This window comes from Pseudacidovorax sp. NFM-22 (assembly GCF_021401245.1).
Taxonomy (GTDB): Bacteria; Pseudomonadota; Gammaproteobacteria; order Burkholderiales; family Burkholderiaceae_C; genus Xenophilus.
The window spans coordinates 112308-168893 of the sequence record NZ_JACBFY010000003.1 but is presented as its reverse complement, the minus strand read 5'-3'; the positions used below and the strand labels follow the sequence as shown (position 1 = coordinate 168893).

The 56586-nt window shown below is 67.6% G+C and carries 48 protein-coding genes, 3 tRNA genes and 1 pseudogene (1 of these 52 cut by a window edge); 25 read left to right on the top strand and 27 right to left on the bottom strand.

Going from position 1 to position 56586, the window contains the following annotated elements; genetic code table 11:
* Positions 1-498: 498 nt before the first annotated feature.
* Complete coding sequence (locus L0984_RS11670; RefSeq protein WP_046543550.1) at positions 499-1812, bottom strand: IS256-like element IS931 family transposase; 1314 nt, start codon at positions 1810-1812, stop codon at positions 499-501.
* Between the two features lie 291 nt (positions 1813-2103).
* On the opposite strand from L0984_RS11670, the gene ltrA reads away from it, so the two are divergent.
* Entirely contained in the window at positions 2104-3621 is a 1518-nt protein-coding gene (ltrA, locus tag L0984_RS11665) for a group II intron reverse transcriptase/maturase (protein ID WP_094840516.1), read from the top strand.
* 83 nt (positions 3622-3704) lie between these two features.
* Positions 3705-4205 (top strand): annotated as a pseudogene (locus L0984_RS11660) (IS3 family transposase); the annotation flags it as partial.
* A 58-nt stretch (positions 4206-4263) separates the two neighbouring features.
* Here the strand turns inward: L0984_RS11660 and L0984_RS11655 are convergent.
* Together L0984_RS11655 and L0984_RS11650 are read right to left on the bottom strand one after the other, a co-directional pair.
* Positions 4264-5598, bottom strand: a complete 1335-nt coding sequence (locus L0984_RS11655; protein ID WP_129246457.1) for an ATP-binding protein — start codon at positions 5596-5598, stop codon at positions 4264-4266.
* Positions 5595-6263 carry a response regulator gene (locus L0984_RS11650; protein ID WP_129246459.1) on the bottom strand — a complete coding sequence of 223 codons (669 nt, stop codon included), beginning with the start codon at positions 6261-6263 and terminating at the stop codon, positions 5595-5597. Before L0984_RS11650 ends, L0984_RS11655 begins: the two co-directional genes overlap by 4 nt.
* A gap of 180 nt (positions 6264-6443) precedes the next feature.
* Here L0984_RS11650 and L0984_RS11645 point away from each other — a divergent pair, with 180 nt between their 5' ends.
* From L0984_RS11645 to L0984_RS11610, 8 genes are all read left to right on the top strand, one after another.
* On the top strand, positions 6444-6878 hold the full coding sequence (locus L0984_RS11645) for an ATP-binding cassette domain-containing protein (RefSeq protein ID WP_255697342.1): 435 nt from the start codon (positions 6444-6446) through the stop codon (positions 6876-6878).
* A 199-nt stretch (positions 6879-7077) separates the two neighbouring features.
* Positions 7078-8916 carry a protein-disulfide reductase DsbD gene (gene dsbD / locus L0984_RS11640; RefSeq protein ID WP_129246461.1) on the top strand — a complete coding sequence of 613 codons (1839 nt, stop codon included), beginning with the start codon at positions 7078-7080 and terminating at the stop codon, positions 8914-8916.
* A complete protein-coding gene (locus L0984_RS11635) occupies positions 8916-9752 on the top strand; it encodes a TlpA disulfide reductase family protein (protein WP_004350666.1) in 837 nt (278 codons plus the stop codon). Before dsbD ends, L0984_RS11635 begins: the two co-directional genes overlap by 1 nt.
* 2 nt (positions 9753-9754) lie before the next feature.
* Positions 9755-10528 carry a thiol:disulfide interchange protein DsbG gene (dsbG, locus tag L0984_RS11630; protein ID WP_003149839.1) on the top strand — a complete coding sequence of 258 codons (774 nt, stop codon included), beginning with the start codon at positions 9755-9757 and terminating at the stop codon, positions 10526-10528.
* A 90-nt stretch (positions 10529-10618) separates the two neighbouring features.
* Positions 10619-11425: a sulfite exporter TauE/SafE family protein gene (locus L0984_RS11625; RefSeq protein WP_004350669.1), complete on the top strand. Its 807-nt coding sequence runs from the start codon at positions 10619-10621 to the stop codon at positions 11423-11425.
* Between the two features lie 42 nt (positions 11426-11467).
* On the top strand, positions 11468-12844 hold the full coding sequence (locus L0984_RS11620) for a dihydrolipoyl dehydrogenase (protein WP_004350672.1): 1377 nt from the start codon (positions 11468-11470) through the stop codon (positions 12842-12844).
* Between the two features lie 31 nt (positions 12845-12875).
* The gene (locus tag L0984_RS11615) at positions 12876-13199 is read left to right on the top strand and encodes a hypothetical protein (protein WP_003149844.1); all 324 of its coding nucleotides are present in this window, start codon (positions 12876-12878) and stop codon (positions 13197-13199) included.
* 37 nt (positions 13200-13236) lie between these two features.
* On the top strand, positions 13237-14127 hold the full coding sequence (locus L0984_RS11610; RefSeq protein ID WP_004350675.1) for a LysR family transcriptional regulator: 891 nt from the start codon (positions 13237-13239) through the stop codon (positions 14125-14127).
* Between the two features lie 21 nt (positions 14128-14148).
* On the opposite strand, the gene L0984_RS11605 is transcribed toward L0984_RS11610, so the two are convergent.
* Entirely contained in the window at positions 14149-14442 is a 294-nt protein-coding gene (locus tag L0984_RS11605) for a helix-turn-helix domain-containing protein (protein WP_003149846.1), read from the bottom strand.
* A 119-nt stretch (positions 14443-14561) separates the two neighbouring features.
* Between L0984_RS11605 and L0984_RS11600 the strand changes: the two genes are divergently transcribed.
* Entirely contained in the window at positions 14562-15218 is a 657-nt protein-coding gene (locus tag L0984_RS11600; RefSeq protein WP_003149848.1) for a substrate-binding domain-containing protein, read from the top strand.
* A gap of 199 nt (positions 15219-15417) precedes the next feature.
* On the opposite strand, the gene L0984_RS11595 is transcribed toward L0984_RS11600, so the two are convergent.
* The 11 genes from L0984_RS11595 to L0984_RS11545 all read right to left on the bottom strand — a co-directional run bounded on the left by L0984_RS11595 (position 15418) and on the right by L0984_RS11545 (position 30564).
* Positions 15418-17349 carry a tyrosine-type recombinase/integrase gene (locus L0984_RS11595; protein ID WP_004350679.1) on the bottom strand — a complete coding sequence of 644 codons (1932 nt, stop codon included), beginning with the start codon at positions 17347-17349 and terminating at the stop codon, positions 15418-15420.
* Between the two features lie 228 nt (positions 17350-17577).
* Positions 17578-17653, bottom strand: a tRNA-Gly gene (locus L0984_RS11590).
* A gap of 47 nt (positions 17654-17700) precedes the next feature.
* Positions 17701-17776 (bottom strand) — tRNA-Gly (locus tag L0984_RS11585).
* Positions 17777-17839: 63 nt separating this feature from the next.
* Entirely contained in the window at positions 17840-20275 is a 2436-nt protein-coding gene (gene lon, locus L0984_RS11580) for an endopeptidase La (protein WP_234193871.1), read from the bottom strand.
* Positions 20276-20286: 11 nt separating this feature from the next.
* Positions 20287-21555, bottom strand: coding sequence for an ATP-dependent Clp protease ATP-binding subunit ClpX (clpX, locus tag L0984_RS11575; protein WP_234193870.1), 1269 nt, complete (start codon positions 21553-21555; stop codon positions 20287-20289).
* Between the two features lie 119 nt (positions 21556-21674).
* Positions 21675-22283 carry an ATP-dependent Clp endopeptidase proteolytic subunit ClpP gene (clpP, locus tag L0984_RS11570; RefSeq protein WP_234193869.1) on the bottom strand — a complete coding sequence of 203 codons (609 nt, stop codon included), beginning with the start codon at positions 22281-22283 and terminating at the stop codon, positions 21675-21677.
* A 150-nt stretch (positions 22284-22433) separates the two neighbouring features.
* Positions 22434-23747 (bottom strand): trigger factor, encoded by a 1314-nt coding sequence (tig, locus tag L0984_RS11565; protein ID WP_043112358.1) that lies wholly within the window; start codon positions 23745-23747, stop codon positions 22434-22436.
* A 29-nt stretch (positions 23748-23776) separates the two neighbouring features.
* Positions 23777-23863, bottom strand: a tRNA-Leu gene (locus tag L0984_RS11560).
* A gap of 209 nt (positions 23864-24072) precedes the next feature.
* Positions 24073-27252, bottom strand: a complete 3180-nt coding sequence (locus L0984_RS11555) for an efflux RND transporter permease subunit (protein ID WP_234193868.1) — start codon at positions 27250-27252, stop codon at positions 24073-24075.
* Positions 27252-28451, bottom strand: coding sequence for an efflux RND transporter periplasmic adaptor subunit (locus tag L0984_RS11550; protein WP_234193867.1), 1200 nt, complete (start codon positions 28449-28451; stop codon positions 27252-27254). The genes L0984_RS11555 and L0984_RS11550 overlap by 1 nt, the downstream gene beginning before the upstream one ends.
* A gap of 184 nt (positions 28452-28635) precedes the next feature.
* Positions 28636-30564 (bottom strand): potassium transporter Kup, encoded by a 1929-nt coding sequence (locus tag L0984_RS11545; RefSeq protein WP_441338948.1) that lies wholly within the window; start codon positions 30562-30564, stop codon positions 28636-28638.
* Positions 30565-30676: 112 nt separating this feature from the next.
* Between L0984_RS11545 and hpnC the strand changes: the two genes are divergently transcribed.
* From hpnC to hpnE, 3 genes are all read left to right on the top strand, one after another.
* Positions 30677-31570, top strand: a complete 894-nt coding sequence (gene hpnC / locus L0984_RS11540; RefSeq protein ID WP_234193866.1) for a squalene synthase HpnC — start codon at positions 30677-30679, stop codon at positions 31568-31570.
* A 135-nt stretch (positions 31571-31705) separates the two neighbouring features.
* The gene (gene hpnD, locus L0984_RS11535) at positions 31706-32548 is read left to right on the top strand and encodes a presqualene diphosphate synthase HpnD (protein WP_234193865.1); all 843 of its coding nucleotides are present in this window, start codon (positions 31706-31708) and stop codon (positions 32546-32548) included.
* Between the two features lie 70 nt (positions 32549-32618).
* Positions 32619-33869: a hydroxysqualene dehydroxylase HpnE gene (hpnE, locus tag L0984_RS11530; RefSeq protein WP_234193864.1), complete on the top strand. Its 1251-nt coding sequence runs from the start codon at positions 32619-32621 to the stop codon at positions 33867-33869.
* Here the strand turns inward: hpnE and L0984_RS11525 are convergent.
* Together L0984_RS11525 and L0984_RS11520 are read right to left on the bottom strand one after the other, a co-directional pair.
* Positions 33863-34330, bottom strand: coding sequence for an SH3 domain-containing protein (locus tag L0984_RS11525; RefSeq protein WP_234193863.1), 468 nt, complete (start codon positions 34328-34330; stop codon positions 33863-33865). The genes hpnE and L0984_RS11525 overlap by 7 nt on opposite strands.
* A gap of 140 nt (positions 34331-34470) precedes the next feature.
* On the bottom strand, positions 34471-35202 hold the full coding sequence (locus L0984_RS11520; RefSeq protein ID WP_234193862.1) for an HAD-IA family hydrolase: 732 nt from the start codon (positions 35200-35202) through the stop codon (positions 34471-34473).
* A 15-nt stretch (positions 35203-35217) separates the two neighbouring features.
* Between L0984_RS11520 and hemH the strand changes: the two genes are divergently transcribed.
* The gene (gene hemH, locus L0984_RS11515) at positions 35218-36231 is read left to right on the top strand and encodes a ferrochelatase (protein WP_234193861.1); all 1014 of its coding nucleotides are present in this window, start codon (positions 35218-35220) and stop codon (positions 36229-36231) included.
* Positions 36232-36442: 211 nt separating this feature from the next.
* Here the strand turns inward: hemH and L0984_RS11510 are convergent, their stop codons facing one another.
* The 4 genes from L0984_RS11510 to L0984_RS11495 form a co-directional block, all read right to left on the bottom strand.
* Complete coding sequence (locus tag L0984_RS11510; RefSeq protein WP_234193860.1) at positions 36443-38563, bottom strand: esterase-like activity of phytase family protein; 2121 nt, start codon at positions 38561-38563, stop codon at positions 36443-36445.
* Positions 38564-38698: 135 nt separating this feature from the next.
* Positions 38699-40264, bottom strand: a complete 1566-nt coding sequence (gene gshA, locus L0984_RS11505; protein WP_234193859.1) for a glutamate--cysteine ligase — start codon at positions 40262-40264, stop codon at positions 38699-38701.
* Between the two features lie 119 nt (positions 40265-40383).
* The gene (locus tag L0984_RS11500) at positions 40384-41058 is read right to left on the bottom strand and encodes an alpha/beta hydrolase (protein ID WP_234193858.1); all 675 of its coding nucleotides are present in this window, start codon (positions 41056-41058) and stop codon (positions 40384-40386) included.
* Entirely contained in the window at positions 41055-41480 is a 426-nt protein-coding gene (locus L0984_RS11495) for a hypothetical protein (protein WP_234193857.1), read from the bottom strand. Before L0984_RS11495 ends, L0984_RS11500 begins: the two co-directional genes overlap by 4 nt.
* Before the next feature lie 150 nt (positions 41481-41630).
* Here L0984_RS11495 and L0984_RS11490 point away from each other — a divergent pair, with 150 nt between their 5' ends.
* The gene (locus L0984_RS11490) at positions 41631-41789 is read left to right on the top strand and encodes a hypothetical protein (RefSeq protein ID WP_017759941.1); all 159 of its coding nucleotides are present in this window, start codon (positions 41631-41633) and stop codon (positions 41787-41789) included.
* Between the two features lie 86 nt (positions 41790-41875).
* Entirely contained in the window at positions 41876-42076 is a 201-nt protein-coding gene (locus tag L0984_RS11485; RefSeq protein ID WP_017759940.1) for a hypothetical protein, read from the top strand.
* Between the two features lie 34 nt (positions 42077-42110).
* Here the strand turns inward: L0984_RS11485 and L0984_RS11480 are convergent, their stop codons facing one another.
* A complete protein-coding gene (locus L0984_RS11480; RefSeq protein WP_234193856.1) occupies positions 42111-43016 on the bottom strand; it encodes a DUF808 domain-containing protein in 906 nt (301 codons plus the stop codon).
* Between the two features lie 89 nt (positions 43017-43105).
* On the bottom strand, positions 43106-43633 hold the full coding sequence (locus tag L0984_RS11475; protein ID WP_234193855.1) for a GNAT family N-acetyltransferase: 528 nt from the start codon (positions 43631-43633) through the stop codon (positions 43106-43108).
* A gap of 90 nt (positions 43634-43723) precedes the next feature.
* Between L0984_RS11475 and L0984_RS11470 the strand changes: the two genes are divergently transcribed.
* The 3 genes from L0984_RS11470 (at position 43724) to L0984_RS11460 (ending at position 47599) form a co-directional block, all read left to right on the top strand.
* Positions 43724-44014, top strand: a complete 291-nt coding sequence (locus L0984_RS11470) for a 2Fe-2S iron-sulfur cluster-binding protein (RefSeq protein WP_234193854.1) — start codon at positions 43724-43726, stop codon at positions 44012-44014.
* Between the two features lie 94 nt (positions 44015-44108).
* Complete coding sequence (locus L0984_RS11465) at positions 44109-44915, top strand: helix-turn-helix domain-containing protein (RefSeq protein WP_234193853.1); 807 nt, start codon at positions 44109-44111, stop codon at positions 44913-44915.
* Positions 44916-45076: 161 nt separating this feature from the next.
* Positions 45077-47599, top strand: a complete 2523-nt coding sequence (locus L0984_RS11460) for a penicillin acylase family protein (protein ID WP_234193852.1) — start codon at positions 45077-45079, stop codon at positions 47597-47599.
* Between the two features lie 36 nt (positions 47600-47635).
* Here L0984_RS11460 and L0984_RS11455 read toward each other — a convergent pair whose 3' ends face one another.
* The 3 genes from L0984_RS11455 to L0984_RS11445 are packed head-to-tail and all read right to left on the bottom strand — an operon-like array spanning position 47636 to position 49859.
* The gene (locus tag L0984_RS11455) at positions 47636-47914 is read right to left on the bottom strand and encodes a DUF3325 domain-containing protein (RefSeq protein WP_234193851.1); all 279 of its coding nucleotides are present in this window, start codon (positions 47912-47914) and stop codon (positions 47636-47638) included.
* Positions 47914-49542, bottom strand: a complete 1629-nt coding sequence (locus tag L0984_RS11450) for a PepSY-associated TM helix domain-containing protein (protein WP_234193850.1) — start codon at positions 49540-49542, stop codon at positions 47914-47916. Before L0984_RS11450 ends, L0984_RS11455 begins: the two co-directional genes overlap by 1 nt.
* Positions 49539-49859 (bottom strand): DUF3649 domain-containing protein, encoded by a 321-nt coding sequence (locus L0984_RS11445; RefSeq protein WP_234193849.1) that lies wholly within the window; start codon positions 49857-49859, stop codon positions 49539-49541. Before L0984_RS11445 ends, L0984_RS11450 begins: the two co-directional genes overlap by 4 nt.
* 425 nt (positions 49860-50284) lie before the next feature.
* Here L0984_RS11445 and L0984_RS11440 point away from each other — a divergent pair, with 425 nt between their 5' ends.
* From L0984_RS11440 to L0984_RS11430, 3 genes are read left to right on the top strand one after another with little or no spacing between them, the layout of a single operon-like run.
* A complete protein-coding gene (locus L0984_RS11440; protein ID WP_234193848.1) occupies positions 50285-51328 on the top strand; it encodes an inositol monophosphatase family protein in 1044 nt (347 codons plus the stop codon).
* The gene (locus tag L0984_RS11435) at positions 51325-53589 is read left to right on the top strand and encodes an FUSC family protein (RefSeq protein ID WP_234193847.1); all 2265 of its coding nucleotides are present in this window, start codon (positions 51325-51327) and stop codon (positions 53587-53589) included. The genes L0984_RS11440 and L0984_RS11435 overlap by 4 nt, the downstream gene beginning before the upstream one ends.
* A 57-nt stretch (positions 53590-53646) precedes the next feature.
* Positions 53647-54759, top strand: coding sequence for a mechanosensitive ion channel family protein (locus L0984_RS11430; protein ID WP_234193846.1), 1113 nt, complete (start codon positions 53647-53649; stop codon positions 54757-54759).
* A gap of 44 nt (positions 54760-54803) precedes the next feature.
* On the opposite strand, the gene L0984_RS11425 is transcribed toward L0984_RS11430, so the two are convergent.
* On the bottom strand, positions 54804-55313 hold the full coding sequence (locus L0984_RS11425; RefSeq protein WP_234193845.1) for a MarR family winged helix-turn-helix transcriptional regulator: 510 nt from the start codon (positions 55311-55313) through the stop codon (positions 54804-54806).
* A 92-nt stretch (positions 55314-55405) separates the two neighbouring features.
* On the opposite strand from L0984_RS11425, the gene L0984_RS11420 reads away from it, so the two are divergent.
* Positions 55406-56377 carry a Bug family tripartite tricarboxylate transporter substrate binding protein gene (locus L0984_RS11420; RefSeq protein ID WP_234193844.1) on the top strand — a complete coding sequence of 324 codons (972 nt, stop codon included), beginning with the start codon at positions 55406-55408 and terminating at the stop codon, positions 56375-56377.
* Positions 56374-56586, top strand: the 5' portion of a protein-coding gene (locus L0984_RS11415; protein ID WP_234193843.1) for a sulfatase family protein. Its footprint extends 1128 nt past the window's final position; 213 of the gene's 1341 nt are visible here — the first part of the coding sequence; its start codon is at positions 56374-56376; the stop codon falls past the right edge of the window. The genes L0984_RS11420 and L0984_RS11415 overlap by 4 nt, the downstream gene beginning before the upstream one ends.

The following is a 56586-nucleotide window of genomic DNA, read 5'->3' as shown; positions in this document are numbered from 1 at the left end:
GCAGTACCCGGAGGAGTTGACGTTGTAGTACCGGGGCATGCCCTTCCTCTGCTGCGAGAGGAAGTGAGCCGAAGCGGCGGTGACTTGCCGACACTGGCAAGGTGACGTAGTCCGTGGGAAACGGGGCTTGCGGCGAAGCGGTTACGCCAAGATGAGCCTCCAGGCTGAGCATGGGACGGTTGAGGAACACGAACCTGTTAAACCGCATCTGAGGGTTGAAATGTCACCCCTGCCCACACCGCTTTACGGGCAGGACGCGAACTGTTGCCGGTCACACGTATGGCCCGGCGGCACGATTGCTGACCGGACAGGTAAGCTGATCAGCAAGGGTCCACGGGGAGCGCGCAGCTAGACCGTGGTGTTCGCGACGACTTGCGGCAAGCAAGGATAAAGACTGCGACAGGCAGCCTCGCCCATGCGTTGAGTCCAGCATGTGAACTGGGGAAGGGGCAATGTCCCACAGACAGTTGAAGGTTGGGACGGCGGGTGCGGCATAGATTATGCGACCTTGCGATCATGGTCAATGTTGGATTTCGAGGGCGAACGCTTCAGGGCGGCGGCGAGCACCCAGAGCTCGCTCACGCCGAGGATTTTCCGGAAGTGCTTTTCGGCTTCCAGGAACCCCGCTGCTGCCCAGCGCACCGCCATGTCGGCATCGCGATAGCGCTTCACACGCCCCGCGACGCGACGTACCGCGCCGTTGGGGTTCTCGATGAGGTTGGTCGTCGACAGCCCGCGCATGAGCGCCGGCGTCAGGCCCAGCTCGTTGACCGTGAACGTTTCCTCCAGCCCTTCGAGCAGCGCCGCCGAGGCATCCGGGTGCTCGGCCTTGAGCCACGCTGCGTGCGTCTCGAGCTTGGCCATGCCGTCCTTGGCCGGCAGCTTGTAGGCCGCTTTCATGATCGCTGCGGTTTGCGAGATGCATTCTTTGGGCAGGCGATCGAGGACATTGCGCAGCTTGTGCGTTCGACAGCGCTGCACGTGGGCACGCTCGCCGAAGAGTTCGTCGATCGCCGAACGCAGCGCCTTGGAACCGTCGATCACGAACAGATATTCCAGCTCCGTGGACAAGCCGCGATCGATCAACCCGCGCAACAGATCCTTGACGACCTGGGCGTTCTCGCTCGAACCGCTCACGAGCCCCATCAGATGTTTCTTGCCGGCGCTGTCCACGCCGATGGCCGCGATAACGTGCCGCGTGCCGACGATGATGCCGTCCAGGTAGATCGCCAGGAAGTCGTGATCGTCGAAGCGCCGGCCCATCAGCTCGGTGAGCGCCCTCTGGCTGGCCTGGATGAACTCGCGCGAGACGCTGCTCTTGGAGATGCCCACCGTGCCGGCCATCTCGGGCAGCACCTTGGCATATTTGCGCGTGGACACGCCCGTGACCATGATGTCGTGCACGCGCTCGGCGAGCCGCGGATTCTGGTTCAACTGCTCGTAGGCGGGGATCGGCACTTCGCCGCCGCCTCGCCGCCGCAGGCGTGGCCGCTCGACGTTCAATTTGCGCTCGTCCATCACGATCTGGCCGCGTTGCGAGCCGTGCCAACGGACTTCGCCGCCTTTGCGGCCAGGGTGCTTCTCGCCGGCGACTTCCGTCGCCGAGATCACCAGCAACTGCTCGACCAGGCCGCGGCCAGCGTCGTACATCAGCTCGTCAATGCTCGCGCGGGTGTTCTGGATCAGATCGAGTATTGGCAGCAGGAGCTGACTGTTCTCGGCGAAACAGGCCCGCAGCCGGTCTTCGTTCTGCTTGGCGACGATGTTCAACGGCGCGCTGGCCTTCGGGGCCTTCTTCTTGCCAGGCTTCATGTGGCGGTTCTCCTTGGTTCCCTGTTCGGGAGGTTGGTCCTGGAAACCCGATTCTCTCGGATTCCACTGGCGAACCGCCGCCTTCAACCTTCAACTACGCCTGGGACATTGCCGGGGAAGGCTTGCACAGATGTTAAGGGAGTGTGCCCCCGATGATGTGCGAGCTGGCGGAGCCTCCGTAGTAGTCCGAGACCGGGAAAGCCGGTCACATGGCGAAGGGAGGCAGTTGAAGTGGTTTGCTTGGTTGATTAACTGACCACAGTGAGGTGAAGACCTTTGATAATCAGTGAAATGCAAAGCAAACTGGCGGCATGGTCGACGGAGAACAAAGAGCGCAAGTTCGATCGTCTCCTGAGACTGATTGCTGACAGGGATTGGCTGAGCGAAGCGGCTCGCATTACGCTGGCATCCAGCGGAGCCCGCACACCGGGAGTGGACGGTGTTGACAAGCGCATGATGGAAGCGAATCTCCAGCATGAACTGGCGACGATACGCGACGAACTGTTGGCGGGCTCGTATAGTCCGCTGCCTGCGCGGCGCGTGTACATACCGAAGGCGAACGGCAAGCTCAGACCGCTCGGCATCCCTTGTCTACGGGATCGAATTGTGCAAAGGGCCATGCTGATGGCGATGGAGCCGATATGGGAGAGTGATTTCCATCCGGCTTCATATGGCTTCAGACCGGCCCGAAGCGTACATCACGCGATTCGCACGGTGAAGCTTCAGTTGCAGGATGGTGACGAACACAGTGTTGCCGGACGCTGGGTTATCGAGGGCGACCTCGCCAGCTACTTCGACACCGTTCATCATCGTCTGCTTCTGAAGGGAATCCGCAAGCGCATTGCCGATCAGCGCTTCCTTGCCCTGCTCTGGAAGTTCATCAAGGCGGGCTGCGTTGATCGCGATCTGTTTCGCGCTGCAAGCGAGGGGGTTCCCCAGGGCGGTGTCATCTCACCGCTCCTATCCAACATCATGCTGCACGAATTCGACGCGTGGATGGAGAAGAACTACCTGAGCAAGAAGGTGCGGAAGGATCGGTGGGCGTGGAACTTCGCCATTCTCAAGCAGCGTCCCATTACTGTACGAGAAAACCGGCAGTGGAAGCCAGCGGTTTCTTACTGTCGGTACGCGGATGACTTTGTGATCGTGGTCAAGGGAACGCGAGCGCATGCCGAGGCAGTACGCGAGGCGTGCAGGCAATTCCTTGAAGGCGAACTGAAGCTCACACTGAATATGGAGAAGACCCATATCACGCACGTGAACGACGGCTTCGTCTTCCTCGGTCACCGGATCATTCGTAAGCGCGGACCACGCGGCCGCATGCGGCCGGTGACGACGATTCCGTGGGAGAAGTATCGGGGCTTCGCCGAGCGGTTAGTCAAACAACTGTCGGGCAATTACGGCATGAACCGGATGGACCTGATGGAGAGCCTGAATCGGCAGATTGCCGGCTGGGCCGCCTTCTATCAATACACTGACTACACGGCCACCATGTTCAGAAAACTTGACCGGACCGTGTTCTGGAAGTTCGGATATTGGCTCGCGCGCAGGTATCGGCGCGGGTTCAGGTCGCTGATGCGCGATCATGTGCGGGCGCCAGAACCGGGACAGGCCAAGACATGGCTGCTTCATGGCCAGAATAGTCGGGGTTGGTACGGGGCGGTGGCGCTTCGGCGTCTTGTTACCAGCCGGAAGGGGCAATTCAGGTGGCGTAACCCGTCGGAGAATCCGTACATCCTGCGCGATGAGGCACGCAGTACCATCGAGTCACGCTATCCCGATGTCGCCTTTGCTATGAGCAACGCTTGAACGGAGAGCCGGATGCGCTGAGAGGTGCAAGTCCGGTTCGGGGAGGAGAGGCCGGGAGATAGCTCGACTACGCCCGGTCTCTTACTCCACTCTCGACATGGCAGGGCTGGCTGTACGTGGCCTTCGTCATCGACGTCTACGCCCGGCGCATCGTCGGCTGGCGCGTGAGCAAGTCCATGACGACGGACTTCGTACTCGATGCGCTGGAGCAGGCCCTGTATGCTCGTCAGCCCGGCAATGACGGTTCTCTGACCCATCACTCCGATAGGGGATCGCAATACGTGAGCATCCGCTATAGCGAACGGCTGGCCGAGGCCGGCATCGAGCCCTCGGTCGGTAGCCGGGGCGACAGCTACGACAATGCCTTGGCCGAGACGATCAACGGCCTGTACAAAGCCGAACTGATCCACCGTCGTGCGCCCTGGAAAAGCAGGGAATCCGTCGAGCTGGCCACCTTGGAATGGGTCGCCTGGTTCAACCATAAACGCCTGCACTCATCGATCGGCTATATCCCGCCCGCCGAGGCTGAGGCAAACTACTACAGCCAACTCGACAGAACCGCCGAAGAGGCCGGTTTACTTTAACCAAATGGCCTCCGCGAAACCCGGGGCGATTCAGCTATTGAGAAAAGAGCTATTTCCCTCAGCACTTTGAAGCAGGCAGGGAAATCTCCGCGACCAAGCCGCCACCTTCCCTGGGCTTTAATTCGAGGGTGCCGCCAAACCGCTCCGCGATCGCCCGCACAATCGAGATGCCCAAGCCGGAGCCATCCTTGCTTTTCCGGCCTTGGTCGCCACGCCAGAAGCGCTGCCCAATTTGGGATGCCTGTTCGGTAGTGAGTCCAGGGCCACGGTCCGATACAGTAACTAGGCACCGCTGCGCGCGATGGTCCAAGAACACATCGACATCGATCTTCGCGTCTTTGGGCGAGTACCGCATTGCGTTATCAACCAGATTGCGAATCGCCGTTTCCAACATCGACTTCGGCACGGGAGTTCCAATGTCCTCACCGTTGATGTTCAGCGACAAACGTTCGCCTTCGTCAACCCGCCACTGGTCCAGCACGCTACGGACGGACGTTGCAACCGAAGTGCAGCCATCTGCCTCGTCGGCGGGTGCCTCAGCACGCGCGAGGATCATCATCTGGTCCAGCGTGCGCCGCAGGCGTTTTACCCCTTCCTCCGCACTGGAAAGCGAGGACGCCACTTCGTCGCCCTCGCTGATCTGGGCTACCTGCAAGTGCGTGTCGATTACGGTCAACGGAGTGCGCAGTTCGTGCGCCGCGGCATCGGTAAATGCCCGTTGGCTGGAGAGCGCTCGTGCCAGGCGCCTGAGAAGCCCATTCATCGCATCCAGGACCGGACGGAGTTCAGAAGGCGAATGGTTGACGGCAATCGGGGAGGTATCGTCCGCGTGTTTGTCGCGCAACTGTTGTGAAAGAGCTTTCAGCGGGGACAGCCCCCGGCCGATGCCGATCCAAAGTGCCGCCAAACCGCCAAGAAAGGCAATCAGAAATGGCACGCCAGCCACGCTTAACAATTCGTTGATCAGCATGTCCCGTTGGTCCACGCGATCTGCCGTAGTGATCTGGTAGCCATTGGCGCGCAGAACGTAGACTCTCCACTGGTGTCCTAGAACGTCTCGTGTGCTGAAGCCCGCCGGGAGTGACTCGAATTCCGAATGAGGCCCAGTGGTCGTGCGTGCCAAAATCTCCCCCTGCAAGGATCGGATTTCGCACGCGATCCCTTCCTTGCCGCTGACGCGCACGGCCTCGGTGAAGTCGGCGGCCGCCGAGTTCGGAGCCAGCGCCGCGCGCTCAAGCAGCCCCGACACCATGCGTGCGGACATGGCAAGGCGGCCGTCGAGGGTTCGATCGAGATTAGAATGGACGCCGCGCATCATCCAGCCTGCGGCAGCGCCCCACAGAACCAGCAACGAAATACCGGCGATCAGAACGGCGCGTAGGCGCAGGCTCATGACGCGATCCTCCAGCCTAGCCGATAGCCGAGCCCGCGAACTGTCTCGATCGCGTCGGCGCCGAGCTTGCGGCGAATGTTGTGGATATGCACGTTGAGTGCATTGCTGCCGATCTCATCCCCGAGCCCGTACAAGCGCTCGTTTAGCATGTCGGGTGCCACCCACCGGCCATCGGCGTTGGCGAGATGGGCCAGCAGATCCACTTCGCGACGCGACAAGGTCACGGGCTCGCCTTGGAACCAGGCCATTCCGCTCTCCGGCTCCAATCGCAGGGGGCCAGCCGAGATCACCTGGGCCGCACGGCCTTGCGTGCGTCTGACCAGCGCGTGTAACCGAGCTGCCAGTTCCCGCAGATCGAACGGCTTGACCATGTAGTCGTCGGCACCTTCATGCAGCCCTTTGAGCCTGTGCTCGATGGCGTCCCGTGCGGTGAGGATCAGGACTGGTAGCTGAGGTTCGACAGCTCGCATGCTGGCCAGCAATTCCATGCCGTCCCGGTCAGGCAGACCGAGATCAAGCACTAGGGCATTAAAGGTATCTTCCGAGTGCGTGGCCTCGGCCTCTGCTGCCGTTCCGACGTGATGCACCGCGATGCCGTGCTTTTGCAAACCGGCCGCGATCCCCCGTCCGATGAGTTCGTCGTCTTCTACCAACAGTATTCGCATGGGGTCTACCAACCTGATTTTGCTCGTGTGACACGCTTATGTTAGGCCAGAAACGACAGTAAGGTGGGAGGTAAGTTCCTGCTAATTTTCAGTTAATCGGGAGAAGGCATGATGTCGAAGATTGCCCCTTGAGGGCGCACTTCGTGGCGAAACCCACGTGCATGAATTATTAACCGGCCCATGCTTGAAGCTCTTGATCTGGGTGGCGTCCGCGGGGGGCGCCGCTTGTTTGCATATTTGACTTTCCGGATTGCGCCGGGCGATTGCCTATCGGTGCAGGGCGAGAACGGCAGCGGGAAGACCACGCTGTTGAGGATGCTGGCCGGCCTCGCAACACCAGATGTCGGCAGAATTTTGTGGAATGGAGGCCTCCTGCATAGCCGGCGAAGCGAATACCAACGGGACGTGATTTATAGCGGCCATGGTATTGGGCTTAAAGAAGATATCAATGCCTTGGAGAACCTGCTCGCCGCCGCCGCAATAGCAGGTGAGTCAGTATCTACGGAACACGCGCTAGAAGCGTTAAACGAGGTTGGCTTAGCCGAGCACAAGAAGCTGGGACTATCAAACCGCCATCATGCACTGGCAGAAACTGCTGGAGATGATGCCGTCTGATTCCGAGGCGGCAAACGTGGTAGCGGCTGGTATTGAACGGGCTCGAACGGAGCAGGCACAGCTTGGCCATAGTCAATCAGCAGAGCCACATACACAACCGTAATAGCATCTCTGTGCTCTGAGTCTATACGGCTAGCCTTTAGTTTCGCTTAATCGGGTCGGCGCATGATCTAGGCAGCTTTGCTTGGAGGACTCAGATTTGGCTATTTATCGGCGCGTAGTAGCGATCTTTCTACTGTGTTGTTGTGCGGTAGGCAGTGCGTGGGCGGATGGTCTGTTTTCCTCCAGGGATAGTAGCGAACGTCAATTTCTGGACGTTACAGAGGTCTTTAAGCTGGACCCTGCGCAGCAGCAGGGCGATTCGTTCTCGGCCACCGGGCATGTCGCCGATGGTTATTACGTTTATCGCCATGCCATCAAATTGGTCGATGCGCAGGGCCATGAAGTCAGCCTGACGCTTCCGGCAGGAACAGCCAAACACGACGAATTCTTTGGCGATACGGAAATCTATACGGGCGATGCCCTCAATCTGCGCTTTCCCGCCACCGCCCCCGGCCCGCTGACACTGCATTGGCAAGGGTGCGCGGAGGCAGGTATCTGCTATCCGCCGCAGACCATGAATGTGGCATTGCCGGCAGTGGTGGCCGGCACATCCCCGACCGGCAATGACTCCGTACAGCGGAGTTCGGCTTTGACCTCCACCAACACAGTCAGCTTGGGCGGAGCTACCGAGGTGGCAGAGGATCAAGCGGCAGCGCAGCGCCTAGCAGCATTGGGCCCCGTGTGGGGAACACTGCTGTTTTTTGGCTTCGGCTTGCTGCTCGCTTTCACACCATGCTCGCTCCCGATGATCCCCATCGTCTCCACCATGGTCGTCGGCAGCCAGGCCAAGCCGCGGCGGGCTTTCTTCCTCTCTCTGTCCTATGTCCTGGCGATGGCGGGCACCTACGCCGCGGTGGGCGTGGCCGCTGGCTTGGCCGGGGCCAACCTGCAAGCCACACTGCAATCGCCTTGGCTGCTCGGAGCGTTTGCAGCCTTGTTCCTGGTCCTGGCGAGTTCACTGTTCGGCCTGTTCGAGCTGCAGATGCCCTCGGCGCTGATCAATCGGGTCGAATCCGCCGGTAGAGATCGCTCGGGCGGGAGCATCTCCGGCGCGGCGGCGCTGGGCTTCCTCTCGGCGCTTCTGGTCGGGCCTTGCATGACCGCTCCATTGGCAGGCGCATTGCTGTACATCGGGCAGACCGGCAGCGCGGTCTACGGTGGCATGGCCTTGTTCGCGCTGGGTTTGGGCATGGGACTGCCCCTGCTGGCCATCGCCGTGTTCGGTGCCCGGGTCCTGCCACGGCCTGGCGCGTGGATGGACCGCGTGCGCGTGGCATTCGGCTACGTCATGGTGGGCATGGCCGTGATGATGCTGACGCGCTTCCTGCCCGGCACGGTCAGCCTGGTTCTGTGGGGCGCATGGGTCTTGTCGGTGGCGATTGGCCTGATCGCGTGGGGCCAGGCCGTGGCAGCGAAGCATCGGCTGGCATGGTCGCTGCGGTCCGGCGCCGTCTTCGCCGGCTTGTGGTCCATCCTGATGCTGGTCGGCGCGGCCTCTGGCGGCGAATCGGCATTGCAGCCGCTGGCCCACCTGCGCGGTGGTTCGACTTCGCCAGCACCGGCGGCGGGCGGCGTCGCTTACCTGCAGGCGAAATCGGTCGAGGACGTGGATGCGCATTTGGCACAGGCCGCTTCGCGCGGCCAATGGACCCTGATCGACTTCTACGCCGACTGGTGCGTCAGTTGCCATGTGATCGAACGCAACGTATTCGGCGACCCCGCCGTCGCGTCCCGCCTGGCCCGGATGCAGGTCGTGCGACCAGATGTGACGCGCAATGATGCGACCGATCAGGCCTTGCTCAAGCATTGGGGTGTCATGGGGCCGCCCACGCTCATTCTGGTTGGCCCGGACGGTACGGAACGCCGGGACCTGCGCGTCGTCGGTGAGATCGATGCCCGCGCCTTCCTGGTGCGCTTGGACAAGGCAGGTTCCTGATGATCAGCGTAGGTCCGTTCTCCGTCCAAGTCGTTGCCGTCTTCCTGGCCGTCCTGCTGGCCTGGGCGGTGGCGCGCATGGTTGCCAAGCGGTTGCCCGACTCTCCGTACAAGGCGGCCGGCGGAATGTTGCTGGACGCCGCTTTTGTGGGGTTTGTGGCGGCTCGCCTCGGCTACATCGCGCAATGGTGGGAAGAGTACGCGCAGTCGCCGATGTCCATGATTTCCATTGGCGACCAAGGCTTTTCGTGGTGGGTCGGTGTCCTGGCAGCGCTGGCGCTCATCTGGTGGCGCACCCGTGCGGTTCGGGCATTGCGCCGGCCTGTATTGGCGGGAGTTGCGGTCGGACTCGCAGCCTGGTTTGCTACCGGGGGCGTACTGGCTCTGCTGCAGCGCTCGGCACCGCCGTTGCCAGCGTTGACGCTCGCAACGCTCGATGAACAGCCAGTCGTCCTGAATTCCTATGCTGGGCGGCCCGTCGTGCTCAACCTCTGGGCGTCGTGGTGTCCACCATGCCGTCGCGAGATGCCGGTGTTCGAGCAGGCACAAGCGCAGTATCCCGATATCGCTTTTGTCATGGTCAACCAGGGAGAGAGCGCCCAGCAAGCCCGCGCCTTTCTTGAGAGCGAACGCCTGCATCTCAAGGATGTGCTGCTCGACCCCGCTTCCCAGACCATGCAGGCCGTCGCATCGCGAGGCCTGCCCACCACCTTGTTCTTCGATGAGCAAGGACGCCTGGTGGATACCCATCTGGGCGAACTCACGATGGCCAGCCTCAAACACACGGTGTCGCGCCGATTCGCGCCAGCCCAACAGATCAAGACAGACAAGGAGTAACCATGTTTGCACAACGCTCGCACATTTCGTTCCTGCTGGCCGCCAGCTTCATGGTGGTCACCGGCTGCAGCAAGGCAGAGACGGCTGACAAGCCGGCCGTCCTCAAGGCGCTGGAAGGTCAGGGCCTGACCGTCACGCAGGAATTCAAGGTCGGCGGCGGTCTGCGCGCCTTCGCTGCCGTCGCGGGTGACCGGCCCATTGCCGTGTACATCACGAGCGATGGCAATGCCATCGTGGGAACTCGCCTGAACGCCAAGGGCGAGCCAATGGACGAAGCGGACCTGGAAAAGCTGGCCGCCAAGCCGGTCAGCGACAAGGAATGGTCGCAGCTGCAGTCGTCCACCTGGGTGCTGGACGGCAAGGCAGATGCGCCGCGCGTCATCTACACCTTCAGCGATGCCAACTGCCCCTATTGCAACGCCTTCTGGGAAGCTGCACGCCCCTGGGTGGATTCCGGCAAGGTCCAGTTGCGGCACATTCTGGTAGGCATCATCAAGGATGACAGCCCGGCCAAAGCCGCGGCCATTCTTGGCGCGCCTGACCGGAGTGCGGCGTTGTTGACGAACGAGCGGCAGTTTGGCCAGGGCGGGATTACGCCAGCCAAGAGCGTGCCTGCCGATGTGCGCAAGATCCTCGATGACAACCTGGCACTCATGGCGAGCACCGGCTTCCGGGGGACGCCCGGCATCGTTGTACGCGGCCCCAATGGGATCCTCAAGAAGTACAACGGCATGCCGCGAGGGGCGCAATTGGGTGAAGTGCTGGGGCCGCGCTGAACCAGCCGCCCAGGCGCCGAACCTGATGGCCGCTTCTCTCAGCCCGCATCTCAGGCTGCTCAACGGAAATTGCACAAAGGATCATTCACTATGCTCTCGCTGACGGGTGGAGTGCTGGGCCTCATCATCGGAGCCGTGCTGGGATTGACTGGCGCCGGCGGCGGCATCTTCGCGGTGCCGGCGCTGGTGTTCGGCCTGGGCATGGACATCCGTCAGGCCGCGCCCGTGGCGCTGCTCGCCGTGGGAGCAGCGGCGACCCTGGGCGCTTTGCAGGGCTTGCGCCAGGGGGTAGTTCGGTACAAGGCAGCGATGATGTTGGCGGCTGCCGGCGCCGTGACGGCTCCGCTGGGCGTGCAGTTTGCCCACTGGCTTTCGCCTCGATGGCTGAACCTGATCTTCGTCGCCATCATGCTCGTGGTGGCCTACCGGATGTTCATGTCATCTCGCGGCAGCCAGACGCAGGACGATCTGGCTGACGAGCCAGCCCGGGTCTGCAAGATCTCCAAGGACACCGGCCGCTTCGTCTGGAACGTGCGAACAGCGACCACGCTGGGGAGCATCGGCATCGTCTCCGGTTTGGCCACGGGCATGTTGGGGGTGGGCGGCGGATTCATCATCGTCCCGGCTCTGGCGCATTTCAGCGAGCTGCGCATGCACAGCATCGTCGCGACCTCGCTCATGGTGATCGCGCTGCTGTCCGCTGTAACCGTGTTCATCGCGTGGAGTCATGGCATGACGCTCACCGCGCCCGCCTGGACATTCGTTCTCACGGCGCTCGTGGGCATGTCGCTCGGCCGTGTTCTGGCACGCAGGATTCCCTCAAAGATGCTCCAGCGGGTGTTTTCGATCACCTGCGTGGCCGTGGCGGCCCTCATGCTCATGCGCAATGTTGGCTAGAGGTCCGATGTTCGATTAATTGATTGTGGACGGGAAAATTCAATGCAGACAAGGAAAGTAGATGTCGCCATCATTGGCGCGGGAACCGCTGGCAGCACCGCATTCCATGCGCTGAAAGCGACAGGCAAACAGGTGGTTCTGATCGATCGGGGGCCATTGGGGACGACCTGCGCGCGCGTCGGATGCATGCCCTCGAAGGCGGCCCTGCATGCCGGCATGCACTGGAAGGTCGCCAAGGCACTGGCAGCGAGCGCCACGCCATCGACCCAAGGGCCGCAGGCCTTATGGTCCCACGCCCGCCAGACCAGGGATGCGCTGGCCGGCGCCGCCGCGGAGCGCACGCGCAAGGCGGCTGGCGAGAGCCTGATCATGGCCGAAGCGCGCTTCGTCGCGCCGGGCATCTTGCAGGCAGGTGAACAACGGATCGAGGCCAGCGCCTTCATCGTGGCGACGGGCTCTCGCCCGGTGGTCCCCAAAGCGCTCGACGGCGTTGCCTCCCGCATCCTGACCACCGATACCCTGTTCGACCTGGGCGTCCTGCCCGCACGGATGGGAATCCTGGGACTGGGCGCCATCGGGCTGGAACTCGGCCTGGCCCTGTCTCGCTTGGATGTGCAGGTGGTCGCGGCAGACCAGAAAGACGCCATCGGCGGCATCCAGGACCCCGATGTCCTGGAGCGGGCGATCGCCAGGTTCGAGACCGAGTTGCCGATGTGGTTGGGCGCCGCCGTCGAAGTCAGCCTTGAAGGCGACCAGGTGCGCATGCGCGCCGGCGAGCGCGACGCGCTCGTGGATCGGCTTCTCGTCGTGACGGGACGACAACCCAATACCGAGGCGCTCGATCTCGCCGCGGCCGGCATCTCCTTGGATCAGGCTGGCCGACCGAGCATCGACCCCGCGACCATGCAGGCCTGCGGGCCGTCCCAGGTGCCGATTTTCTTCGCAGGCGATGTGCAGCCGGATCGCCCTCTGATGCACGAGGCCGCGGACGAGGGTCAGATGGCAGCGCAAGCCGCACTGGCGAGCTTGCGCGGCGAAAGTTGGCCGGGCGCATCCCGGCGCGTGCCGATCACGATCCTGTTCACCGACCCGGATGCGTGCGCAGTCGGCATGACCTACGAGGCGGCGGTGCAGGAAGGCGCGGTCGTCGGCACCGCGGAAGGCAGCGGCAACGGGCGCTCCAAGATTCTTGGTGCTCCGGAAAACCTGCTGCACATCTATGCCGACCCCGGCTCAGGCGCCTTGCTCGGTGCCAGCATGCTCCTGACGCAAGGCGAGCACCTGGCGCACCTGATCGCTTGGGCGATCCAGGCGAAGCAGACCGTCAACGATCTGCTGGCCATGCCGTACTACCACCCCTCCATCGAGGAGATGCTGCAAAGCGCCTTGAAATCCGCATCCCAGCAGATGCGCCCGTGAACAACCCTTCTGACTGCACCACCGACCGACCATGACCCAAGACACCCAGCGCCCCACATTGAAAGTGATCCTCCACGCACCGACGGCAGAAGCCTTTGAGCGTGCGCGAAGCAATGCAACCAATCTCAAGCGCGCGGCGCCCGATGCCGATGTGCGCATCGTTGCGAACGCGCAAGCCGTCGCCGCCGCCCTGGACACGGCACCTTCCGACCTCGACGCGCTCACCTGGGTATGCCCGAACACACTTTCGCGGATCGGCAGGGACAACAGAGAGCCGCTCGAAGTACTGGACGGGCCTGCTGTTATCGAGATGGCGCGCATGCAGCAAGCGGGATGGATCTACATACGGGCGTAGCACGCGACTGCCGGTTCGGCATGGGGGGGCTGAGACCATGGAATTACGACATCTGCGCTATTTCATGGCCCTGGCTGAAGAGTTGCATTTCACGCGCGCCGCCGAGCGCCTGCACATCGAACAGCCCCCCTTGTCCCGTGCCATCAAAGAACTGGAGGACGAGCTAGGGGTCGTGCTGTTCGACCGGAACCGCCGTGGAACCGTGCTGACGTCGGCGGGTGTTGTCTTTCTTCAAGATATCCGCAGATTGTTCACCGTGCTCGAACAGGCACGCGAAAACGCCCAGGCCGTGGCAGCAGGTTTGCGAGGCAGTCTGCGCATCGCGATTTCCGACGGGGCAATCGATGCTCGCCTGTCGGCATTTCTGGCCCGGTGCCGCGCGGAGGAGCCGGAGATCGAGATACGGCTGTCCGAGGTTCCGCTGGCCGAGCAGTTGCGCGGCCTGCGGTCCGGGGATTTCATGATCGGATTCGCGCATACGGCCGACGTCGGCGACGACATACGGGCTGAGCCCATCTGGCGAGATCCATTGGTCATTGCCGTGCCGGCACGGCACGCACTGCTCGCCCACAAAAAGGTCCCGCTCCAAGAAGTCGGGATCCATCCACTGGTCTTGTGCGATCCCCATGCGTGCGAGGGCTACTGCCGGGAACTGACACGACTGCTGCAGGTGCTTGAGCACAAGTTGAACGTCGTCGAGGAGGTGTCCTCGCTGGACATGATGCTCACCTTGGTCGGTGCTGGTTACGGTATCGGCTTTCTCGCGGCGAGCAAGATTCCGGTTTGCCAACGCCCGGACGTGGTGATCCGTCCCCTGGCCATCGATTCAGCCGTCATCACGACTTACTTGCTGCGGGCCGACAGCAGTGATTTGTCGGCTTCGCTGGAGCGGTTCATCGTTCGCCTACGTGACTCTGCGAGCGGCTGAAGGCCCCGCTGGCAGACACCCTCAAAGATCGGTTTCGGCACGAAGATTGCGCTCGGTGGCCGCCATCAATTCAGCCGCGCTTATCCCAAGTGCTACTGAAATTTTCAGTATGAGGGGCAGCGTGGGCACGTGCTCTCCACGCTCGATCTTGCCCATGTGCGAGCGCGAAATGCCTGCCCGAGATGCGAACTCGTCTTGCGCGACTCCTTGTGCGACGCGCGCAGCGCGCACGGCCTGTCCGAAAGCTGTCGCCGCTGCGGATTCATACGTTGTTGTGCCAGAAGGACGGCCTGGCTGAATGGTTGATTTCTGCATTAGCAGAAGCGTCAAACAATCTGCCAAAATTAACCACGTTAAAGATAACGGCGTTAAACTTCACTCTTGACCACGATGCAAGTTCACCTACTCGGCCAGAACACTTTTTGGGGGCTCGCATGCATGATGCCACCAGCCAGTTTCCCCATCTCAGGCTTGCGATAGCACCTGGGGTGCCATCCTCATGCTTCTCCTCGCTTCTCGCCCTGCAACGCGCGGAAGAGCCGGAAATCACTATCGCGTTCTTTGAGACATCAAGTGACGACCTGGTGACGGGCATTGATGAAGGTCGTTACGACGCAGGAATGTCGCTTCGGGCCGTAAGCGCTCCGTCTCTGAAAAGCCAACCCTTGTGGATCGAGAACATCGCTGTTGCCATGCCATTGTGGTCCCCCTTGCTCGCCCAGACAAAGCTTACGATCGCCGAACTTTTGGACTACCCCGTGTTTCGCTGGCCGGCAGAAAGCTGCTCACTACTGGATCAGCGGCTGTCATCCCTCCCGTCTTTAAGCCGGCAGAGCGTCCAGCATGTGACCTCGTTCGACATGTTGGCGCTATGGGTCGGCGCTGGCTATGGTGTCGGGATCACCGCGCAATCGCGCATCGAGCGCGCTGATGCATGGGGGATCACCGCCCGGCCGCTGGCCGAGGGGCCCTACGAGGTCGTGACTCATCTGCAGCGCCTCAAAGGACGAACTAACGCGGTTTCTGAGCGGTTCGAGCGCAGAGCGATGCAGGTAGCCAAGGATAGTGCAGTCCAATCGAATACCCGATAGCGCGCCCGCGCTGAGCGTTCCCTGATGTGCAGACGCCAGGCGTCCGGCGATCTGCTGGACATGCATGATCGTCTGCTCGATTTCTCGACGGCGCATACCGGCGCCGTGTCCTTCGCTCCCGCACAGCGTGCTGAGCGAACTCATGCAGGCGGTGCAGATGTAGCGCGGGGGCCGTAAGGCCCCCGCGAGGGCTGTAACCCTATGCGCCGTCCAAGGCGACAGCGCTCTCCATCAGCCGGCGAACACTCTGGCGCACCTCTTCGGAGATAGGCCGCGGCGGTACGACCTCGGGAGCATTCGCATGTGGCTCGCTGCCTGCGATGATCTGTACCACCATGCCCAGATTGCTTGGCGTCACGATGTCGATGGCCGCGCGGTCACCCAGGTCGGGATGTGGCTGGGTCAGCATGCGGTAAAGCTCCCATGAATCCGCCTGGGGGTACTGGCGCATGAGCACCTGGGCCAGCTTGTGTTTGAGCGGCACCAGTTGCCAATCGGGAACTCGCTGCCCCCGGTTGCCCAGGCTGATGGAGAGCAGCTTGCCCGCCTTCAACTCGCGGTTGATCTGGTCCTTGGACTTTCCAGCCAACTTGCCGAACAGGGGCACCGGCAGACTGCTCGGCGATTCGTAGATGGCCAGCATTTCCTCGCGCTCGCGCTGGATGGCCGACACCTCGGGTTCTGGCGCATGAGTCGGGGATGGCGGCACCTGCGACAACCGTTGGAAGGTGATGCCCCCTTCGTTCGGCGTCACGACGATGGGGGTGGCCACCACCGGCGGAACGGGAGGCGCAGAGGAAGCTGCAACGATGGCGTCGGGCTTGTCCTCCTCCGCCATGGCCGGTACGCCCTCGATGTGGATAGTGAGGTGCGCGCTGGCCGCTTCGACTTGGCCCTGTTCGAGCAAGTCGAGGCGGTCGGCCCAGTCCTGCATCATCCGGCGGCGCGGTTCCACGTACTTGGCGTGGTTGTAGGCCGAACTCACCTTGTTTGGGTCGGAATGCGAAAGCTGCGCGTCCACCCAAATCTTGGGATAGCCGATCTCGTTGAGTGCCGTCGAGATGGTTCCACGAATACCGTGGCCGGTCAGTTTGTCCTCGTAGCCCATCCGCTTCAAGGCGGCGTTGAGCGTGTTCTCGCTGATGCGCTTCTTGAGTTCGCTGCGGTGCGTCAGCAGGTGGCGCTGGGCGGGCCGCATCACCCCCAGGAGGTAGCGCACGATCTCGATGGCCTGAAGGGACAGCGGCACGATGTAGGGCGGTACGTCCTGCGGCCGCTTCCCCGCTTTGCGCATCTCGTCCTGAAGCTGCTTGACGATCTGCGGGGGGATGATCCAAAGCCCACGGTCGAGGTCGAACTGATCCGGGGTCGCCAGCCGCAGTTCGCCGGTGCGCACGCCGGTCAAGAACAGCAGGCGGATACCGAGCTGGGTTTGCCAGCCGCGCGGGTTGTAGAGCCTGAGCTTCTGGAGGAACTCGGGAAGCTCGGGCAGGTGCAGGTAGGGGTTATGGGTCACCGCGGGCTTGGGCTCGGCCACTACGTCCAGGTCCGTGGCCGGATTGGCCTCCATGCCCTCGACGATGACGAGCGCATAGCGGAATAGCTGCCCCAGCCAGGTCCGGACCTTTTCGGCAGTGGTGAAGGCCTCGCGCTTCTCGATCCGCGCCAGGACGCCCAGGAGTTGCGGCCTGCGAATGTCATAGATCGACATCTGCTTGAGGCTGGGCAGCACGTCTTTCTCGAAGATCCGCTTGATCTGCGACAGTGTGCTGTTCCGGCCTTCCTTGAGTTCCTTGGCGCGGTGCTCGACCCAAGCATCGAAGACTGCCTTGAATGTGTAGTCCGAGGCCAGCTTGACCGCATGCCGTTTCTGCTTGCGGTCGGTGTGGGGGTTGATGCCTTGGGCCAGGAGCGCCCTGGCTTCGTCGCGCAAGGTGCGGGCTTCGCGCAGGCCGATCTCGGGATAGTTGCCCAGGGATATGCGTTTTTGCTTGCCGAGCCAGTAGTAGCGCAGGTGCCACGATTTGCCGCCGGTGGGGGCGACCACCAGGCCGAGGCCATCGGTATCGGGGATGCTGTAGGTTTTCTTGGCGGCCTTGGCTTGCCGCACGGTCAGATCAGAGAGTGCCATCATCAAACTCCTAAGTCGTGAGACTTAGGCTCAATGCTGCTGGTCATCCCGATCCAACCCCAGCAACAACCCGGAACCGGCACCACCCGCATTCTCTGGCCTCAATTTTGGCCTCAAAAACGCTGGCTGTCGGTGGATTTCCGTGGCTTTGGCTGGAATGAAAAAAGGGGCCGAAGCCCCTAATTTCAATGACTTACAGACGTCAGTGGAAGTCTGTAGATCAAAACTTGGAGCGGGAAAACGGTCTCGAACCGTCGACCTCAACCTTGGCAAGGTTGCGCTCTACCAACTGAGCTATTCCCGCGTCTTGATCGGACGCTGGAAGAAGCCTTGCGGCTTCCTCCTTAAAACTGGAGCGGGAAAACGGTCTCGAACCGTCGACCTCAACCTTGGCAAGGTTGCGCTCTACCAACTGAGCTATTCCCGCAGAACCGAGCCTTAGATTATAGGGCTCTTTTTCGGGCCAACGCAAGCGTTGGCCCGAAATTCTTCAGTGCTTGATCGAACCCTCGGTGCGGGGCTCCCCCGCGCGCTGCTTGGACAGCTCGGCCATGGCGGCAGCGGACGCGGCGACCTCCTCGTCCGACAGCGGCGTGGGCTGCTTTTCGAGCGCCACCTCGAGCACCTTGTCGATCCACTTGACCGGCACGATCTCGAGGCCGTTCTTCACGTTCTCGGGAATGTCCTGCAGGTCCTTGGCGTTCTCCTCGGGGATCAGCACGGTCTTGATGCCGCCACGCAGGGCCGCCAGCAGCTTTTCCTTCAGGCCGCCAATGGCCGTCACTTCCCCGCGCAAAGTGATCTCGCCGGTCATCGCCACGTCGCTGCGCACCGGGATGCCCGTGAGCGCCGAGACCAGCGCCGTCGTCATCGCGATACCGGCGCTCGGGCCGTCCTTGGGCGTCGCGCCGTCGGGCACGTGGATGTGGATGTCCTTCTTCTCGAACAGCTCGTCCTTGATCCCCAGGCGGCGGGCGCGGCTGCGCACCACCGTGCGGGCAGCCTCGACCGACTCCTTCATCACGTCGCCCAACGAACCGGTCCGGGTGATGACGCCCTTGCCGGGCACGGTGGCAACTTCGATGGTCAGCAGGTCGCCGCCCACCTCGGTCCACGCCAAGCCGACCACCTGGCCCACCTGGTTCTGCTGCTCGGCGCGGCCGAAGTTGTACTTGCGCACACCCAGGAAGTCATGGAGGTTCTCGCTGTCGACCGTGACCTTGGGCGTGAGCTTCTTCAGCAGCAGGCCCTTGACCACCTTGCGGCAGATCTTGGAGAGCTCACGCTCCAGCGAACGCACACCGGCCTCGCGGGTGTAGTAGCGCACGATGTCGCGCACCGCGTCTTCCGTCACCAGCAGTTCGTCGTCCTTCACGCCGTTGTTGCCCATCTGTTTGGGCAGCAGGTACTTCAGTGCGATGCTGGTCTTCTCGTCCTCGGTGTAGCCCGACAGGCGGATGACTTCCATCCGGTCCAGCAGCGCCGGCGGGATGTTCATGGAGTTCGACGTCGCGACGAACATCACGTCCGACAGGTCGAAATCGACCTCGACGTAGTGGTCGCCGAAGGTGTGGTTCTGCTCCGGATCGAGCACCTCGAGCAGGGCCGACGACGGGTCGCCACGGAAATCCGTGCCCAGCTTGTCGATCTCGTCCAGCAGGAACAGCGGATTGCGCGTGCCCACCTTGTTCAGGCTCTGCAGCACCTTGCCCGGCAGCGCGCCGATGTAGGTGCGGCGATGGCCGCGGATCTCGGCCTCGTCGCGCATGCCGCCCAGCGCCATGCGGACGTACTTGCGGCCCGTCGCTTTCGCGATGGACTGCCCCAGCGAGGTCTTGCCCACACCGGGCGGGCCCACGAGGCACAGGATCGGCGCCTTGACCTTGTCAACGCGCTGCTGAACCGCGAGGTACTCGAGGATTCGGTCCTTGACCTTCTCGAGGCCATAGTGGTCCTCATTGAGCACCGTCTCGGCGTTCGCCAGATCGTGCTTGATCTTGGTCTTCTTGCTCCAGGGCAGGCCGACCAGCACATCGATGTAGTTGCGCACCACCGTCGCCTCGGCCGACATGGGCGACATGAGCTTGAGCTTCTTGAGCTCGGCGTCCGCCTTCTTGCGGGCGTCCTTGGGCATCTTGGCGGCGATGATCTTCTTTTCGATCTCCTCGATGTCCGCGCCGTCCTCGCCCTCGCCCAGTTCCTTCTGGATGGCCTTGACCTGCTCGTTCAGGTAGAAGTCGCGCTGGTTCTTTTCCATCTGCCGCTTCACGCGGCTGCGGATCTTCTTGTCGACGTTCAGGATGTCGACCTCGCGCTCCAGCTGCGAGAACAGGCTTTCAAGACGCTGTTGCACGTTGGACAGGTCGAGCACGGCCTGCTTGTTGTCCAGCTTGAGCGGCAGGTGGGCCGCAATGGTGTCGGCCAGGCGGCCGGCATCGTCGATGCTGGCGATGGACGTGAGGATCTCGGGCGGGATTTTCTTGTTCAGCTTGACGTACTGGTCGAACTGCTGCATCACCGCGCGGCGCAGCGCCTCGACCTCGGTGCCCGCGGCACCGGCGGCCTCGAGCGGCACCACATTGGCCGAGAAATGCGTCTGGCTGTCTTCGATGCGGGCCACGCGGGCGCGCTGCTGGCCTTCGACCAGCACCTTCACGGTGCCATCGGGCAGCTTCAGCATCTGCAGGATGGTCGAGACGCAACCCACTTCGAACATGTCGTCGACCGAGGGCTCGTCCTTGGCGGCGGCCTTCTGCGCGACCAGCATGATGCGGCGCTCGGCCTCCATGGCAAGCTCGAGCGCCTTGATGCTCTTGGGCCGACCCACGAACAGCGGAATGACCATGTGAGGGAACACCACCACATCGCGCAGCGGAAGCAGCGGCAGATCGATGGGATCGGACGGCAGGGGAATGTGACCGGACATGGTGTTCCTCTTCAGGCCTTCTTGGCCGCCTCGCGATAGACGAGAAGCGGCGCCTTGTTTTCTTCGATGGTCGACTCGTCGACCACCACCTTTTCCACGTTGGACGCCGTGGGAAGATCGAACATGGTGTCGATCAGGGCACCTTCAAGGATGGAGCGCAGGCCGCGCGCACCGGTCTTGCGTGCCAGCGCCTTGCGGGCCACGGCGCGCAGCGCGGCCGGACGCACCTCCAGCTCCACGCCTTCCATCTGCAGCAGCTTGGCGAACTGCTTGACGACGGCGTTGCGCGGCTCGGTCAGGATCTGCACCAGCGCGTCCTCGCTCAGCTCGGCCAGCGAAGCCACCACCGGCAGACGGCCGACCAGCTCCGGAATGAGGCCGAACTTGATCAGGTCCTCGGGCTCCACCTCGCCGAACACCTCGGTCAGGCTGCGCTGCTGCTTGCTGCGCACCAAGGCGCCGAAGCCGATGCCCGACGCCTCGGTACGCGCTTCGATCACCTTCTCCAGGCCGGCGAAGGCGCCGCCGCAGATGAACAGGATGTTGGTCGTGTCGATCTGCAGGAAGTCCTGGTTGGGATGCTTGCGCCCGCCCTGCGGCGGCACGCTGGCCATGGTGCCTTCGATCAGCTTGAGCAGCGCCTGCTGGACGCCCTCGCCCGACACGTCGCGGGTGATGCTCGGGTTGTCGGACTTACGCGAGATCTTGTCGATCTCATCGATGTAGACGATGCCACGCTGGGCACGTTCGACGTCGTAATTGCAGCTCTGCAGCAGCTTCTGGATGATGTTCTCGACGTCCTCGCCCACGTAGCCCGCCTCGGTCAGCGTGGTGGCGTCCGCCATGACGAAAGGCACGTCGAGCTGGCGGGCCAGCGTCTGGGCCAGCAGCGTCTTGCCCGAGCCGGTCGGACCGATGAGCAGGATGTTGCTCTTGGACAGCTCGACGTCCTCGCCCTTGGCCCGTTCCTTGTGCTTGAGGCGCTTGTAGTGGTTGTAGACCGCCACCGCGAGCATGCGCTTGGCAGCCTCCTGGCCGATCACGTAGTTGTCGAGGTTGCCCTTGATCTCGGTCGGCGTCGGCAGATCGCCGCGGCCCTGCTCGCGCGCATCGCCGCCCGCGGGCAGTTCATCGCGGATGATTTCATTGCACAGGTCGATGCACTCGTCGCAGATGAAAACGGAAGGGCCGGCGATCAGCTTCTTGACCTCGTGCTGGCTCTTGCCGCAGAAGGAGCAATAAAGCGTTTTCTCGCTGGAAGAGCCTTTTTTCTCGGCCATGAACGGATGCCCAAAACAGTAATGAACCAATGATAGCGAAAGGAAAAACGGCGTTTTCCGCAGGGAAAAACGCCGTTTTTCCTAGGACGGACACCGGCATTGACGCCGGTGCGCCCGCATCAGCCGCGCCGCGAGATGACCTGGTCGACGATGCCGTAGTCCTTGGCTTCGTCGGCGGTCATGTAGTAGTCACGCTCGGTGTCGTTCTTGATCTTCTCCAGCGGCTGACCCGTGCGCTCGGCCAGGATGCGGTTCATCTGGTCCTTGGTACGCAGGATGTCCCGTGCCTGGATCTCGATGTCCGTGGCCTGGCCGCGGGCACCGCCCAGCACCTGGTGGATCATGACCTTGGAGTTGGGCAGCGAATAACGCTTGCCCGGCGCACCCGCCGCCAGCAGGAAGGCACCCATGCTGGCCGCGAAGCCCAGGCACATGGTCGACACGTCAGGCTTGATGAACTGCATGGTGTCGAAGATCGACATGCCGGCCGTCACGCTGCCACCCGGCGAGTTGATGTACAGCGAGATGTCCTTGTCGGGGTTCTCGCTTTCCAGGAACAGCAGCTGCGCGACCACCAGATTGGCGGTCTGGTCGTTGACCTCGCCCACCAGGAACACGACGCGCTCCTTGAGCAGGCGCGAGTAGATGTCGAAGGACCGCTCGCCACGGCCCGACTGCTCGATGACCATCGGGATCAGGCCGAGGGCTTGGGTTTCCTGTGCACTCATTGGGTTTCTCCGCAAAAGATGGCGCAACTGTACTGCGCCGCATGCCGGGTTTCAGGCGACGGACATTGCCGCCCGCGAAGCCGGTGCTGGAAAGCAAATGGGGCCTGTGCCGCACGGCACAAGCCCCACGAAGGAACGATCAGAAGGCAATCAACCTTGCTGCTGCATCAGCTCGTCGAAGCCGACGGCCTTGTCGCTGACCTTGGCCTTGCCCAGGACGAACTCGGTCACGTTGTTCTCGATGACCACGGCCTCGACCTCGGCCAGGCGGCGGTTGTCGCCGTAGTACCAGCGCACCACGTCGGCCGGCTTCTCGTAGCTGGAGGCCAGCTCTTCGATGTGGGCCTTGATCTGCTCGGGCTTGGCTTCGAGGCTGTTGGCACGCACCAGCTCAGCCACCACCAGGCCCAGGCGCACGCGGCGCTCGGCCTGCGGACGGAACACGTCGGCGGGGATCGGGGCCTTGTCGGCATCCTTGATGCCGCGCTGCTTGAGCTCGGCGCGGGCACCTTCGACCATGCGGTCGATCTCGGACTGGACCACCGACTTGGGCAGGTCCAGCTCGGACTTGGCCAGCAGCGCGTCCATCACGGCCGTCTTGTTGCGCGCCAGCAGGCGGAACTTGACTTCGCGCTCGAGGTTCTTGCGGATGTCGTCACGCAGCGCCTCGACCGTGCCTTCGCCGATGCCCAGGGACTTGGTGAAAGCCTCGTCGATCTCGGGCAGGTTGGCGGCCTCGATCTTCTTGACGGTGACCATGAAGTCGGCCTGCTTGCCCGCCACGTCCTTGCCGTGGTAGTCGGCAGGGAAGGCCAGCGGGAAGGTGCGGCTGTCGCCGACCTTCATGCCGCGCACGGCGTCCTCGAACTCCTTGAGCATCTGGCCTTCGCCGACGATGAACTGGAAGTCCTCGGCCTTGCCGCCCTGGAAGGGCTCGCCGTCGATCTTGCCTTCGAAGTCGACCGTCACGCGGTCGCCGTCGGCCGCGGCGCTGTCCTGCGAGCGCAGGCCGAAGGTGCGGCGCTGCTTGCGCAGGATGTCGACGGTGCGGTCGATGGCCTCGTCGGTCACTTCGGTCGAGACGCGCTCGACCTCGGCTTCGGCCAGGTCGCCGATCTTGACTTCGGGGTAGACCTCGAAGACGGCGTCGAAGGCCACCTGGCCTTCAGGGGCGCCTTCCTTCTCGGTGATGGTGGGCTGGCCGGCGACGCGCAGCTTGGCCTCGTTGGCGGCCTGCGAGAAGGCCTGGCCGACCTTGTCGTTCATCACCTCGTACTGCACCGAGTAGCCGTAGCGCTGGGCCACGACGCTCATGGGCACCTTGCCCGGACGGAAGCCGTCCATCTTGACGGTGCGGGCCAGCCGCTTGAGCCGCGAATCGACTTCCGCCTGGATCGTCTCCACGGGGAGCGTCAGGGTGATCTTGCGCTCGAGCTTCTCGAGGGTTTCAACGTTCACGGTCATGGTGTGAATCTCTTCCAAATGAAGGATGCTGGTGCGCGGGGGGGGACTCGAACCCCCACACCATTGCTGGCGTCAGGACCTAAACCTGGTGCGTCTACCAATTTCGCCACCCGCGCAGCTCCGGACTTTTCAGCCGATGGTGGATGATGAACAAGGCGGCCGCGCCGCGAAGGCAGGGCCGCCCTGACAACAAACTAGAGGCATGGAGCACCGCCTTGGGTGCTCCGACGGCCGCGGGGATCACCCGCCACGCACCGCCTGCCTGAAATTGGTCAATCGCGCATTCTAATCGGGTTCGAATGCGCTTTCTGCCTTGCCCAAGTCCCTAATGCGCAGCCGCAGGAGCGGCCGGTGTGTCCGGTTCCGACGGCGCCAAGGCGTCGTCGTGGCCGATGCGGAACCAGGCCGCATACATGGCCGGCAGCGCCAGCAGCGTCAGCGCCGTGGCCACGATTAGCCCACCCATGATGGCGACCGCCATCGGTCCCCAGAACACACTGCGGGACAGCGGGATCATCGCCAGCACGGCTGCCGCCGCCGTCAGCACGATCGGTCGCAACCGCCGCACCGCCGATTCGACGATGGCCCGCCGCGCCGGCACGCCGGCCGCGCGGTCCAGCTCGATCTGGTCGATCAGGATCACCGAGTTGCGCTGGATCATCCCCATCAGTGCGATGACGCCCAGCATGGCGACGAAGCCGAAAGGCCGGTCCAGCAGCAGCAGCGCCGCGGCCACGCCGGCGATGCCCATCGGGCCGGTCAGGAAGACCAGCAGCGCCCGGCTGAAGCTGTGCAGTTGCAGCATCAGCAGCGTGAAGACGGCGAACAGCATGATCGGGATGCCGGCCATGATCGAGGCAGAGCCCTTGCTGCTCTCCTCCACCGCACCGGCCGCCTCGATGCGCACCGGCGGCTCGCCACGCTCCTTCCACTTCGCCTCTAGCGCGCGCAGCCTGGGCATCAGCTGCTGCGACACGGTCGCGCCCTGCATGCCATCCACCACGTCACCCTGCACGGTGACGGCATAGGCGCGGTTCCAGCGCCAGATCACGCCCGGCTCCCAGGCGAAATGCGGCTGGGCGATCTGCAGCAGCGGGATCGAGCGGCCAGCGGCAGTCGTCACGTACGCATCCGTTAGGTCCGAGATCGCATCGCGCTCCTCGCGGGCCTGGCGCAGCACGATGTCGATCAGCTTGTCCTGCTCGCGGTACTGGCCGATGGGATTGCCGGTGTAGATGCCGCGCGAGGCCTGGGCGATGGACTGGCTGGTCACGCCCAGCGCGCGCGCCTTGGCCTGGTCGACGTCCATGCGGATGGACTTGATCGACTCGTTCCAGTTGTCGTTGACGCCCACCATCGACGGATTGCTGCGGACCTCGGCCTTGACCTCGTCGGCCAGGCGCCGCAGCGTGGCCGGATCGTCGCCCACCACCCGGAACTGCACCGGATACGGCACCGGAGGCCCGCTGGCCAGCAGCTTGACGCGGCCCCGCACCTCCGGAAACTCCTGCGCCAGCAACGTCGGCAGCTGGCGGCGCACGGCGTCGCGGGCCTTCAAGTCCTTGGTCAGCACGATGAACTGCGAAACGTTGCTCTGCGGAAAGGTCTGGTCCAGCGGCAGGTAGAAGCGCGGCGCGCCCGAGCCGATCCACGTGGCCACGCTCTGCACGCCGTCCTGCGCCATCAGGCGCCGCTCCAGGCGCTTCGTGACGGCCTCGTTGGCCTCGAAGCTCGTGCCCTCGGGAAACCAGGTGTCGACCATGATCTCCGGCCGGTTCGAATCCGGAAAGAACTGCTGCTGCACCCGCGTCATGCCCAGGATGCCCAGCGCCAACACGGCCAGGGTGACGACGATGGTGATCCAGCGATGGGTCACGCACCAGTCCACCGCGCCGCGGAAGCGGTTGTAGAACGGGGTATCGAACAGCTCGTGCGGCGGGGCATCAGGGTCGTGCGGCTTGACCTTGAGCAGCAGCGTGCCGAGGTAGGGCACGAAGTACACCGACACGATCCACGACAGCAGCAGCGCGATGACCGTCACCGCGAAGATGGCGAAGGTGTATTCGCCCGTCGTCGACTTGGCGATGCCGATGGGCAGGAAGCCCGCCGCCGTGATCAGCGTGCCTGTGAGCATGGGCATGGCCGTCACGTCGTAGGCGAAGGTGGCGGCGCGGCGCTTGTCGTAGCCCTCCTCCATCTTCCGCACCATCATCTCGACCGCGATGATGGCGTCGTCCACCAGAAGGCCCAGGGCGATGATCAGCGAGCCCAGCGAGATCTTGTGCAGCCCGATGCCGAAGTAATTCATGGCCAGGAAGGTGACCGACAGCACCAGCGGAATGGTGATGCCCACCACCAGCCCGGGCCGCCAGTCGATGTGCCAGCCGAAGCGTCCGCCCTTGTGCAGTCCCAGCGCGATGAAGCTCACGCCCAGCACGATGACCACCGCCTCGATCAGCACCTTGACGAACTCGTTGACCGAGGTGGCCACCGTCGCCGGCTGGTCCTGCACCTGGTCGAGCCGCATGCCGGCGGGCAGCTGGGTGTTGACCTGGGCGACCGTCTCCTGCAGCGCCTTGCCCAGCGCGATGATGTCGCCGCCCTTCATCATCGAGATGCCCAGCCCGATCACCGGATCGCCCTGGTAGTGCACCTTGACGCTGGGCGGATCGACATAGCCGCGCTCGACCCGCGCGATGTCGCCCAGGCGCAGCTGGTTGCCCGAGCTGCCGCGGATGGGCATGGCGCGCAGCTGGTCGAGGTCGGTGAACTGGCCGCCGACGCGCACCTGCAGCACGTCCTGCGGCGATCGGATGGTGCCGGCGCTCTCCACCGCGTTCTGGGCGCCGAGCTGCTGCAGCACGGCATTGAGGTCCAGACCCATCTGGGCCAGCCGCTTCTGCGAGACCTCGACGAAGACCTTCTCGTCCTGCACGCCGAACTGCTCGACCTTGGCCACGTCCTTCACGCGCAGCAGGCGCAGGCGCAGGTCGTCGGCCACGGTCTTGAGCTCGGCCGGGCTGAAGCCCTGGCCCCGCAGCGCGTAGATCACGCCGTACACGTCGCCGAAGTCGTCGTTGAAGAACGGCCCCTGGATGTTGCCGGGCAGCGTGTAGCGCATGTCGCCGATCTTCTTGCGCACCGTGTACCAGACCTGCGGCACCTCCGATGGGCGGGCCGCGTCCTTCAGCTCGAAGACGACCTGCGACTCGCCGGGCTTGGAGTAGCTGCGGATCTTGTCGGCATAGGGCACCTCCTGCAGCGTGCGCTCGATCTTGTCGGTGACCTGCTCGGCCACCTGCTGCGCGGTGGCGCCGGGCCAGTAGGTGCGCACCACCATGGCGCGGAAGGTGAAGGGCGGGTCCTCGTCCTGCCCCAGCTGGAAGTAGGCCGCGAAGCCCAGCACCATCAGCACCACCATCAGGTAGCGCGTGAGCGGCGCATGGTCGAGCGCCCAGGCGGAGAGGTTGAAGCCTGAAGGCTTCTCGAACGGCGCGGCGGACATCAGCGGGCCCCGCTGGCGGCCGGGGCCGGTGAAGCGGCCGGGGCCGCGGCTGCCGCAGGCGCGCTGGCGGCGCCGGGGTCCTGTGCCGCATAGCGGTCCCGGTAGACCGTCACCTTCTGCCCCGGCGCGAGCACGTGCACCCCGGCTGTGACCACCTGCATGCCGGGCGCCAGGCCCTTGGCGATCACCGCCTCGTTGCCGTCAGCCGTGGCGATCTCCACCGCCTGCGACTTCACCGTCATGCTGGCCGGATCCAGCACCCACACGGCCGAGCCCTGCCCGTCCTGGCGCAACGCGCCGGTCGGCAGCTTGATGACCGGCGTGCCGGCCAGCGACAGCGCGCGTGGCTTGGCATAGACGGTGGCGCCCAGCGCCGGTGCCTGCGCGGCGTCGACCGCCACCTTCACGGTGTAGGTGCGGGTGACGGGGTCGGCGCTGGCGGCCACCTCGCGCACGCGGCCTTCGAGCGCCTCGGTGCCGGCCGACCAGCCGCGCACCGCCACGGCGGAACCGATGCGCACCTGCGGCGCACGGTCCTCCGGCACGGCGAAGACGATATCGCGCGGGCCGTCCAGCGCCACGCGCACCACCGGCGTGCCGGCCGCCACCACCTGGCCCGGCTCGGCATCGACCGAGGTCACGACGCCCGGCGCATCGGCCGTCAGCACGGCATAGCCAGCCTGGTTGCCCTGCGCGCTCAGTTGCGCCCGCGACTGGTCGAACTGCGCCTGGGCGGACTTGAAGCTGGCCTCGCGCCGTTCCATCTCGGCGGCGCTGATGAAGTTCCTGGCCCGCAGTTCGCGGTAGCGGGCCAGGTCGGCCTCGGCCAGGTCGCGCTGCGTGCGCGCCGCGCTGGCCTGGGCCTGGGCCGCCTCGACCGAGAGGCGCAGGTCGCGCGGATCCAGCTCCGCCAGCACCTGGCCCGCCTTCACCCGCTGGCCCAGCTCGGCCTGCCGCCGCAGCACCTTGCCGCCGACGCGGAAGCCCAGGCGCGATTCGACCTGCGCACGCACCTCGCCGGCGAATTCGGGCTCGCTCGCAAAGGGGGTGACCGCCACCGTCATCAGCTTGACGGCGCGCACGGGTTCCTCCTGGGCCGGCTGGCGCGAGCAGCCCGAAAGGAGGGCCGCAAAGGCGCCGAGCGCGAGGAATCCCGGCACGAGGCCCCGCGGAGCCCGGTTGGTAGTCGTATGAGGCATGGCCTGGCGCCGGCCGTGAGCGGGCGGCGGAACAAGGGGTTGAGGCACCGGCCACAATTAATGACCGACGAGTCAGCAATCTTCGGGGAAGGGCCTTCGGGCTGTCAATCGCCCAGACGCAACGCGCAGCGGGCAGCAGGCCGCGCGGGCGGCCGCCAGTCGAGCGGAGGGGAAAGGAAAGGCGCTAGAGACGCTGACCCATTTCCACCAGCCGGTTCTCCGGCAGATGGAAATAGTCCGAGGCGCGGCCGGCGTTGCGCTGCAGCCAGCTGAACAGCGCCTGCCGCATGCCGCTGAACGCCGGCAGCCGCCGCCGGCCCAGCGAGGCGCGGGAGATGAAATACGAGGTGGCCATCGACTCCACCGCCAGCCCCTTCTGGTAGGCCAGCATGCGCACGAACTCCGGAACGTTCGGCGGCTCCATGAAGCCGTAGCGCACCTTCACCGCCCAGATGCCGTGGCCCAGGTTCTGGGCCTCGATGCGCTCGCGCGCCGGCACGCGCGGCGTCTCGCAAGCCAGCATCTGCATCACGAAGACCTGCTCGTGCAACACCTGGTTGTGGTGCAGGTTGTGCAGCAGGGCATGGGGCACCGACAGCGCATCGGCGGTGAGGAAGACGGCCGTGCCGCGCGCGCGGAAGGGCATCTCCAGCACCAGCGAGTCGACGAAATCCGGCAGCGGAATCAGTTCGGCCACCAGTTCGGCGCGCGTCAGCCGCACGCCCTTGGCCCAGGTGCTGAACAGCACCATCGCCACCACCGCCACGGCCAGCGTCAGCCAGCCGCCGTCGGCCACCTTGAGCGTGTTGGCCACGACGAAGGCCAGGTCCACGCCCACGAAGACGATCACGCCCAGCAGCACCGCCACGCGGTTCCAGTGCCACAGCCGCCAGGCCACCAGCCCGGCCAGCAGCGTGGTGGTGACCATGGTGATCGACACCGCGATGCCGTAGGCGGCCGACAGCGCGCTCGAACTGCGGAAGCCCAGCACCAGCAACAGCACGCCCACCATCAGCAACCAGTTGATCACCGGCACGTAGACCTGCCCGATGGATTCGCCGGAGGTCTGCACGACGCGCATGCGCGGCAGGTAACCCAGCCGCATCGCCTGCGCCGTCAGCGAGAAAGCGCCGGAGATCACCGCCTGCGAGGCGATCACGGTGGCCATGGCGGCCAGGCCCACGACCGGCAGCAGCGCCCAGGACGGGAAGAGCCGGAAGAAGGGGTTGTCCACCGCCTGGGGATCGGCCAGCACCAGCGCGCCCTGGCCGAAGTAGTTGAGCACCAGGGCCGGCAGCGCGATCAGCAGCCAGGCAAGCCGGATCGGCCGCGCGCCGAAGTGGCCCATGTCGGCATACAGCGCCTCGCCGCCGGTGAAGGCCAGGAACACCGCCCCCAGCACGGCCAGCGACTGGGACCGGTGCTCGACCAGGAAGCGCACCGCATGGCGCGGGTCCAGCGCCTCCAGCACGGCGGGCTGCTCGATCACCTGCATCGCCCCGCTGACGCCGAGTGTGCCGAACCACAGCAGCATCACCGGCCCGAACACCTTGCCCACCGCCCCGGTGCCGCGCCGCTGCACCATGAACAGCAGCACCAGGATCACCAGCGTGAGCGGGATCACCCAGCGCTGCAGCGCGGGCGCCTGCACTTCCAGGCCCTCCACCGCGGACAGCACCGAGATGGCCGGCGTGATCAGACTGTCGCCATAGAACATGGCGGCGCCCAGCAAGCCCAGGCCGATGGTGGCCGTCACCATGGCGGGATGCGTGCGCCCCCGCCGGTCGGGCGAGCCGGCCGCATGGCGGGCCAGGGCCTGCAGCGCCAGGATGCCGCCTTCGCCGTCGTGGTCCGCCCGCAGCACGAAGACCACGTACTTGAGCGTCACCACCACCATCAGGCCCCAGAAGATCAGCGACAGAAGGCCCAGCACGGCCCCCGTGGTGAAGGCCACGCCGTGCTCCGAGTTCAGCGTCTCCTTGAAGGCATAGAGGGGGGAGGTGCCGATGTCGCCGAACACCACGCCGAGCGCCGCCACCATGAGCGCCGGGCCGGCGGGATGGGCGGAAGCGGAGGCGCCCTGGGGCACGGGAACGGCGGGAGCGGAAGCCATGGGGCGTGAGGGAAGTCGGGCTGGGGGGCAGCATAGCGCTGCGCCGGGTCGGACCGAGGTGGGAAGTCGGCGCGCGGTCAGGAAAGCCACAGGTGCCGCGCACAATGCCCGGATGCCTCCCGCCCCCGCCTCGCCGATGCCTGCCCAGGCCGCGGCGCCCGACCATTACGAGAACTTCCCCGTCGCCTCATGGCTGTGTCCGCCGCGGCTGCGGCCGCCCATTGCCGCCATCTACCACTTCGCCCGCACCGCCGACGACATCGCGGACGAGGGCGATGCCACGCCGACGCAGCGGCTCGCCGAGCTGAGCGCCTATCACGCGGACCTGGACGCCGTCTTCGCGACTGCGACCCCCTCGGCACGCTGGCCCCAGGTCTTCGGGCCGCTGGCCCACGAAGTGCGCCGCTTCGCCCTGCCCCATCGGCTGCTGGCCGACCTGCTCGACGCCTTCGCCCAGGACATCGCCTTCACCCGCGACGGCCGCGCCTATGCCGACCGCGACGAGTTGCTGGACTACTGCCGCCGCTCCGCCGACCCGGTGGGCCGGCTGCTGCTGCACCTGTACGGCGTGCACGACGCCCAGGCCCTGCGGCAGAACGACGCCATCTGCAGCGCCCTGCAGCTCGTCAACTTCTGGCAGGACCTGGGCGTGGACCTGCCGCGCGGCCGCCTGTACCTGCCGCTCGCGGACTGCGCCGCGCATGGGCTGCAGCGCACCGACTTCGCCCGCTTCGCGCCGCTGGACGGTGCCGAGCCGCCGCCCCCGGCCCTGGCGCTGGTCGCCGACGAGGTGCGCTGGACGCGCGCGCTGATGCACGAAGGCGCGCCGCTGGTCCACCGCCTGCCCGGGCGCATCGGCTGGGAGCTGCGGCTGGTGGTGCAGGGCGGACTGGCCATCCTCGACAAGATCGAGGCCCAGGGCTTCGACAGCTTCCGCCGGCGGCCCACGGTCGGCAAGGCGGATGCACCGAGGCTGCTGTGGCGCGCGCTGCGCATGCGGGCCTGAGCCCCGGCAGGCGCGCCACGCGCAACGGCCGCCGAGGCGGCCGATCCGCCGCGCCGCACAGCCGGCGGCATCGTCATGGCGATCCCCGACAATCGCCGGCCCAATGACCCGCCCCCTCCGAGCCGCCTGCGCCCAATGAGCACCCCCGAGCAATACGTCCAGGACAAGGCCGCCGCCTCGGGCAGCAGCTTCTATTACGCCTTCCTCTTCCTGCCACCGGAGCGCCGCGCGGCCATCACCGCCTTCTATGCCTTCTGCCGCGAGGTGGATGATGTGGTCGACGAGGTGACCGACCCTGGCGTGGCCGCCACCAAGCTGGCCTGGTGGCGCACAGAGGTGGCCCAGGCCTTCGCCGGCGAGCCGCGCCATCCCGCCATGAAGGCGCTGATGCCGCATGCCGCCGCCTTCGGCATCGAGGCGGTGCAGCTGCAGCAGGTGATCGAAGGCTGCGAGATGGACCTGCAGCAGACGCGCTATCTCGACTTCCCCGGCCTGGCGCGCTACTGCCACCTGGTGGCCGGCGTGGTGGGCGAGGTGGCGGCGCGCATCTTCGGCCAGTCCGACCCCGCCACCACCGCCTACGCCCACAAGCTGGGGCTGGCGCTGCAGCTGACCAACATCATCCGCGACGTGGGCGAGGACGCGCGGCGCGGCCGCATCTACCTGCCGGTCAACGAGCTGCAGCAGTTCGACGTCAAGGCGCACGAGGTGCTGGGCCGCGTGCATTCCGAGCGCTTCGTGGCGCTGATGCGCTTCCAGGCCCAACGCGCGCATGCCGCCTACGACGAGGCCCTGGCGTTGCTGCCGGCCGCCGACCGCCGCAGCCAGAAGCCCGGGCTGATGATGGCCAGCATCTACCGCACGCTGCTGCGCGAGATCGAGTCGGAGGATTTCAAGGTGCTGGACCAGCGCATCGGCCTGACGCCGCTGCGCAAGCTGTGGCTGGCGTGGAAGGTGCAGGCGCTGGGCCGGCTGTGAAGGCCGCCCTGCGCTCACCGCACGGCCTGGCGCCAGGCGCTGGTGTGCCTGTGCCGCTGCGCGGGCCCGCATGAAGCTCGCCGTCATCGGCGCCGGCTGGGCCGGCCTGGCCTGCGCCGTGGCCGCCACGCGGGCCGGCGCCCGCGTCACCGTCTTCGAAAGCGCCCGCCAGCCCGGCGGCCGCGCGCGCCGCGTCGAAGCCGACGGTCTGGTGCTGGACAACGGCCAGCACATCCTGATCGGCGCCTACACCGCCACGCTGGGCCTGATGCACGAGCTGGGCATCGCGCCCGAGGCCGTGCTGCAGCGCCAGCCGCTCGACCTGCGCCATGCCGACGGTCGCGGGCTGCGCGTGCCCGCGGGCCTGCCGCCACCGCTGGACCTGGCCGTCGCCATCGCCACAGCGCGCGGATGGACCTGGCGCGACAAGCTGTCGCTGCTGCGCACCGCCGGGCGCTGGCGCCGGGCCGGCTTCGCCTGCGATCCCGCCGCCACCGTCGCCGACCTGTGCCGGGACCTTGCGCCGGCCGTGCAACAGCTGCTGATCGAGCCGCTGTGCGTGTCCGCGCTCAACACGCCCATGCAGGAAGCCAGCGGCGCGGTCTTCCTGCGCGTGCTGCGCGACGCCCTCTTCGGCGAGCCCGGCGGCGCCGACCTGCTGTTGCCGCGCGTCGACCTGGGCGCCCTGCTGCCCGACGCCGCGGCCGCCTGGCTGGGCGCGCGCGACGCAACGATCCGCCTGGGCAGCCGCGTGGATGAGCTCGTGCGCGATGGCGAGGGATGGCGCATCGACGGCCAAGCCTTCGATCGCGTCGTGCTGGCGACCTCCGCCTGGGAAGGCGCCCGGCTGGCCGCGCACCTCGCGCCCGACTGGGCAGCCACGGCACGGGCGATGGACCATGTGCCCACCGGCACGGTCTATGTGCGCCATGCACCCGGGCTCGCGGACGGGCCGCCGCTGCGCGCCCTGCATGCCGACGCCGATCGGCCGGCCCAGTTCGTCTTCGACCTGCAGCGCCTGCGCGGCCAGCCGGGCCTGGCCGCCTTCGTCTGCAGCGCCTGCAGTGCCGGGCGGGAGGCGCTCACCGCGCAGGTCCTGACCCAGGCGGCCGCGCAACTCGGTTGGCAGGAGCTCGACCCCGTGCTCACGGTGGTGGAGAAGCGCGCCACCTTCGCCTGCCGACCGGGCCTGGTCCGGCCCGCGATGGCCTTGGCGCCGGGCCTGCTGGCCTGCGGCGACCACATCGAAGGCCCCTACCCCGCCACGCTCGAAGGCGCGGTGCGCAGCGGGCTGGCTGCTGCCGCGGCAGCGCTTCAGTAGCCCCAGGTCAGCTTCTTCGACACCCAGCCCACGCGGCCGTGGCTGCTGCGCACCTTGAGCCAGTCGCCACGGCTGCCCATCACGCGCAGCACCTCGCCGTACTCGGCCACGGCCAGGATGCGCGCCTTGAGGCTGGCGCTGGCGCGGATGTTGAGCCGGGCGGCGGTCGACACCACGTGCCGCTGCCGGTTGGTGACCGAACGGGCCACCCAGCTGCGGTCGCCCTCGAAGTCGCGCACCTGCAGCCAGCCGCCCTGGCGGCGCAGCACTTCGAGCGGATAGCCGCGGTCCACGCTCCAGCGCGCCTCGTGCTTCGTGCCGGGGCCGGCACGCAGCATGGTCCCGTCGCGCGCGGCGCTGACCATTTCCCGGGCCCAGGCCGTCGACACGGTGGCCAGCATCAGCAGCAGCATCAGCACGAGAGACGGGGTCGAGCGGCGCAGGGAGCGGGTGAACATCATCGGAATCGGTCCTTTGTCGAAAGAGGAGTGGAAAAGGGAAAAAAAGCGGCCGCGTCCCAGCGCGGCCGCCAGTGGGTGCGCCTGCCCGGCGCAAAGGTTCCCGAAAAATCCGAGGGATTCCCCGGGGTGCCGCCCGCGGCTCAGCGCAGGTCGGCCGAGGCGCCGAGCGCCACGCACAGCGCGCGCAGGTCGGGCACGATCAATTGCGGACGGGCGCCTTCAGCCCACGGACGCTCGTCGCGCACCAGCCATGCGGCCTGCATGCCGGCGTTCAGGGCGCCGGTCACGTCCAGCGCCGCATCGTCGCCCACATGCAGCACCTGCTCCGGCGACACGTCCACCGACGCGGCCGCGGCATGGAAGATAGCCGCATGCGGCTTGGCGGTGCCGAAGCGGTATGCGCTGAAGCCGCCGCGGAACCAGCGGTCCACGCCGGTGAGCGCCAGGTCCGCATTGCCGTTGGAGACCGCCACCAGCGGATAGCGTGCGGCCAGCCAGTCGAGCGCCGGGGCCGCGTCCTCGTACAGCACCACGCGCTGGCGCTCGGCATAGAAGACCTCGAAGGCGGGCTCGGCCAGGGCCGGGTCCTCGCCGGCGCGGCGCAGGGCCAGGCGGATCGATTCGCGCCGCAGGGCGGCCAGGTCGTGCGCGAGGTCGGAGCGCTCTTTCTCGGTGGCGATGCGCAGGGCGCGCAGTTCGGCTGGCGAGGCCACCAGTTCGGCCGTGCGTGGCGCATGCTGCTGCAGCCATTGATGCAGCACGCCTTCGGCGCGCTCGATGGTCGGCCACACGGGCCACAGGGTGTCATCCAGGTCCAGGGTGATGGCGGCGATGCGCGGCAAGTCCAGGCCGGCCGTGAATGTCTCGGGCATGCACCAGAATACCGCATGCCGTCTTCGTCCCCTTCCGCTGGCGCGGCCGTCCTCTGGTGCAACCTGGGCTCGCCGGCCGCCCCCACCGCCGCCGCCGTGCGACCCTACCTGGCCCAGTTCCTGGGCGATCCGCGCGTGGTCGAGATTCCGCGCGCCGCCTGGCTGCCGATCCTGCACGGCATCATCCTGCGCGTGCGGCCCGCCAAGTCCGCGGCCAAGTACGCCACCGTCTGGACGCCGCAGGGCTCGCCGCTGGCGGTGCACACCGAGGCGCAGTCACGGCTGCTCGGCGAAGGCCTCGCGCAGGCGGGACACGGGCAGGTGCAGGTGCTGCACGCGATGCGCTATGGCGAACCTTCGGTCGAGACGCGGCTGCAGCAACTGGCGGACGCCGGCATCCACCGCGTGCTGGTGCTGCAGGCCTATCCCCAGTACTCGGGCACCACCACGGCCAGCATGGTCGACGCCGTCAACGCCTGGTGCGGCCGGGCCCGGCGCGTGCCCGAGCTGCGCTTCGTGGCCGACTACCACGACGACCCGGCCTACATCGACGCCCTGGCCCGCAGCGTGGAGCGCCACTGGCAGGCCCACGGACGCGGTGCCATGCTGGTCATGAGCTTCCACGGCATCCCGGCGCGCAACATCAAGCTGGGCGACCCTTACGAGCAGCAATGCCTGCGCACGGCCGAGTTGCTGGCTGCACGGCTGGGCCTGCCCGCCGACGCCTGGCGCGCCACCTTCCAGTCGCGCTTCGGCGCCGCCGCATGGCTGCAGCCCTATACCGAGCCCACCTTGCGCGAGCTGGCCAAGCAGGGCCTGAAGCGCGTGGACGTGATGTGCCCGGGCTTTCCGGCCGACTGCCTGGAGACGCTGGAAGAGATCGCCATGGAGGCCCGCGAGGCCTTCCTCGAATCGGGCGGGGAGGCCTTCCACTACATCCCCTGCCTGAACGAGGACGCGGACTGGATGGCCGCGCTGACGCAGCTGGCCGAGCGGCATCTGCAGGGGTGGCCGACCCGGGCAGGCTGAAGGCCAGAAGGACCGTACGGGTCCTGCGACATGTCCTGGCGGCAAGCGGTCCGTCATGTGCCGCTTTAAGCCCCTCTCCCCTCGCGGGAGAGGGGTTGGGGAGAGGGGGTGCACACGCCACGGCAGGCTCGCACCTTGCCACCGCACCCCCCTCTCCCCCGCCCTCTCCCGCAAGGGGAGAGGGAGTGAACCCCCGGCGCTCCCTGCCGGATCAGCTCGGCAGGCGCAGCGCCGACAGCGCGCGGTCCAGCTTGATGAGCCAGACGCGCGTGGGCCGCTCCAGGTCGCTGCCGCGCGTGATGCGGGCCTTGACCACGCCGCTCGGGCAGCCGCTGACGATGTGGCCGCTCGCGTCGAAGGTGCAGTCCTCGACGCTGCCGTCGACCTTGTTGCCGTTGGCGTCCAGCAGCACCGTGGACAGGCCGAAGTCGTCGTCGTTGACCAGGGCCAGCGTGTGGTCGTCCACCAGCGCCAGGCCTTCGGCCTTCTCGGCCAGCCAGCCGAGCGCATTCAGGTCCAGCAGCTCGGTCTTCTGCATCGGCACCACGCCCGCGTAGCTCACGCCGTTGGAGGGGGCCTGGGTGATGCTGCTGATCTCCAGGTTCTCGTCCAGGGCGGCGATGTCGGTCGCCCCGGCCGGCAGCACCACCAGCATCAGCTTGTTCATCACCTTGCCGTCGCTCTTGCGCGCGCCCTGCTCGATGACGATGAAGCGCCCGTTGCCCAGGCTGACCACGTCGCCCAGCTTGGCGTTGCCGGTGCGGTCCTTGTCGTAGGCCGAGCCATCGATGGGATAGGCGTAGGACTTCGAGGTCTCCGTCGCCGGATCGAATTCCACCCAGCGCGCGAACTTCGCGATGTGGCGCACGTCGGTATTGCTGCCGCCCGGCGGCTTGGCCTTGAGCGACTTGCCGTTGGCGTCCTTGGGATCGATAGGGCTCTGCAGGAAGCCATGCAGCCGGCCAGTGGCCACATCCAGCGTCAGGCCTTCCATGCCGCGGTTCAGCCGCCGCTTGGCGAAGATGGCCGGCAGGCCGTTGCCCGGTGCGTACTTCTTTTCGATCACGCCGGTGGCGATGTTGACGCGGGCCACGAAGGGGCCGTATTCGTCGCTGGTCCACAGCACGTTGCGGGCCTTGTCGTAGACCATCGATTCGGGGTCGAGGCCGTTGGCATCGAAGCCCGACTTGGTCGCATCGAAGACATAGGTGTCGGTCAGCGGGATCTCGCCGGTGGAGCCCACGCTGCCCGCCTTGGGCGGCAGGCCCGTGACCTTGGTCTGCGCATCCACGCGCAGCGGCGTGCTCGAGGCCAGCACGGCGCCGCCCTTGCCCACGCGGATCAGGCCGAAGCTGGGCGTGAAGGAAGGCGCCGGGAAGACCTTGCTGACGCTGGTCGCACCGCTGGTGTCGCCGGGCACCGGGACCGTGGGACCGTCGCCGTTGGGGCCGCGGTCGGTCACGGCATAGAACTCCAGCGCGCCATCGTCGGCCTGGCCCTTGAAGGCGAGGCCGGAGCCATAGGCGGGCAGGAAGCCCATCGGAAAGTCGGCCCGGACGGCCGCCTGCGTGCCCTCATAAGGCACGTAGTACTTGCCGTCGGCCATCAGCTGGTAGCGCGTCACGGTCACGCCCAGCGTGCCCAGGGCATTGCTCTGCGTGTACGGGAAGGCCACGGGCGTACCCACGGCGGCGGCGAGCGTGTTCTCGAAATGCTCTCGCGCCAGCAGGCGCCGGCTGTCATCCACGGTGCGGGCCGCCCAGGGCGCCGGCAGGCCGGCCAGCAGCGTCTGCAGCGCGGTGTTGAAGTCGGCGGCGGCGGCCGAGAAGTCGAGCGCGCCGGCCTTCAGGCGGGCCTTGAGCTCCGAGGTCAGGCGGATGCCGTTGGACGGATCGCCGTCGTCATCGAGCGACTGCAGCGCCAGCAGCCGGTTGACCACGGCGTCGGCCTGCACGCCGACGGCGCCATTGGCCAGGCCGGCCAGGGTGAGCGGGGTGACCACGCTGCCGCAGGCGGCGCTGCCCAGTTCGAGCGCGCCGGCGCGGAAGCGCACGGTCTCGCCCGGCTTGCACTGGAAGCGGCCCTGCGCATCGGTCTGCGCGACGGTGGCGCTGCCGGCCTGGTAGTCCAGGCCTTCGACGGCGGCATCGAGGAAGAAGCCGGTCGTGACGGTGGGCGTCGAGGTGCCGGAACCGGTGTTGCTGCTGCTGCCGGTGTTGCCGCTGCCGGTCGAGGTGCCGGCGCCCGGCACCCAGGCACCGCCGCTGCTGCCACCGCCACCACAGGCCGCCAGCAGCAGGCTCGTGCCCGCCACCGCCGCCCATCCCCTCATTGCATGTCGTGTGCTCTTGCTCATCTTCATCCGTCGTTATGGCCTGCGCACCGTGCGGCAGGCGGCCCCGATTGGCGCTCAGAGGTGTGACGGATTCGTGACGGAAAGAACGGGGCGCGCGCGGCGCCGGACCGCTCAGATGGCGAGCAGCACGTCGCCCTTGACCGGCCGCAGCCCCAGCCGGCCTGGCGAGGTGTACTGCTGGCGGTATTCCTCGAAGGGCATCGTGTCGGCGGCCTCGATCTGCCGCTGGGCCTGGACCGAGTCAGCGCTCATGGCTTCGTAGCGCGCCTGCTGCTCGGGCGTCCAGGGCATGTCCAGCAAGGCGAGCTGCGACTGGCGCGAGCGCTCGATCACGAAGCCGGTGAAGGAATCCGAATGCGAGGCCGCCATGGCCTGCAGGACACGGGCGGAAGGCAGTGTGTCGGGCTGGGCCAGCGACTGCACCGCCGCTTCGACGGCGCGGGCATGCGCATCGCCGCTGCCCAGGGCCGCGTCCATGGCCTCGGCGATGGGCCGGCATTCGGCCAGGATCTCGCGGCCCCAGTCGGCCAGCAGCACCTCCTGCCCGCCGCGGCGCAGCGTCAGGCCGGGCTGGCGGCCGGACTCGGCCACCAGGTGCTGGTTGTGCTTCATCTCGACGATCTCTTCGCGGCTGTCGGGCGGGCTTTCGCGCAGCAGGCACTGCAGCAGGAAGACGTCGAGGAAGCGCATGGTCTGCGCGCTAATGCCCACCGGCTCGAAGGGGTCGAGGTCCATCAGGCGCACCTCCACGTATTCGACGCCGCGCTCACGCAAGGCATGCAGCGGACGCTCGCCTGGGAAGATGACGCGCTTGGGCCGGATGGTGCCGTAGAACTCGTTCTCGATCTGCAGCAGCGTGGTGGCGAGCTGGTTGTACTCGCCGCCCAGGTTGCGCACGCCGATGGCCTCGTAGGGCGCATAGGGCCGCGTCAGCGCATCGGCCAGCGAGGCGCCGTAGCCATCGAGCCCGTTGTAGCTCACGAAGAGCGAGGCCTGCGCCTCGCTCTGGTAGCCCAGGCGCCCCATGCGCAGCGAGGTCGCATGGGGCTTGTGCATGGTGTAGTCGCCGATGGGCTCGAGCGCATGCGGTCGCCCTTCGACGAAGCTCGCACACACCGCCGGCGAGGCGCCGAACAGCACCAGCAGCAGGAAGGCCTGGCGGCGGAAGTTGCGGATCAGCGCGAAGTAGTCCTCACTCGACACCTCGGGCAGGGACCAGTTGTAGTGGATGCCCGAGATGGTCTGCATGCGCCGGCCGTAGCGGTGGCCCAGGCCCATGCGGTAGACGCTCTTGGCGCGGCCCACGTTGGAGGTGCCGTAGCGGCCCAGGGGAATGGTCTCGTCCGAGGGCAGGCCGCAGGGCATGCTGGAGACCCACATCGTCTCGTCGCCGCAGGCCTCGCGCAGCACGCGGTAGGTGAACTGGTGCACCTCGGTCAGCTCGGCCAGGCAGGCGTCGACATCGGCATGCACGCCGGTGATCAGCTCCAGCTGCGATTCGCTGAAGTCGGTGGTGATGTGCGGATGCGTGAGCGCGCTGCCCAGCGCAGCCGGATGCGGCGTGAGCGCGAGCTTGCCATCCGGCTGCGCGCGCAGGCTTTCCTTCTCGATGCCGCGACGGATGCCCTGGAGCCGGGTCGGCGCCAGGCCGCCCAGACGTTGTTGAAGTCTGTTCATGTGCATCGTCTCAAATCTGGGGATCGGGGCGGACGGTAACACCGGCCGCCGAGTCCTGCCGCCGAGGGTCCTCTCGCCCTTTTCAGGGCCCCTCGTCCTCGTGCGGCAGTTGCGTTGATTCAGGCAAGAACGCGCTGCAGGAAGGCGGCGATGTCGCCGATTTCTTCCATGCACACGCTGTGCTCCATGGGATAGGCATGCCATTCGACGGCATGGCCCAGATCCACCAGCGTGTCGCGCGCATGCTCGGCCCGCGGCAGCACCACGACGTTGTCGCGCGTGCCATGGGCCAGGAAGATGGGCGTCGCCTGGTTGGCCGGATGGCGCTCGTCCGCCGTGCGATCCGCCAGCGGCAGGTAGCCCGACAGGCCCACGATGCCGGCCAGCGGCGATGCATGGCGCAGGCCGGTGAGCAGCGCCATCGCGCAACCTTGCGAGAAGCCGGCGATCACCGTGCGCTCGCTGGGAATCCCGCGCTCGCGCTCACGGGCCAGCAGGCCCTCGAGCGTGGCCATGGACCGGCGCAGGCCGGCCTCGTCTTCGGGCCGGCCGGGGCCCAGGATGTCGTACCACGCCGGCATGGCATAGCCACCATTGATGGTCACGGGCTGGACCGGCGCGTTGGGGAAGACGAAGCGCACCGGGCCGATGGGCGCCAATGCCTCCTTCATCTCGCGCACGATGGGCACGAAGTCGTTGCCATCGGCGCCCAGGCCATGCATCAGCAGCACGGTGGCGCGGGGATCGGGCCCGGTCTCGATCTCGATGGGCGGGCGGGAAGCAGTGGTGTTCATGGCGTGGCCTGTTGTCGGCAGCGGTTGATGTTGTCGGCCAGCTGTGGCGCGGGCGAGGGCTGGCAGCCTTCTGCGGCGGGCAGCATGCGGCACAGGCCCACGACGTGCAGGTCGGCAATGGCCTCGGTGCAGGCGGCGTAGGGCGCCAGGGCCGGGTTGGCATGGCTCTTGAAATCCCAGGCCTCGGTGAAGGCCAGGGTGCGGCCCATGGAGACCTCGAACTGGTCGCGGTCGCGCTCGGCCACGGCGCGGTCGATGGCGGCCTGCTCGGCTTGCAGCAGCCGCAGCGCCGCGGCCGGAAAGTCGCGCACATCGGCCTGCGCCCGGGCGGCCGGCGCCATGCCGGCCATCGCGCCGGCCAACAGCGCAGCGACCAGGCAGGAAGCAACCGAAGCGGGGTGGGAGAGACGAGGAAAAGTCATGCGGAAAGTGCGTGGCGGCACAGGCGCCGCCGCGCGATTGGAGCGCAATCCGGCAGCCCCTGCAGGGTCGCGCGCCCAGAAGCCTGGCGCGAGGCGCCACAATACGGGGTTTCGCATTTTCGTCACCTCGTCCAGCAAGGAGTACTCACCATGGGCAACAAGATCGTCACCGAAGCCGACCGCAAGGCCACCAAGCCCCTGCCGGGCGCCATCGTCATGCGCAGCGGCGGCGGGCAGAAGCGCAGCCTGGAACGCGGCACCGCCACCCGCAGCAAGAAGAACCCGGGCAAGCGCGCCCACCAGGGTTGATCGGCCTGCCAGACGGCGAAAGCGCGGCACGTCCGCGCTTTTTTTCGTCTGCACGGCAGCTTCTTCCCCTTCCGAGACCCCATTCCATGGCCAAGAAGAACGATGACCAGATGCTGATGCGCGGTGCCATGTGCGCCTTCATCGGCGTGGTGGTGCTGCTGGCGCCCATGTGGCTCAAGTCACCGGGCTGGCGCGAGATGATCGGCGGCGCCCAGACCGTCGGCTGGTTCGCGGTGATCCTCGGCGTGGCGCTGATGGGCGTGGCGCTGTGGCGCCGGCGCCGCTGAGCGCCGAGCCTGCACCCGCCGCCGGCGGGCGCACTCATGCGCCCGGCTTGAGCCGCTTGGCGACCTCGACCACCGCCAGCACGACCGCCCCCGCCACGATGCCGATGGCCGCATTGGCCACCAGCCCCAGCAGCGTGCCCGGCAATCCGCCGAACTGGTGGGCCCAACCCTCGACCGCATGGGCCACCGCCGGCACGCCATGCACCAGGATGCCGCCGCCCACCAGGAACATCGCGGCCGTGCCCAGCACCGACAGCGCCTTCATCAACCAGGGCGCCATGCCCACCAGGCCGCGGCCCACGGCGCGCGCCAGTGCGCCGGAACGGCGGGTGAGCCACAGGCCCAGGTCGTCCAGCTTGACGATACCGGCCACCAGGCCGTAAACGCCCACCGTCATGACCACGGCGATGACGGCAAGTACCGTCAACTGCGTCAGGAAGGGCTGCCCCTCCACCGCGCCAAGCGTGATCACGATGATCTCGGCCGAGAGGATGAAGTCGGTGCGGATGGCGCCCTTGATCTTGTCCTTCTCCATCTGCGCTGGATCGGCGCCGCCTTCGACCATGGCCTGCACGTGCGCCCGCCGCGCCTCGGCATCCTCGCCCTTGTGCAGGAACTTGTGGGCCAGCTTTTCGACCCCTTCGAAGCACAGGAAGGCGCCGCCCACCATCAGCAAAGGCGTGATCAGCCAGGGCAGCCACGACGCGATGGCCAGCGCCGCCGGCACCAGGATGGCCTTGTTGAGCAGCGAGCCCTTGGCCACACCCCAGACCACCGGCAGCTCGCGGTTGGCCTTCACGCCCGTCACCTGCTGGGCATTGAGCGCCAGGTCGTCGCCGAGCACGCCGGCGGTCTTCTTGGCCGCCACCTTGGTGAGCACCGACACGTCGTCGAGCACGGTGGCGATGTCGTCGAGCAGCAGGAGGAGACTGGAGGCCATGCGGGGAGTTCTCGGTCAGGGGCACAGCGCAAGCTCGCTGCGCGCAGGAGCCTAAGGGGCGGCGGGCCGGTCCTGCGTCAGCGCAGACGTCAACCCAGCGTGCGCTTCAGCCGCACTTCCTCGATGCGCACCGTGCTGTTCAGCGCCGTGGTCTTGGCGGTCTTCATGTCGCGCTTGAAGCCGACCTGATGCTCGAAGAAGTTGAGGGCGCGCTCGTTGCGCAGCGGCACCCAGGCGGAGACGGTGGTGCAGCCCTCGTCCTCCAGGCCTTCGGTGGCGGCATCCCACAGTTGCAGGGCCACGCCCTTGCCCCAGTGGTCGGGATGCACGTACAGGGCCCAGATCTCGCCGGTGGTGGGCGGCGTCTTGGGGTCGCGCGAGCGGTCGAAGCCGACGAAGCCGACCACCTGGTCGCCCTGCACGGCCACCAGCACCTGCGGCTCGGCGAATTCGATGGCCTGGCGCCACTTGGCTTCGCGGGTGCCGGGCGCGACCAGCGCGTCGAGCTGGTCGTCGGGCACCAGCCCCTGGTAGGCGGCCCGGGCGGCGGCAGCGTGAATCTCGGCGATGGCACGGGCGTCACGGGTTTCGGCGGGGCAGACTTCGTACGGAGACATTCAGAACTTCTAAAAAATCGGGCCGCCATTGTCGCCGCCCGGCGCAGGTCGCCCCCGCCCCTACACTGCGCCCCTCCCCTGCTTGCTGCCATGTCCTACAGCGTCCTCGTCCAGCCCTCGGGCCTGCGCTTCACCGCGCAAGCCGGCCGGAGCCTGCTGCGCGCGGCCGAGGACGCGGGCGTGGTGCTGCCGAGCTCCTGCCGCAACGGCACCTGCCGCACCTGCCTGTGCCAGGTGCGCGAAGGCGCGGTGGTGCACACGATCGAATGGCCGGGGGTGACTCGCGAGGAGCGCGCGGAAGGCTGGATCCTGCCCTGCGTGGCCGAAGCCCGCAGCGATGCGGTGCTGGATGTGCCGCTGGCAAGCGGCTTCGGCGACTGAGCCTCCACGCGCGGCGCCCCCCCGGGGTTTCTGCCGACGCACCAGCAAGGGGCGCGACTGCACACTCCGGGCGGGCTTCGCTCGCTCCTCCACCGTGTCCGACGCGCACCTGCACCTCTGGGAAGACCGCTTCCTGTACGCCACGCACGCCATCGCCTCCGGCCTCACGGCCCGCGCGAGCGGCACGGTGCTGCTTGCGCCGCCCGGCCGGACTTTCACGCTGGTGTCCGGCGCTGGCGAACGGGTGCAGGCCAGCGCCGCCTGGGTGCCGCCGTTGGTGGCCCGCCGGCTGGACGCGAGCCGCTGGGGCCTGCTGTCTCTCAACATCGACCCCGCCGCCCACCACCATCGCCTGCTGGCAGACCGGCTCGGCAGCCGCGCCATTCGCGTGCTGGCGCCGCAGATCCTCGCGCCGCTGGCGCAGGCCTGCGAGGGGGCACTGCACGGCCAGCTCGACGCCGCCGAGCTCCAGGCCCTGTGCGACGGTGCGCTGCGGCGCATCGCCGGCACGGCCCCGCCCCCACCCGGATACACGCCCGCGCTCGATCCGCGCGTGCGCCGTGTGGCCGCGGCCATCCGCCGCGATCCGCAGGCGAGCCCACTGACCACGCTGGCCGAGATCGCGGGCCTGTCGGCCGACCGGCTCACGCACCTCTTCCGCGAACAGGCCGGCCTGTCCGTGACGCGCTATGCCCTGTGGGCCAAGATCCGCCGGGCCATCCAGCAGATGCGCGAGGGTGCGCCGCTCACCCAGGTGGCGCTGGCGGGCGGCTTCTCGGACTCGGCCCACATGAGCCGCACCTTCCAGTCCTGCTTCGGGCTGGCCCCTTCCTTCCTGTCCGACCCGCGCCGCGTGCAGCTGTCGGTGGACGACGCGGCGACGCGCGCCTGGCCGGCCTGAGCCCGCTGGTGAGGGGCCCGGGCCGAGCGCGCGCCGGCCTGGCGGCGCACCGCCATCGCCCATGCGACGGATAGCGGCTACGTACAAGCCACGGCCCGCGGGAAGCCCTACGCTGCCTCCCGGCGCCCCAAGACGCCGACAGCAAGAAACAGGAGACCACCGTGACCCCTTCCTTCGGCCGCCATCTGCGGCCCCTGACCCTGCTCGCCCTCGCCTCGCTGGCCGCCTGTGGCGGCAGCGGCGGCAGCAGCCACTTCGTTCCCGCGCCCGCCCCGGCCCCGGCTCCCTCGCCGGCCCCGGCGCCTGCCGCTGCCTACCAGGCCGAGATCCGCCGTACCGCGCTGGGCGTGCCGCACATCAAGGCGGCCGACTGGGGTGGCGTGGGCTATGGCTACGGCTATGCCCAGGCGCAGGACGCGCTGTGCACCATGGCCGATGCCTTTCTGACCTACCGCGGCGAGCGCTCGCGCTGGCTGGGCGCGGATGCGCAGGTGAGCACCAGCGGCACCATCGGCCGCCCGAAGAACATCGACTCCGATTTCTTCCACCGGCAGGTGATGGACGACGCCCGCATCCAGGCCGTGATGGCGGCCCAGCCGGCCAAGCTGCTGCAGATGGTGGAAGGCTTCACCGCCGGCTACAACCGCTACGTCCGGGAGCTGAAGTCGGGCGGCAGTCCGGGGCGCCACGCGGCCTGCCGCGATCAGCCCTGGGTCTCCACGGTCACGACCGCCGATCTCTGGCGTCGGATGTACCAGGCCAACTTTGCCGCCGGCTACAGCAACTTCCTCGCGGCCATCGCCAACGCCCAGCCGCCGGCGCCCATCACGACCACCCGCCGCACGCTGCGCATGCCCGCTCGGCAGTACGCCGTGCTGCGCCCGCAGAACATCGCGCCGCCCACACTCGAGGTGGGGGGCGAGACCGGCGTGGGCAGCAACATGTACGGCTTCGGCGGCGCCGCCACGGGCGGCGGGCCGGTGCTGTTCGGCAATCCCCACTGGTACTGGCGCGGGCCCGACCGCTTCTACCAGGCGCAGCTGACCATCCCAGGCGAGCTGGACGTGAGCGGCAGCTCCTTCCTGGGCATCCCGGTGATCCTCATCGGCTTCAACAACGGGGTGGCCTGGAGCCACACGGTGTCGACGGCGCGCCGCTTCGGCTTCTTCCAGCTGACGCTCGCCTCGGACGACCCCACGGCCTACATGCGCGACGGCCAGAAGGTGAAGATGACCGCGCAGCGCATCACCGTCGCCGTGAAGGATGGCGCCCCCGTCACCCGCACGCTCTACCGCAGCGAGTACGGGCCCATGGTCAACCTGGGCACGCTCAACCCGGCACTGGGCTGGTCGGCCACCAGCGCCTTCGCGATCCGCGACATCAATGCCGACAACTACCGGCTCTTCCGCACCTGGATGCGCTGGAACACGGCCAGGTCGCTGGACGAGCTGATCGCCATCCAGAAGGAGGAATCGTCCATCCCCTGGGTGAACACCGTGGCGGTAGGCCGCGGCAGCAGCCAGGCCTGGTACGGCGACATCGGCGCCATGCCCAATGTGCCGCCTGCGCAGTTGTCGGCCTGCGCCACGCCGTTCAGCACGGCACTGGCGGCGGCCCTGCCCCGCGTGCCCGTGCTGGACGGCTCACGCTCGGCGTGCAACTGGACGGTCGACCCCACCGCCGCACAGCCCGGCGCCCTGCCGGCGGCCCGCATGCCCGGCTTGCTGCGCGATGACTACGTCGCCAACATGAACGACAGCTACTGGCTGGCCAACCCGGACGCGCCGCTCACGGGCTACCCGTCCATCATCGGCCCGGCGGGCACCGAGGCGCAGTCGCTGCGCACCCGCATGGGCCACCTGATGGCCCGCGCCCGCCTGGCCGGCACCGACGGCTATGCCGGCAACCGCGCGACGCCCGACATCGTGCAGCGCATGGTGCTTGGTAGCCGCGTACTCAGCGCAGAACTGGTCAAGAGCCAGGCCCTGGCGCTGGCCTGCACCGCGCCCACCACCGTCACGGTGAGCGCGGACGCCGCGACCGGGCAGAGCTTTTCACCGCCACGCACGGTGGACATCGCCGCCGCCTGCGACCAACTGCGCGACTGGGACTCCACCGGCAACGCCGACGCCCGCGGCGCCCATGTGTGGGACGAGTTCTGGCGCCGCGCCGAAAAGCTGGGCGCCGCCGCGCTGTGGGCCGTGCCCTTCGACGCGGCCGATCCGCTGAACACACCGCGCGACCTTCAGCCCGGCGCCGCAGCGAGCCTGCGCCAGGCCATGGGCGCCGCCACGCTGGCGATCCAGGCCAGCGGCTTCGCGCTCAATGCGCCCCGCGGAGAGACGCTGTTCGCCACCCGCGGCGGCGTGCGCATCCCGCTCTATGGCGGGTGCGGCAATGTCGGCTACTTCACCATCGCCTGTTCCGAGCAGCGCATCGAGCAAGGCGGCTACAGCATGGACGGGGACCCCAACGGCAACAGCTACATGCAGGTGGTGCAGTTCGATGCCGCAGGGGTGCAGGCCCACACCTTCCTGACCTTCTCGCAATCGGACGATCCGGCCTCGCCGCACAACGGCGACTACACCCGGCGCTACAGCGCCAAGCAGTGGCTCAAGGTGCCGTTCACCGAGGCGGAGATCCAGGCCGACCCGCAGTACAGCAGCAGCCGGATCGCGGAGTGAGGAAAGGCGGCGGCGGCCACGGTGCCGCCGCCGCCTTCAGCGGCCGGGGCGCCGGTTCCAGGCCACCAGCGCCAGCACCACCGCCCCGGCCGCGACGCTCAGGTGGCCGCATCCGGCCACCAGCCCCACGGCCCAGCCCCAGGCCTGCACGGCGGCGGCCAGGCCCAGCAGCAGCGCCATGCTGCCCCCCAGTCGCAGCAGCGCAGTGACGCGGGCCGGCAGCGGCCGCCCGAAGAGGTCGTCCTGGTGCCGCTCCATCGCGGCGGCCAGCAGGGCGAAGCCGGCGAGCAGCAGCGCGGTGACGAGGGCGTGCATCAGCGGCCCCCTTCCGCAGCCAGGCCATCGCCCGGCGTCCGCGCGACGGGCACCTTGGCCAAGGCCCGCGAGCGGGGCAGACGGGCCTGGTGCCGCATCGTGCGCAGGGCCAGCACGGCATGCAGCGCGGCCAGCGCCCACAGCGTCAGGTCCATGCCCGCGAACACGCCGTCCCCCGCCTGGAGGCTGGCCAGCAGGTGGCGACCGGTGGTCAGCCAGCTCAGCACCGGCAGCAGCGCGAGCACGGCGGTGGCGGTCCACAGCAGTTCGATCCAGGCCCGGCGCGCCGGCCGCAGCAGCGCCCAGGCCAGGGTCGCGCCCCAGACGATGAAGAACAGGTCAACCTCCCATTCGGCGCGCTCCGTCAGCCCGACGGGCAACAGCCGGTTGGCCCACAGCATGCCCGCCATGGCGATGGACAGGCCCGCGATGGCGGCGATGTTCAGCCGCTCCACCAGCCAGAAGCCGAAGTGCGGACGCGCCGGGTCGGGCAGCTTGGCGCGGCGCTTGACGGTCCACATCACCAGGCCGGTGCCCACCATGGCCGTGCCCGCCAGGCTGACGAGGAAATAGAGCCAGCGCGTGACGCCGTCGCTGAAGCGGCCCAGGTGCAGGGCGTACATCACGCCGCGGGTCTCCGCGGCCGGGCCCACGCCATCCCGGACCTCCAGCAGCCGGCCGCTGGTGCCGTCGAAGAGCATGTACTGCGGGCTGACCGAGACCCGGCCTTCGTCGCCGCGGGTGACCACCACCCGCGCCACCGCGTCGCCCGGGTTGGCAATGGTCACGCGTCCCAGCCCGTCGGCGCCCCAGCGCGCCTGCGCCTGGCGCACCATGCCGCCGATGGGCGCCAGTGCCGCCGCCTGGCCGCTGGGCGCCTGGGGCTGCACGAAGGCGCTGGTCTGCGCCGTGAGCAGCCGGCGCTCGGCCGGCGTCTTGAAGGCCGCCTGCTCGCCGAAGGGCATGTACAGCAGCATCAGCGTCACCAGGCCGGTGTACGTGATCATGAGATGGAAGGGCAGCCCGAGCACCGACAGCACGTTGTGCGCATCGAGCCAGGAGCGCTGCCCCTTGCCCCACCGGAAGGTGAAGAAGTCCGTGAAGATCTTCTTGTGCGTGATCACGCCGCTGACGATGGCCACCAACATGAACATGGCGCAGATGCCGGCCAGCCAGCGCCCCCACAGCACGGGCATGTAGTGGAACTGGAAGTGGAAGCGGTAGAAGAACTCGCCGCCGCGCGTGTCGCGCGCCGCCACCACCTGGCCGGTGTGCGGATCGAAGCTGGCGCTTTCGAAGGCGCGGCGCCCCTGCGCAGCCGGCTTGCGCCAGAAGGCGTCGGCCAGGGGATTGCGGTCGTCGGGCAGCGCGAAGCTCCACTGCGTGCTGTCCGGCGCGCGTGCCTGCAGGCCGGCCGTCACGCGCTCGGCCACGGTGGCGGGGTCGGGACGGTCGGCGCGGTGCGGCACCTCGGGCCGCATCCACTGCGAGATCTCCTCCTTGAAGTAGCTCACCGTGCCCGTGAGGAACATGGCGTAGAGCAGCCAGCCGACCAGCAGGCCGGCCCAGATGTGCAGGTCGGACATGCGCTGGCGCAGGCCGCGCGCGGGCGGGCTGTGCTTCTTCATCCGCCCACTCCCGAACGCCACACCCGCGCGCTGGCCAGCAGCAGCGGCAGCGCAGCGATCAGCAGCCCGACCCAGGCCCGCGTGGCGCTGCGCGCGGCGAACACCCAGATCACCGCCGCCGCGAACACCGCAAAGCTGGCCAGCGCGCCGCCCAGCACAGCCTGCGGACGGCTCGCCGGCAGCGCGAGCGCGGCCACGCTGGTGAGTGCGCCCAGTGCATAGCCGCCACCCACGGCCGCGGCGATGCGCGAGACCACCGGGCCGGCCTGCCAGGCACGGGCCAGCCACTGCTGCGCCAGGGGCGTCGCGCCGCTCACCGCGCGAACTCCGGCTGCGCCCGGGATGCGAGCGCCCCGTGGATCGACCGGACCGGCGGCCGCGCAGAAGGGCCGGCCGCGCGCCGACAAGAGGTGGAAGGCGCGACATCGCGCCACGGGACAAGGGCCGCCTCGGCGGCCCGGCAGGTCGGAAACATGGACAAGGCTCCAGGCAAGGCACGCGAGGGAGGCCGCACGGAGGCCGGCACCCTTGCATCGCTGGCTGGACCCGGAAGGCGCACCGCGTCAGGCGGTGCGACCGGTCTGGCTGACGATCAAAGACGTTCTAGGCAGACTTTTTGAGAATTGTTCTCATTGTAGAACGACGAACGCGCTGCCCGCTAAAATGCGCGCCTTCTTTTCCGTCCGCATCGCCGGACGCGTCTCTGGCGGGCCGGGCCCGCACCCCGTTCCTCGCACAACTCATGTCGTCCAACCTGCATCCCATGCTCAACGTGGCCATCAAGGCCGCCCGCGCCGCTGGCGCCATCATCAACCGCGCCGCGCTCGACGTCGAAGCGGTGCGCGTCTCGCAGAAGCAGGTGAACGACTTCGTGACCGAGGTGGACCATGCCGCCGAAGCCATCATCATCGAGACGCTGCTGACGGCCTATCCCGGCCACGGCATCCTGGCCGAGGAGTCGGGCAGCGAGCACGGCGCCCGCGACTCCGAATACGTCTGGATCATCGATCCGCTGGACGGCACCACCAACTTCATCCACGGCTTCCCCGTCTACTGCGTGTCCATCGCGCTGTCGGTGCGCGGCAAGATCGAGCAGGCCGTGGTCTACGACCCGACGCGCAACGACCTGTTCACCGCCTCGCGCGGCCGCGGCGCCTACCTCAACGAGCGGCGCATCCGCGTGTCCAAGCGCATCCGCCTGCCCGAAAGCCTGATCTCCACCGGCTTCCCCTTCCGCACGGGCGACAACTTCAAGCAGTACCTGGCCATCATGGCCGACCTGATGCCCCGCGCTGCCGGCCTGCGCCGCCCCGGCGCCGCCGCGCTGGACCTCGCCTATGTGGCCGCCGGCTACACCGAGGCCTTCTTCGAGACGGGCCTCAACATCTGGGACGCCGCCGCCGGCTCGCTGCTGGTGACCGAGGCGGGCGGCCTGATCAGCAACTTCACCGGCGAAGGCGAGTTCCTGGACCAGCGCGAGCTGCTGGCCGGCACGCCGCGCATCTACGGCCAGCTGGTGCCGATCCTGAGCAAGTACTCCAAGTTCGCCGGCGTGGACGACAAGCTGGCCGCCACCGAGCGCATCCGCTCGGTCGACCCCAGCCGCCGCGCCGCCGGCGCCGACGACTCGGCCGACATCTACGCCCGCTCCACCGTGGGCCTGGGCACCGAAGAGGCCGAGGCCGAAGGTGGCGCCGAGGCACCGGCGCCCGCCCCCGCCGCGCCCCGCAAGCTGACGCGCGTCAAGCGCGCCCCCGAGACCAACGAAGGCAATCCGGGCGCGTGAGCCTGAGTACGGCCGGCCGTCCCCAGGTGCGCAGCAGCCTGCGCACCGCCCTCAGCCACGACGTCACGAACGGGCTGTCGGTGGCCCTCGGCCTGCTGTTGATCTCGGGCGGCGTGCATCTCTGGCTGGGTGCGGCCGCGGCGGCCTCGGCCGCCACCGGCGTCATCGTCGCCAGCCCGCCCGACCGCGCGGCGCCGCGCCGCGGCAAGCTGCGCCAGCTGCTGCCGGCGGCGCTGCTCAGCCTGCCGCTCTTCTTCGCGGTGCAGATGCTGCACACCATGCCGGGCCGGCTGGGTCTGCTGCTGGTGCCCGCCTCCTTCCTCGCCTTCCTGGCCATGGCCTGGGGCAAGCGGGGCATCCCGATCGCCATCGCGCTGATGCTGGCGATGGTGTTCTCGATGGCGACACGGCCCCCTTCCGGCCTGGGCGAGGCACTGGCCCGCACGGGGCACATGGCGCTGGGCTCGGCGCTGTACGTGGTCTACGCCACGCTGATGAACCTGGTGCTCAACGCCCGCTACCGCACGCAGTACATGGCCGACCTGCTGCTGTCGATGGCCGGGCTGATGCGTGCGCAGGCGCGGCAGTTCCGCGCCCGGGACGAATCGAGCGACGTGCGCGAGGTCGACGCGCCAGCGCTCGGCGCCATGCTTCGCGCGCAGGCGGCGCTGGCCGACCAGCTGCAGTCCACGCGCGACCTGGTCTTCGAATCCCCGCGCACGCCCTACCGCCAGCGCCTGGCCGGCATGCTGATGACGGTGCTGGAGATGCGCGACCACCTGCTGGCCAGCGAACTCGACCTGGAGACGCTGCGCAGCCATCCACGCCACGGCGCCCAGCTGGCGGCCATGCGCCAGGCGCTGGAGGCCATGGCCGACGACGTCGAGGCCTTGGCCGATGCCCTGCTGCAGATGCGCCGGCCCGCGGTCATCGCCGACCGCCGGCAGGCGCTGGCCGCCATCCCTGCGGACGCCGACGAGACCGCGGCCTTTGGCGGCCCCTCGCCCGGTCAACTGGCCCGCGGTCTGGCCAACCGCCTGGCCCATCTGAACGATGAGACGGTGCGCCTCGCCCGCCTGGCGCGGGGCGACGAGGCGCCCGACCTGGCCGTCGTCCGCGCGCATTGGCAGGTCTTCGTCAGTCCCACCGAATGGTCGATCCGGCCCTTCCTCGCGCTCTGGCGCTGGGACGCGCCGCCGCTGCGCCATGCCATCCGCGCGGCGCTGGCGCTGGCCACCGGCTATGTCATTGCCGTGCTCATGCCCTGGGGCTCACACGACTACTGGATCCTGCTGACCATCGTGGTGGTGCTGCGCGGCAGCCTGGCGCAGACGCTGGAGCGGCGCAATCAGCGCGTGGCCGGCACGCTGGTGGGCAGCCTGTTCGCCGTGGCCCTGCTGGCCACGCACCCCGGCCCGGTCGAGCTGCTGCTGGCCATGACGGCAGCCCAGGCCTTCGCCCACGGCTTCGCGGTGCGCAAGTACACCCTGACGGCGGTGGCGGCCACCGTGCTCGGGCTGGTGCAGGCGCACCAGCTCTATGCGGGCGCCGCGCCCACCTTTGCGCTGGGGGAGCGTATTGCCGACACGCTGATCGGCGCCGCGCTGGCGTGGGCCTTCTGCTATGTGCTGCCATCCTGGGAGCGCACGCAGATTCCGGCCCTGGTGCGGCGGACGGTGGCAGCGCAGGCCCGGCATGCGCGGCTGTCCCTGTCGCTCGGCCAACTGCATGCCCTGGAGACGGCACCGGAGCTGGAATGGCGGCTGGCGCGGCGGGAGGCCTTCGATGCCCTCTCGGCGCTGGTACAGGCGACGCAGCGTTCGCTGTCGGAACCGCGCGCCGTTCAGCCGCCGCTGGAACCGCTGGAGCGTCTGCAGGCTCACAGCTACCAGCTGCTGGCGCAGCTGTCGTCGGTGAAGTCGATGCTCGTGCTGCGGCACGACCGGCTGACACCGTCGCAGGTGCAAGGCCCTCTGGAGCGCGCCGCGCGGCGCATCGACGAGGCGATCGGGCCTCGTCCCGCCGGAGCGCCCGAGCGAGCGGAACCGGCGGATGCGCCGGATGCCGCCCCCGCGGCCTCGCTGTCCTCCGGGCCGGTGCCCCTGCCGGACCCCTTCGATCAGGACATCAGCCCCTGGCTGTTGCGCCGGCTCGACCTCGCCGCGGGCATTGCCATGCAGATCAGGACGGATGTGGCGCAGATCCTGCGCGACCCCGCCATGCTGCCGGCAGGCCCTTCTCAGCAACCCCGCAGCGCCTGACTGCGGTCGCCGGCTCGCCGCCGGCCCACCGCCTGCGCTGCCGCATGGAGATGCCGAATGAACCTTCAAGCCATCCTCGCCCTGCCCTGGACCCACACCCTGATCGCCGCCGTCGTGGCGGTGGCCATCGCCCTCGCGATCTACCGCGTGGGGCGCGCCGTGCTGCTGCGCGTGACGCGGCCGCTGCCGGTGGTCCATACCATGGTGCAGGCGGCCCGTGCGCCCGCCAGCGCCGTGCTGCCCCTGATGGCGCTGCAGACCGTCTGGCAGGCCGCGCCGGATGACCTGGAATTCATCGGCAACATCCGCCACCTGAACGGCCTGCTGCTGATCGTGGCGGTCACCTGGCTGATCGTCCGCCTCATCGGCGGCCTGGCGGACGGCATCATTGCCCGCCATCCGGTGGATGTGGCCGACAACATGGCGGCGCGGCGCATCCTGACCCAGGCGCGCGTGCTCTCGCGCACGGCGATGGTGGTGGCGGTGATCATCGGTGCGGCCATGGCGCTGATGACCTTTCCGGGCGCGCGCCAGGTCGGCGCCAGCCTGCTGGCCTCGGCGGGCGTGATCGGTATCGTCGGCGGTCTGGCCGCCAAGCCAGTGTTCAGCAACCTGATCGCAGGTATCCAGATCGCACTGACCCAGCCGATCCGCATCGACGACGTGCTGATCGTCGAGGGCGAATGGGGGCGGGTGGAAGAGATCACCGGCACCTACGTGGTGCTGCGCATCTGGGACGACCGCCGGCTGATCATTCCGCTGAACTACTTCATGGAGAAGCCCTTCCAGAACTGGACGCGCAACAGCTCGCAGCTGCTGGGCTCGGTCTTCCTGTTCGTGGACTATGGGATGCCGCTGGCGCCGCTGCGCGCCGAGGTGGAACGCGTGGTCAAGGCCGCGCCCGAGTGGGACGGCCGCTTCTTCAACCTGGTGGTGACCGACGCCACCGAGCGCACGATGCAGCTGCGCATCCTGTGCACCGCCGCCAGTTCGGGCCTGGCCTGGGACCTGCGCTGCCGGGTGCGCGAAGGCGTGATCGACTTCATGCAGCGCGAGTACCCGCAGTTCCTGCCGCGCATGCGGATCGAAGGCGAGGTGGGCGGCGCGCCGCGCGAACGCATGGGCGAGGACCTCGGCGCTCGGCCTCTGGCGCAGCCGGGGCCGGTCTGACCCTGCGCGCGCCCTGTGCGCAGGCGCGCCGTGGCGCGCGTCTGTCAGCCGCTTCGGCGGCCGCGCGGGGCCTTGGGGAGCTCGGCCTGCGAGGCCAGTTCAAGTGCCCGGGCCTCCAGGCGGTCCAGCCCGTCGAGGAAGGGCTGCTGCCCGTCCCCCAGCGCCTGCAGCAGATGCTGATTGAGATCCGTCACCAGCGGATAGAGGTCGTCGTAGATGAGCTGCCCCCGCTCGCTGAGCGCGACGGCCACATGCCGCCGGTCCCCACTGGCCTGTTGCCGCAGCACCAGCCCCTTGTCGACCAGCGAACCGAGCGCGCGCGAGGTGCGCACCCGGTCCAGCTGCGTCTGCTGCGCCAGCTCTGACGAGCCCATGGGCCCCTTGCCCGCCAGCGTGGCGATCAAGCGCCATTCGCGCCGGGTGATGCCGAAGCGCCCCTCGCACAGCCGCAGCACCATGCTGCCCGCCACTGCGATCACGCGCGACATGCGATACAGCAGCAGCGGATCGAGGGAGGCAGGACGGGCGGAGGCCGCGTCGGGACGGCGGGTCATGGGGTAAATCCGAGGGATGATGGATCTGATCCATCGATTGTGGCGGCCCTACAGTCGCGCGAACTTCATTTCGAGCGATCCGGTAGTCACCCATGAGTCCACGCAGAACATTCCACCGCTTCGCCGCGGCCCTGGCCCTTGCCGCCCTGGCAGGCACAGCCTCCGCGCAGCCGGCACTCGACGGCCCCCTGCGCATCGTCGTCGGCTACGCCCCCGGCGGCGCCACCGATCGCGTCGCCCGCATCGTGGCCGACCGCCTCACCGCCAAGCTGGGCGTGCCCGTGGTGGTGGACAACAAGGCGGGCGCGGGTGGCCGCCTGGCCGCCCAGCAGGTCAGGAACACGCCCGCCGGCCAGAACGTGATCATGGTGGCCAACCCGGCCGTCATGGTGGTGGCGCCGCTGGTCTTCAAGGACAACGGCTACGACCCGGAACGCGACTTCCAGCCGCTGTCCAACGTCAACAACTACGAGTTCGGCCTGGTGGTGGGCAGCGCGGTGCCGGTCAAGCAGCTGTCGCACCTGCTGGCCTGGATGAAGGCCAACCCCGAGAAGGCCAACGTGGGCGTGCCGGCCACCGGCAGCCTGCCGCACTTCTTCGCGCTCATGCTGGGCCAGAAGGCCCAGGTCAAGACCGAGGTGGTGGGCTACCGCGGCTCTTCCACGGTGATGACCGACCTGATCGGCGGCCAGATCCCCATCGCCGTCGACACCTTCGACGTGCTGCTGCCGCAGCATGAATCGGGCAAGGTGCGCATCCTGGCGGTCTCGAGCGCCAAGCGCTCGGCCTTCGCGCCCGACGTGCCCACCTTCAAGGAAGCCGGCCTGGACATCACGGCCCTGGGCTGGAACGCCTTCTTCGCCCCGGCCTCCATGCCGCGCGACAAGGCCGACCGACTGGCACGCGAGATCCACGACGTGATGCAGGAACCCGACACCCAGCGCAAGTTCACCGACGCCAGGATGCAGCCGGTGGTCAGCACCCGCGCCGAGACCGAGGCGATGCTCAAGGCCTTCCGCGCCCAGTGGGCACCTGTCGTCAAGACCTCGGGCTACCAGCCATGAACGCCACCACCACCGCCGGGGCCGGCCGCCCCAACATCATCTTCATCGTCGCCGACGACCTGGGCTACGCCGACCTCGGCTGCTACGGCGGGCGCGACGCACCCTTCGGCAAGGTCTCGCCCGTGCTGGACCAGCTGGCTGCGGACGGCCTGCTGCTGACCCAGGGCTACGCCAACTCGCCCGTGTGCTCGCCCACCCGCTTCGGCATG

Excerpts from the sequence above, each read along its gene's own strand:
- L0984_RS11670 (WP_046543550.1), bottom strand. The coding sequence starts at position 1,812 with ATGAAGCCTGGCAAGAAGAAGGCCCCGAAGGCCAGCGCGCCGTTGAAC.
- ltrA (WP_094840516.1), top strand. The coding sequence starts at position 2,104 with ATGCAAAGCAAACTGGCGGCATGGTCGACGGAGAACAAAGAGCGCAAG.
- L0984_RS11655 (WP_129246457.1), bottom strand. The coding sequence starts at position 5,598 with ATGAGCCTGCGCCTACGCGCCGTTCTGATCGCCGGTATTTCGTTGCTG.
- L0984_RS11650 (WP_129246459.1), bottom strand. The coding sequence starts at position 6,263 with ATGCGAATACTGTTGGTAGAAGACGACGAACTCATCGGACGGGGGATC.
- L0984_RS11645 (WP_255697342.1), top strand. The coding sequence starts at position 6,444 with ATGCTTGAAGCTCTTGATCTGGGTGGCGTCCGCGGGGGGCGCCGCTTG.
- L0984_RS11635 (WP_004350666.1), top strand. The coding sequence starts at position 8,916 with ATGATCAGCGTAGGTCCGTTCTCCGTCCAAGTCGTTGCCGTCTTCCTG.
- dsbG (WP_003149839.1), top strand. The coding sequence starts at position 9,755 with ATGTTTGCACAACGCTCGCACATTTCGTTCCTGCTGGCCGCCAGCTTC.
- L0984_RS11625 (WP_004350669.1), top strand. The coding sequence starts at position 10,619 with ATGCTCTCGCTGACGGGTGGAGTGCTGGGCCTCATCATCGGAGCCGTG.
- L0984_RS11620 (WP_004350672.1), top strand. The coding sequence starts at position 11,468 with ATGCAGACAAGGAAAGTAGATGTCGCCATCATTGGCGCGGGAACCGCT.
- L0984_RS11615 (WP_003149844.1), top strand. The coding sequence starts at position 12,876 with ATGACCCAAGACACCCAGCGCCCCACATTGAAAGTGATCCTCCACGCA.
- L0984_RS11610 (WP_004350675.1), top strand. The coding sequence starts at position 13,237 with ATGGAATTACGACATCTGCGCTATTTCATGGCCCTGGCTGAAGAGTTG.
- L0984_RS11605 (WP_003149846.1), bottom strand. The coding sequence starts at position 14,442 with ATGCAGAAATCAACCATTCAGCCAGGCCGTCCTTCTGGCACAACAACG.
- L0984_RS11600 (WP_003149848.1), top strand. The coding sequence starts at position 14,562 with ATGCATGATGCCACCAGCCAGTTTCCCCATCTCAGGCTTGCGATAGCA.
- L0984_RS11595 (WP_004350679.1), bottom strand. The coding sequence starts at position 17,349 with ATGGCACTCTCTGATCTGACCGTGCGGCAAGCCAAGGCCGCCAAGAAA.
- lon (WP_234193871.1), bottom strand. The coding sequence starts at position 20,275 with ATGTCCGGTCACATTCCCCTGCCGTCCGATCCCATCGATCTGCCGCTG.
- clpX (WP_234193870.1), bottom strand. The coding sequence starts at position 21,555 with ATGGCCGAGAAAAAAGGCTCTTCCAGCGAGAAAACGCTTTATTGCTCC.
- clpP (WP_234193869.1), bottom strand. The coding sequence starts at position 22,283 with ATGAGTGCACAGGAAACCCAAGCCCTCGGCCTGATCCCGATGGTCATC.
- tig (WP_043112358.1), bottom strand. The coding sequence starts at position 23,747 with ATGACCGTGAACGTTGAAACCCTCGAGAAGCTCGAGCGCAAGATCACC.
- L0984_RS11555 (WP_234193868.1), bottom strand. The coding sequence starts at position 27,252 with ATGTCCGCCGCGCCGTTCGAGAAGCCTTCAGGCTTCAACCTCTCCGCC.
- L0984_RS11550 (WP_234193867.1), bottom strand. The coding sequence starts at position 28,451 with ATGCCTCATACGACTACCAACCGGGCTCCGCGGGGCCTCGTGCCGGGA.
- L0984_RS11545 (WP_441338948.1), bottom strand. The coding sequence starts at position 30,564 with ATGGCTTCCGCTCCCGCCGTTCCCGTGCCCCAGGGCGCCTCCGCTTCC.
- hpnC (WP_234193866.1), top strand. The coding sequence starts at position 30,677 with ATGCCTCCCGCCCCCGCCTCGCCGATGCCTGCCCAGGCCGCGGCGCCC.
- hpnD (WP_234193865.1), top strand. The coding sequence starts at position 31,706 with ATGAGCACCCCCGAGCAATACGTCCAGGACAAGGCCGCCGCCTCGGGC.
- hpnE (WP_234193864.1), top strand. The coding sequence starts at position 32,619 with ATGAAGCTCGCCGTCATCGGCGCCGGCTGGGCCGGCCTGGCCTGCGCC.
- L0984_RS11525 (WP_234193863.1), bottom strand. The coding sequence starts at position 34,330 with ATGATGTTCACCCGCTCCCTGCGCCGCTCGACCCCGTCTCTCGTGCTG.
- L0984_RS11520 (WP_234193862.1), bottom strand. The coding sequence starts at position 35,202 with ATGCCCGAGACATTCACGGCCGGCCTGGACTTGCCGCGCATCGCCGCC.
- hemH (WP_234193861.1), top strand. The coding sequence starts at position 35,218 with ATGCCGTCTTCGTCCCCTTCCGCTGGCGCGGCCGTCCTCTGGTGCAAC.
- L0984_RS11510 (WP_234193860.1), bottom strand. The coding sequence starts at position 38,563 with ATGAGGGGATGGGCGGCGGTGGCGGGCACGAGCCTGCTGCTGGCGGCC.
- gshA (WP_234193859.1), bottom strand. The coding sequence starts at position 40,264 with ATGAACAGACTTCAACAACGTCTGGGCGGCCTGGCGCCGACCCGGCTC.
- L0984_RS11500 (WP_234193858.1), bottom strand. The coding sequence starts at position 41,058 with ATGAACACCACTGCTTCCCGCCCGCCCATCGAGATCGAGACCGGGCCC.
- L0984_RS11495 (WP_234193857.1), bottom strand. The coding sequence starts at position 41,480 with ATGACTTTTCCTCGTCTCTCCCACCCCGCTTCGGTTGCTTCCTGCCTG.
- L0984_RS11490 (WP_017759941.1), top strand. The coding sequence starts at position 41,631 with ATGGGCAACAAGATCGTCACCGAAGCCGACCGCAAGGCCACCAAGCCC.
- L0984_RS11485 (WP_017759940.1), top strand. The coding sequence starts at position 41,876 with ATGGCCAAGAAGAACGATGACCAGATGCTGATGCGCGGTGCCATGTGC.
- L0984_RS11480 (WP_234193856.1), bottom strand. The coding sequence starts at position 43,016 with ATGGCCTCCAGTCTCCTCCTGCTGCTCGACGACATCGCCACCGTGCTC.
- L0984_RS11475 (WP_234193855.1), bottom strand. The coding sequence starts at position 43,633 with ATGTCTCCGTACGAAGTCTGCCCCGCCGAAACCCGTGACGCCCGTGCC.
- L0984_RS11470 (WP_234193854.1), top strand. The coding sequence starts at position 43,724 with ATGTCCTACAGCGTCCTCGTCCAGCCCTCGGGCCTGCGCTTCACCGCG.
- L0984_RS11455 (WP_234193851.1), bottom strand. The coding sequence starts at position 47,914 with ATGCACGCCCTCGTCACCGCGCTGCTGCTCGCCGGCTTCGCCCTGCTG.
- L0984_RS11450 (WP_234193850.1), bottom strand. The coding sequence starts at position 49,542 with ATGAAGAAGCACAGCCCGCCCGCGCGCGGCCTGCGCCAGCGCATGTCC.
- L0984_RS11440 (WP_234193848.1), top strand. The coding sequence starts at position 50,285 with ATGTCGTCCAACCTGCATCCCATGCTCAACGTGGCCATCAAGGCCGCC.
- L0984_RS11430 (WP_234193846.1), top strand. The coding sequence starts at position 53,647 with ATGAACCTTCAAGCCATCCTCGCCCTGCCCTGGACCCACACCCTGATC.
- L0984_RS11425 (WP_234193845.1), bottom strand. The coding sequence starts at position 55,313 with ATGACCCGCCGTCCCGACGCGGCCTCCGCCCGTCCTGCCTCCCTCGAT.
- L0984_RS11420 (WP_234193844.1), top strand. The coding sequence starts at position 55,406 with ATGAGTCCACGCAGAACATTCCACCGCTTCGCCGCGGCCCTGGCCCTT.